Source organism: Biformimicrobium ophioploci, from assembly GCF_030270605.1.
GTDB lineage: Bacteria > Pseudomonadota > Gammaproteobacteria > Pseudomonadales > Cellvibrionaceae > Biformimicrobium > Biformimicrobium ophioploci.
In genome coordinates, this window is sequence record NZ_BSYJ01000001.1 from 1 (window position 1) to 57,053 (window position 57,053).

General features: G+C 61.0%; 53 protein-coding genes (1 of these 53 running past the window's edge). 27 read left to right on the forward strand and 26 right to left on the reverse strand.

Annotated features, from left to right (window positions below):
• Positions 1–389: 389 nt before the first annotated feature.
• Positions 390–1,694, reverse strand: coding sequence for a tyrosine--tRNA ligase (gene tyrS, locus QSJ80_RS00005; protein ID WP_285762209.1), 1,305 nt, complete (start codon positions 1,692–1,694; stop codon positions 390–392).
• Positions 1,695–1,973: 279 nt separating this feature from the next.
• Here tyrS and QSJ80_RS00010 point away from each other — a divergent pair, with 279 nt between their 5' ends.
• Positions 1,974–3,380, forward strand: a complete 1,407-nt coding sequence (locus QSJ80_RS00010; RefSeq protein WP_285762210.1) for a peptidoglycan DD-metalloendopeptidase family protein — start codon at positions 1,974–1,976, stop codon at positions 3,378–3,380.
• An 11-nt stretch (positions 3,381–3,391) separates the two neighbouring features.
• Positions 3,392–4,525 carry an anhydro-N-acetylmuramic acid kinase gene (locus tag QSJ80_RS00015; protein ID WP_285762211.1) on the forward strand — a complete coding sequence of 378 codons (1,134 nt, stop codon included), beginning with the start codon at positions 3,392–3,394 and terminating at the stop codon, positions 4,523–4,525.
• A 37-nt stretch (positions 4,526–4,562) separates the two neighbouring features.
• Here QSJ80_RS00015 and erpA read toward each other — a convergent pair whose 3' ends face one another.
• The 4 genes from erpA to argC all read right to left on the reverse strand — a co-directional run bounded on the left by erpA (position 4,563) and on the right by argC (position 7,363).
• On the reverse strand, positions 4,563–4,916 hold the full coding sequence (erpA, locus tag QSJ80_RS00020; protein ID WP_285762212.1) for an iron-sulfur cluster insertion protein ErpA: 354 nt from the start codon (positions 4,914–4,916) through the stop codon (positions 4,563–4,565).
• A gap of 143 nt (positions 4,917–5,059) precedes the next feature.
• Positions 5,060–5,488 carry a bactofilin family protein gene (locus tag QSJ80_RS00025; RefSeq protein ID WP_285762213.1) on the reverse strand — a complete coding sequence of 143 codons (429 nt, stop codon included), beginning with the start codon at positions 5,486–5,488 and terminating at the stop codon, positions 5,060–5,062.
• Between the two features lie 26 nt (positions 5,489–5,514).
• Positions 5,515–6,261 carry a DUF6776 family protein gene (locus QSJ80_RS00030; RefSeq protein WP_285762214.1) on the reverse strand — a complete coding sequence of 249 codons (747 nt, stop codon included), beginning with the start codon at positions 6,259–6,261 and terminating at the stop codon, positions 5,515–5,517.
• A 52-nt stretch (positions 6,262–6,313) separates the two neighbouring features.
• Positions 6,314–7,363, reverse strand: coding sequence for an N-acetyl-gamma-glutamyl-phosphate reductase (gene argC / locus QSJ80_RS00035; RefSeq protein ID WP_285762215.1), 1,050 nt, complete (start codon positions 7,361–7,363; stop codon positions 6,314–6,316).
• A gap of 131 nt (positions 7,364–7,494) precedes the next feature.
• Between argC and QSJ80_RS00040 the strand changes: the two genes are divergently transcribed.
• Together QSJ80_RS00040 and hemJ are read left to right on the forward strand one after the other, a co-directional pair.
• Entirely contained in the window at positions 7,495–9,276 is a 1,782-nt protein-coding gene (locus QSJ80_RS00040) for a chloride channel protein (RefSeq protein WP_285762216.1), read from the forward strand.
• A gap of 48 nt (positions 9,277–9,324) precedes the next feature.
• Complete coding sequence (gene hemJ, locus QSJ80_RS00045) at positions 9,325–9,747, forward strand: protoporphyrinogen oxidase HemJ (RefSeq protein WP_285762217.1); 423 nt, start codon at positions 9,325–9,327, stop codon at positions 9,745–9,747.
• 22 nt (positions 9,748–9,769) lie between these two features.
• Here the strand turns inward: hemJ and QSJ80_RS00050 are convergent, their stop codons facing one another.
• The 7 genes from QSJ80_RS00050 to QSJ80_RS00080 all read right to left on the reverse strand — a co-directional run bounded on the left by QSJ80_RS00050 (position 9,770) and on the right by QSJ80_RS00080 (position 16,868).
• Positions 9,770–10,243, reverse strand: coding sequence for a hypothetical protein (locus tag QSJ80_RS00050; RefSeq protein ID WP_285762218.1), 474 nt, complete (start codon positions 10,241–10,243; stop codon positions 9,770–9,772).
• The gene (locus tag QSJ80_RS00055; RefSeq protein WP_285762219.1) at positions 10,240–11,970 is read right to left on the reverse strand and encodes a hypothetical protein; all 1,731 of its coding nucleotides are present in this window, start codon (positions 11,968–11,970) and stop codon (positions 10,240–10,242) included. The genes QSJ80_RS00050 and QSJ80_RS00055 overlap by 4 nt, the downstream gene beginning before the upstream one ends.
• 262 nt (positions 11,971–12,232) lie before the next feature.
• Positions 12,233–12,448 (reverse strand): Blp family class II bacteriocin, encoded by a 216-nt coding sequence (locus QSJ80_RS00060; protein WP_285762220.1) that lies wholly within the window; start codon positions 12,446–12,448, stop codon positions 12,233–12,235.
• A gap of 571 nt (positions 12,449–13,019) precedes the next feature.
• The gene (locus tag QSJ80_RS00065) at positions 13,020–13,235 is read right to left on the reverse strand and encodes a hypothetical protein (protein ID WP_285762221.1); all 216 of its coding nucleotides are present in this window, start codon (positions 13,233–13,235) and stop codon (positions 13,020–13,022) included.
• Positions 13,236–13,283: 48 nt separating this feature from the next.
• Positions 13,284–13,412 (reverse strand): class IIb bacteriocin, lactobin A/cerein 7B family, encoded by a 129-nt coding sequence (locus QSJ80_RS00070; protein ID WP_285762222.1) that lies wholly within the window; start codon positions 13,410–13,412, stop codon positions 13,284–13,286.
• Positions 13,413–13,470: 58 nt separating this feature from the next.
• Entirely contained in the window at positions 13,471–15,627 is a 2,157-nt protein-coding gene (locus QSJ80_RS00075) for a peptidase domain-containing ABC transporter (protein WP_285762223.1), read from the reverse strand.
• A complete protein-coding gene (locus QSJ80_RS00080) occupies positions 15,624–16,868 on the reverse strand; it encodes an HlyD family secretion protein (protein ID WP_285762224.1) in 1,245 nt (414 codons plus the stop codon). Before QSJ80_RS00080 ends, QSJ80_RS00075 begins: the two co-directional genes overlap by 4 nt.
• Before the next feature lie 332 nt (positions 16,869–17,200).
• Here QSJ80_RS00080 and thiD point away from each other — a divergent pair, with 332 nt between their 5' ends.
• The 5 genes from thiD to hemB all read left to right on the forward strand — a co-directional run bounded on the left by thiD (position 17,201) and on the right by hemB (position 21,716).
• A complete protein-coding gene (gene thiD, locus QSJ80_RS00085) occupies positions 17,201–17,995 on the forward strand; it encodes a bifunctional hydroxymethylpyrimidine kinase/phosphomethylpyrimidine kinase (RefSeq protein WP_285762225.1) in 795 nt (264 codons plus the stop codon).
• A gap of 99 nt (positions 17,996–18,094) precedes the next feature.
• Positions 18,095–19,387, forward strand: coding sequence for a glutamate-1-semialdehyde 2,1-aminomutase (gene hemL / locus QSJ80_RS00090; RefSeq protein ID WP_285762226.1), 1,293 nt, complete (start codon positions 18,095–18,097; stop codon positions 19,385–19,387).
• Positions 19,384–19,632: a hypothetical protein gene (locus QSJ80_RS00095; protein ID WP_285762227.1), complete on the forward strand. Its 249-nt coding sequence runs from the start codon at positions 19,384–19,386 to the stop codon at positions 19,630–19,632. Before hemL ends, QSJ80_RS00095 begins: the two co-directional genes overlap by 4 nt.
• Positions 19,633–19,867: 235 nt before the next feature.
• Positions 19,868–20,617 (forward strand): hypothetical protein, encoded by a 750-nt coding sequence (locus QSJ80_RS00100; protein ID WP_285762228.1) that lies wholly within the window; start codon positions 19,868–19,870, stop codon positions 20,615–20,617.
• An 88-nt stretch (positions 20,618–20,705) separates the two neighbouring features.
• Entirely contained in the window at positions 20,706–21,716 is a 1,011-nt protein-coding gene (gene hemB, locus QSJ80_RS00105) for a porphobilinogen synthase (protein ID WP_285762229.1), read from the forward strand.
• Positions 21,717–21,744: 28 nt separating this feature from the next.
• On the opposite strand, the gene mrcB is transcribed toward hemB, so the two are convergent.
• The 6 genes from mrcB to QSJ80_RS00135 all read right to left on the reverse strand — a co-directional run bounded on the left by mrcB (position 21,745) and on the right by QSJ80_RS00135 (position 28,867).
• Positions 21,745–24,201, reverse strand: a complete 2,457-nt coding sequence (gene mrcB / locus QSJ80_RS00110; protein ID WP_285762230.1) for a penicillin-binding protein 1B — start codon at positions 24,199–24,201, stop codon at positions 21,745–21,747.
• A 144-nt stretch (positions 24,202–24,345) separates the two neighbouring features.
• The gene (locus tag QSJ80_RS00115) at positions 24,346–25,998 is read right to left on the reverse strand and encodes a putative bifunctional diguanylate cyclase/phosphodiesterase (protein WP_285762231.1); all 1,653 of its coding nucleotides are present in this window, start codon (positions 25,996–25,998) and stop codon (positions 24,346–24,348) included.
• Positions 25,999–26,004: 6 nt separating this feature from the next.
• Positions 26,005–26,571, reverse strand: a complete 567-nt coding sequence (locus QSJ80_RS00120) for a YajG family lipoprotein (protein ID WP_285762232.1) — start codon at positions 26,569–26,571, stop codon at positions 26,005–26,007.
• Positions 26,572–26,604: 33 nt separating this feature from the next.
• Entirely contained in the window at positions 26,605–27,651 is a 1,047-nt protein-coding gene (locus tag QSJ80_RS00125; protein ID WP_285762233.1) for a DUF2333 family protein, read from the reverse strand.
• 26 nt (positions 27,652–27,677) lie between these two features.
• Entirely contained in the window at positions 27,678–28,112 is a 435-nt protein-coding gene (locus tag QSJ80_RS00130; protein ID WP_285762234.1) for a copper chaperone PCu(A)C, read from the reverse strand.
• Between the two features lie 35 nt (positions 28,113–28,147).
• Entirely contained in the window at positions 28,148–28,867 is a 720-nt protein-coding gene (locus QSJ80_RS00135; RefSeq protein ID WP_285762235.1) for an N-acetylglucosaminyltransferase, read from the reverse strand.
• Between the two features lie 156 nt (positions 28,868–29,023).
• On the opposite strand from QSJ80_RS00135, the gene QSJ80_RS00140 reads away from it, so the two are divergent.
• From QSJ80_RS00140 to coq7, 11 genes are all read left to right on the forward strand, one after another.
• Positions 29,024–30,841: a protein-disulfide reductase DsbD family protein gene (locus tag QSJ80_RS00140; protein ID WP_285762236.1), complete on the forward strand. Its 1,818-nt coding sequence runs from the start codon at positions 29,024–29,026 to the stop codon at positions 30,839–30,841.
• A 338-nt stretch (positions 30,842–31,179) separates the two neighbouring features.
• Positions 31,180–31,623 carry a type II 3-dehydroquinate dehydratase gene (gene aroQ / locus QSJ80_RS00145; protein ID WP_285762237.1) on the forward strand — a complete coding sequence of 148 codons (444 nt, stop codon included), beginning with the start codon at positions 31,180–31,182 and terminating at the stop codon, positions 31,621–31,623.
• 29 nt (positions 31,624–31,652) lie between these two features.
• On the forward strand, positions 31,653–32,117 hold the full coding sequence (gene accB, locus QSJ80_RS00150; RefSeq protein ID WP_285762238.1) for an acetyl-CoA carboxylase biotin carboxyl carrier protein: 465 nt from the start codon (positions 31,653–31,655) through the stop codon (positions 32,115–32,117).
• Between the two features lie 24 nt (positions 32,118–32,141).
• Positions 32,142–33,482 carry an acetyl-CoA carboxylase biotin carboxylase subunit gene (accC, locus tag QSJ80_RS00155; RefSeq protein WP_285762239.1) on the forward strand — a complete coding sequence of 447 codons (1,341 nt, stop codon included), beginning with the start codon at positions 32,142–32,144 and terminating at the stop codon, positions 33,480–33,482.
• A 166-nt stretch (positions 33,483–33,648) separates the two neighbouring features.
• Positions 33,649–34,530 carry a 50S ribosomal protein L11 methyltransferase gene (gene prmA, locus QSJ80_RS00160; protein ID WP_285762240.1) on the forward strand — a complete coding sequence of 294 codons (882 nt, stop codon included), beginning with the start codon at positions 33,649–33,651 and terminating at the stop codon, positions 34,528–34,530.
• A gap of 163 nt (positions 34,531–34,693) precedes the next feature.
• Positions 34,694–35,968 (forward strand): DUF3426 domain-containing protein, encoded by a 1,275-nt coding sequence (locus QSJ80_RS00165; protein WP_285762241.1) that lies wholly within the window; start codon positions 34,694–34,696, stop codon positions 35,966–35,968.
• Positions 35,969–36,144: 176 nt separating this feature from the next.
• On the forward strand, positions 36,145–37,146 hold the full coding sequence (dusB, locus tag QSJ80_RS00170; RefSeq protein ID WP_285762242.1) for a tRNA dihydrouridine synthase DusB: 1,002 nt from the start codon (positions 36,145–36,147) through the stop codon (positions 37,144–37,146).
• Positions 37,143–37,451 (forward strand): DNA-binding transcriptional regulator Fis, encoded by a 309-nt coding sequence (gene fis / locus QSJ80_RS00175; RefSeq protein ID WP_285762243.1) that lies wholly within the window; start codon positions 37,143–37,145, stop codon positions 37,449–37,451. Before dusB ends, fis begins: the two co-directional genes overlap by 4 nt.
• Positions 37,452–37,682: 231 nt before the next feature.
• Positions 37,683–39,251 (forward strand): bifunctional phosphoribosylaminoimidazolecarboxamide formyltransferase/IMP cyclohydrolase, encoded by a 1,569-nt coding sequence (gene purH, locus QSJ80_RS00180; protein WP_285762244.1) that lies wholly within the window; start codon positions 37,683–37,685, stop codon positions 39,249–39,251.
• 15 nt (positions 39,252–39,266) lie between these two features.
• On the forward strand, positions 39,267–40,550 hold the full coding sequence (purD, locus tag QSJ80_RS00185) for a phosphoribosylamine--glycine ligase (RefSeq protein ID WP_285762245.1): 1,284 nt from the start codon (positions 39,267–39,269) through the stop codon (positions 40,548–40,550).
• 41 nt (positions 40,551–40,591) lie between these two features.
• Entirely contained in the window at positions 40,592–41,236 is a 645-nt protein-coding gene (gene coq7 / locus QSJ80_RS00190) for a 2-polyprenyl-3-methyl-6-methoxy-1,4-benzoquinone monooxygenase (RefSeq protein ID WP_285762246.1), read from the forward strand.
• Positions 41,237–41,362: 126 nt separating this feature from the next.
• Here the strand turns inward: coq7 and QSJ80_RS00195 are convergent, their stop codons facing one another.
• On the reverse strand, positions 41,363–41,770 hold the full coding sequence (locus QSJ80_RS00195) for an OsmC family protein (protein ID WP_285762247.1): 408 nt from the start codon (positions 41,768–41,770) through the stop codon (positions 41,363–41,365).
• Positions 41,771–42,067: 297 nt separating this feature from the next.
• Between QSJ80_RS00195 and crp the strand changes: the two genes are divergently transcribed.
• Positions 42,068–42,664 (forward strand): cAMP-activated global transcriptional regulator CRP, encoded by a 597-nt coding sequence (gene crp, locus QSJ80_RS00200; protein ID WP_434219157.1) that lies wholly within the window; start codon positions 42,068–42,070, stop codon positions 42,662–42,664.
• Between the two features lie 326 nt (positions 42,665–42,990).
• Here crp and trpC read toward each other — a convergent pair whose 3' ends face one another.
• From trpC to QSJ80_RS00235, 7 genes are all read right to left on the reverse strand, one after another.
• Positions 42,991–43,785, reverse strand: coding sequence for an indole-3-glycerol phosphate synthase TrpC (gene trpC, locus QSJ80_RS00205; RefSeq protein ID WP_285762249.1), 795 nt, complete (start codon positions 43,783–43,785; stop codon positions 42,991–42,993).
• A gap of 31 nt (positions 43,786–43,816) precedes the next feature.
• Positions 43,817–44,857 carry an anthranilate phosphoribosyltransferase gene (gene trpD / locus QSJ80_RS00210; RefSeq protein WP_285762250.1) on the reverse strand — a complete coding sequence of 347 codons (1,041 nt, stop codon included), beginning with the start codon at positions 44,855–44,857 and terminating at the stop codon, positions 43,817–43,819.
• Between the two features lie 43 nt (positions 44,858–44,900).
• Positions 44,901–45,479, reverse strand: coding sequence for an anthranilate synthase component II (locus QSJ80_RS00215; RefSeq protein WP_285762251.1), 579 nt, complete (start codon positions 45,477–45,479; stop codon positions 44,901–44,903).
• Complete coding sequence (gene trpE, locus QSJ80_RS00220; RefSeq protein WP_285762252.1) at positions 45,476–46,993, reverse strand: anthranilate synthase component I; 1,518 nt, start codon at positions 46,991–46,993, stop codon at positions 45,476–45,478. Before trpE ends, QSJ80_RS00215 begins: the two co-directional genes overlap by 4 nt.
• Before the next feature lie 243 nt (positions 46,994–47,236).
• Positions 47,237–47,905 (reverse strand): ribulose-phosphate 3-epimerase, encoded by a 669-nt coding sequence (gene rpe, locus QSJ80_RS00225; RefSeq protein ID WP_285762253.1) that lies wholly within the window; start codon positions 47,903–47,905, stop codon positions 47,237–47,239.
• A 69-nt stretch (positions 47,906–47,974) separates the two neighbouring features.
• The gene (gene murU, locus QSJ80_RS00230) at positions 47,975–48,664 is read right to left on the reverse strand and encodes an N-acetylmuramate alpha-1-phosphate uridylyltransferase MurU (RefSeq protein ID WP_352175988.1); all 690 of its coding nucleotides are present in this window, start codon (positions 48,662–48,664) and stop codon (positions 47,975–47,977) included.
• On the reverse strand, positions 48,661–49,746 hold the full coding sequence (locus QSJ80_RS00235; protein ID WP_285762254.1) for an aminoglycoside phosphotransferase family protein: 1,086 nt from the start codon (positions 49,744–49,746) through the stop codon (positions 48,661–48,663). Before QSJ80_RS00235 ends, murU begins: the two co-directional genes overlap by 4 nt.
• 289 nt (positions 49,747–50,035) lie before the next feature.
• Between QSJ80_RS00235 and QSJ80_RS00240 the strand changes: the two genes are divergently transcribed.
• The 6 genes in view from QSJ80_RS00240 to QSJ80_RS00265 are tightly spaced (at most 33 nt apart) and all read left to right on the forward strand, a layout consistent with a single transcriptional unit that may run on beyond the window.
• Positions 50,036–52,684 carry an LPS-assembly protein LptD gene (locus QSJ80_RS00240; protein WP_285762255.1) on the forward strand — a complete coding sequence of 883 codons (2,649 nt, stop codon included), beginning with the start codon at positions 50,036–50,038 and terminating at the stop codon, positions 52,682–52,684.
• 8 nt (positions 52,685–52,692) lie between these two features.
• A complete protein-coding gene (locus QSJ80_RS00245; protein ID WP_285762256.1) occupies positions 52,693–54,048 on the forward strand; it encodes a peptidylprolyl isomerase in 1,356 nt (451 codons plus the stop codon).
• The gene (gene pdxA / locus QSJ80_RS00250) at positions 54,045–55,019 is read left to right on the forward strand and encodes a 4-hydroxythreonine-4-phosphate dehydrogenase PdxA (protein WP_285762257.1); all 975 of its coding nucleotides are present in this window, start codon (positions 54,045–54,047) and stop codon (positions 55,017–55,019) included. Before QSJ80_RS00245 ends, pdxA begins: the two co-directional genes overlap by 4 nt.
• A gap of 33 nt (positions 55,020–55,052) precedes the next feature.
• Positions 55,053–55,889: a 16S rRNA (adenine(1518)-N(6)/adenine(1519)-N(6))-dimethyltransferase RsmA gene (gene rsmA / locus QSJ80_RS00255; protein ID WP_285762258.1), complete on the forward strand. Its 837-nt coding sequence runs from the start codon at positions 55,053–55,055 to the stop codon at positions 55,887–55,889.
• A complete protein-coding gene (gene apaG, locus QSJ80_RS00260) occupies positions 55,886–56,272 on the forward strand; it encodes a Co2+/Mg2+ efflux protein ApaG (protein WP_285762259.1) in 387 nt (128 codons plus the stop codon). The genes rsmA and apaG overlap by 4 nt, the downstream gene beginning before the upstream one ends.
• Before the next feature lie 9 nt (positions 56,273–56,281).
• On the forward strand, positions 56,282–57,053 hold the 5' portion of the coding sequence (locus QSJ80_RS00265; RefSeq protein WP_285762260.1) for a symmetrical bis(5'-nucleosyl)-tetraphosphatase. The gene runs 47 nt beyond the window's last position; the window shows 772 of its 819 coding nt (coding positions 1–772); its start codon is at positions 56,282–56,284; its stop codon lies beyond the right edge, outside the window.

Genomic DNA, 57,053 nt, shown 5'->3' on the forward strand with positions numbered 1-57,053 from the left:
TCCGTGGCCCAAACCCTCCGGAGAGGCGTCTCGAGCGAGGCGCGCATTATACAGCGAAGCCTCCGTCTGGCAAGCTCTTTTTCCGTTTTGATTTTGCGAAAACTTCAGCAAAATCAACAACTTGGAAGAGCCTCCCAAGCCACCCTGCGGTGACCGTGGGCGCGCATACTACAGCGCTGACCCAGCTTTGCAAGCACTTTCTGGAAGTTTCTTTCGAAGCCACAAAACCGCGGTTTCCAACCCCAGACTCCCTGCCTGCCGGCGACCAACAACCCATCGAGCCTGGCGCCTTTCTCGCTGCCCGTCCGTGACAGCGGCGCGCACTATACGCAGCTGACCGGAACAAGGCAAGCGGTTTTGTAAAATTTTTTCAGAGCCGGCACTCGGGCTCAACCGGCAACAAACAGCTGGTACTTTTTCTTGCCGAGACGCACAACGAAGTAACGCCCGAACAGTGCGCGCTCCGCGGTAAAAGCGGAGGCCGGATCTGCATTCGCATCCATACCAATGGCATCGCCGTTGACCAGCACCGCATTGCGACCCAGCGCGTCCTTGACCTGCTTGCCCGATGCAGCCATACCGGCATCCACCAGTACATTGATCAGGCTCTGCTCACCGAAGTTTTCCGGCAGATCTGTGCTCGGCAGACCATCGAGGCGCAGTTGCTCCAGGTCACTTTCGGAAAGTTGCTCGATACCGCCGGAGAACAGCGCTTCAGTAATGCGCTCTGCCGCAGCCAAGCCCTCATCACCATGCACCAGGCGAGTGACCTCGCGGGCCAGCACACCCTGGGCCTGCGGGCGCCCCTGGCGCTCGGCATCCTCTTTCTCCAGCCCTTCGATCTGCTCAACGCTCAGGAAAGTGAAGTACTTCAGGAACTTGTATACATCGGCATCCGCGGTGTTCAGCCAGAACTGGTAGAACGCGTACGGGGACGTCTTGGCCGGATCCAGCCAGATGGTGCCGGCCTCGGTCTTGCCGAACTTGGTACCGTCCGCCTTGGTCACCAGTGGCAACGTCAGGCCGAAAACCTTGCCGCGGTGCTGGCGACGGGTCAGCTCGACACCGCCGGTGATATTGCCCCACTGGTCAGAGCCGCCAATCTGCAAGGTACAGTTATCGCGCTTGTGCAGCTCGGCGAAATCCATGGACTGCATCAGCAGATAGGTAAACTCGGTAAAGGAGATGCCCTCGCCTTCCCGGTCGAGGCGCTGCTTGACTGACTCTTTGTGAATCATATTGTTCACGGCGAAGTGCTTGCCGATATCCCGCAGGAAATCGAGCACATTCATTTCGGCGGTCCAGTCCAGGTTATTGACCACGGAGGCGGCGTTTTCTCCGCACTCGAAGTCGATGAACTGGCTTACCTGGCGCCTGATTTTGTCAACCCAGCCGGAAACGACCTCCGGTGTATTGAGCTGGCGCTCCTGCGCCTTGAAGGAAGGGTCGCCAATAAGGCCGGTTGCGCCGCCAACCAGGGCAATCGGCTTGTGGCCTGCCGCCTGAAACCTCTTCAGCGTCAACAGAGGGACTAAACTGCCGATATGCAGGGAATCCGCGGTCGGGTCGAACCCGCAGTAGAGGGTTCTGCCTTCTTCTGACAGGTGCGCAACGAGCTCATCATCGCCTGTCATCTGATTGATCAAACCGCGGCTTTGCAGGTCTTGCAGCAGTGTCGCGTCGACTGTCGCCATTACTTTCCCCTGTTGGCGCAGACGTTCGCGCGCCGTGAAACTTTTGGCAGTTATGACTGCCCAACAAAACGGGCTGCAACCTTACCGAATCCGGCGGCAAATACAAGCCGGGACGCCCGGGGGGCGTCGGGCTGCGCTGGCTCGCCAACAACCGGGACCAGCCGGCCTGTAAAAATAAGCACCAGCATCCTGTTGCAAGCCCGTGCCAGCAGCAGCATTTTTTGATATAAAGCCGCCCCTGTGCTCGTTTTTTAATCACGGCGCAGAAGGTGTAAAAGAGTGACCAATAAGACGATGCAGGCCAACAAGCTTTCTCCAAAAAAATTCCTGGCTCCGGTAGGGCAACTGGGCAAAGCCCTGGGCCGCCATTTCCCGCGTACCCATCTGATCGCTGCCGGCGTTGCTGCGCTGGCACTGGTCGGTATTGGCGCCATGTCCGGAGACAAGAGTGAGCCGCGTCGTCATGCGCTCCCGATCAAGCTGGCGCAGGCCCCGGCAGTCGCGGGTGACGAGATCACCAATGCGGCAGAGGCAGAGGCCACCCCCATCGACGCACCGCCAGCCACAGAGTTGCGTAGCGTCGAGCAGACCGTGCGCAGCGGGGACACCCTGTCGACCCTGTTCGATCGTGCCGGCCAGCCCATCGAGACCATGTACCAGGTTCTGGGCAGCAGTAAGGAAGCCAAGAAACTGGCGCGCCTGAATATCGGTGAGACCCTGGTTTTCCATGTCGATCAGGAAGACAGGTTGCAGAAGCTCGTGCGCCAGCACAACCGCCTGGAGAGCACCGAGTTCAACCGCAAGGGCGATGACACTTTCGAGATGTCCAGACACCAGCTGGACCCTGACAGCCAGCTCGCCTATCGCGAAGCGGTTATCGAGAACTCCCTGTTTGTCAGTGGCATTGAAGCGGGCCTGACCAACGGCATGCTGATGGAAATCGCGGACATCTTCGGCTCAGATATCGACTTCGCGCTCGATATCCGTAAGGGCGACCGTTTTACCGTGCTTTTCGAGGAGAATTTCCTCGACGGTGAGAAGATCGGCAACGGCCCCATCATGGCGGTGAGCTTTACCAACCGCGGTGAAACCTTCGAGGCGGTCCGCTATACCGACACGGCCGGCGACAGCAATTACTACACCCCGGAAGGCAAGAGCATGCGCAAGGCGTTTATCCGCACACCGCTGGATATTGGCCGCATCAGCTCCCACTTCAACCCGCGCCGCCTGCACCCGGTATTCAAGACCGTGCGCCCGCACCGCGGCACCGACTATGCTGCGCCGCGCGGTACCCCCATTTACGCCACCGGCGACGGCCGCGTGCTCAAGGCGGGTTACAGCAAGGCCAACGGCAACTATGTTTTCCTGCAGCACGGCGAACGCTACGTGACCCGTTACCTGCACCTGACCAAGCGCAAGGTCAAGACCGGCCAGCGCGTCAAGCAGCGCCAGGTGATTGGCACCGTCGGCTCCACAGGCTACGCCACAGGCCCGCACCTGCACTACGAATTCCTGGTAGACGGCGTACACCGCAACCCGGCAACCATCGTGCGCAAGCTGCCCAAGGCCAAGTCCATTTCCAGCAAGGAGATGGACCGCTTCAAGGCCCACGTGGCGCCTGCGCTGGCGCAGCTCGCAAGGTATAGTGGCGAAACACTGCTCGCGCAAAACGAACCCACAGAATAAGAAACAAAAAAATGCCCCAACCAGATGCCGGCTTCTATGTCGGCCTGATGTCCGGCACGAGCGTCGACAGCATCGACGCCGTGCTGGTGCGGTTTGACCCGTCAAACGACGGCAACCCTGAAATCATTGCCGCAGAGGGCTACCCGATCGAGGACGCCATGCGCAAGGCAATCCTCGCACTGTGCTCCCCCGGCCCGGCCGAACTGGACCGAAGCGGCCAACTGGACCGGACCCTCGGCGAAGTTTTCGCTTCAGCTGTTACCCGGCTACTGGAAAGCAGCGGTGTCAAAGCCTCGCAGGTCACCGCAATCGGCAGCCACGGACAGACCGTGCGCCACCGCCCGCCGGGTACCATCGCCACGCCGTTCTCCCTGCAGATCGGCGACCCCAATACCATCGCCGCCATGACCGGCATCACTACCGTTGCCGACTTCCGTCGCCGTGACATGGCCCTCGGAGGACAGGGCGCGCCGCTGGTGCCAGCCTTCCACCAGGCGGTATTTGCCGCCGCCGAGGATCGCGCCGTGGTCAATGTGGGCGGCATGGCAAACATTACCGAACTCTCCGCGGATGGCTCGGTGCGCGGCTACGACACCGGCCCCGGCAATGTCATGCTGGACTACTGGATCGGCCTGCAACAGGGGCTCTCCTATGACGCCGACGGGGCCTGGGGTGCCAGTGGGCGAGTGCACCCGGAACTGATGGAAAGGCTGATGGCCGACCCTTATTTTTCCGCGCCGCCACCCAAGAGCACCGGTCGCGAGGCTTTCAACCCCGCCTGGCTGGAGACCGGTATGTCCGGGCTCTCCGTCGCAGCGGCGGATGTGCAGGCCACCCTGTGCGAGGTGACGGCCACCAGTATTGCGCAGGCCGTGCAGGCGTTTTCCCCGGGCGGGGAAGTGCTGATCTGCGGCGGCGGCGCGCACAATGCCGATCTGCTCAAGCGCCTGCGCAGGCGCCTGCCTACCTGGTCGGTATCAACCACGGATCAATACGGCATTGCTGCAGACTGGGTCGAGGCCGTGGCCTTTGCCTGGCTGGCCAAACAGACTCTGGCCGGGCTTGCCGGCAATTGCCCGGGTGTTACCGGGGCGAGCGAGGAAACAGTTCTGGGCGGGATATTCCCGGCGGGTCGCGCACGCTAACCGGCACGACCACCCCGGGCAATCAGATCAGATCGAATCAGATCGAAAAAGACGAGCCGCAACCACAGGTGGAGGTTGCATTGGGGTTCTGTACCACGAAGCGCGAGCCGGACAGGCCCTGTTCGTAATCGATATTGGCGCCCACCAGGTACGGGTAGCTCATCGCGTCGACCACCACCTGGATGCCTTCGACTTCGGTCACTGCGTCATCTTCAGCGACCAGCTCATCGAACGTAAAGCCGTAGGAAAAGCCGGAGCAGCCACCGCCGGTCACGAACACCCGCAATTTCAGGTCGAAGTTACCCTCTTCCTCCAGCAGGCTTTTCACCTTGGCCACGGCGCTTTCCGTCACCTGAACCGGTGCGGGGGTAAATGAAACGACTTCCGACATGGACTCAACCTTTCAGGACATCAGGTCAATGACAGGGGCACCCGCACAGCAGGTGCCGATTACCGGTGAATTATCGGTTTAACCAAGCAAAACAGTCAAGTATTCAACTGACTGATGGTCCCCAGACCGGTATCGAGGGCCGCTTATTCAGCGACAGCCTCGGCTTCCAGCGGATCGACGCCCAGCAGGCGCTGCTCACCGGATTCTACGTTAGATACCAGTGCACCATTCACCTGCGCGCCCTTGACCATCTCGATCAGCTTATAATGCACGTTGCCTTCGACTGCCGCCTTACCAGCCAGTTCCAGGTGACGCGCGGCGTGTACATCGCCCTTGACGCTGCCATTGATCACCACGTGCGGCACGCGGATTTCACCTTCCACCGTACCACCATCAATCACCTGCACACGTGCATCGCTGTCGCTCTCGGCAGTGATATTGCCGTGTACCCGACCCTCGATTACCAGGTTGCCGCGGAAGTGCATATTGCCTTTCACTTCCGTATGGCGTGCGATCAGGGTGGTGGAGTTTCCGCTGTTCACCGGCATGTCTTTATCCTTTCTTCCCAACATTTTTATTTACCTCGTACTTTTATTCATCAGCTTTCCTGGACCAGCCAGGCGTAGCGCTTGTCCACATTGGCGCCGCTGCGCCCACCGGAACGCAGCGACAACTCGATTCGTTCCGGGGTAAACCCTTCAGGTAACTGGAGTTCACCCTCGATATTCTGGAAATACTTGAAGCGCAGCCCAATACGCTCGGCCTCGACATCACTGGACAGCACGTGCAGCGGGTAACTGGCTTCCGCACCATTTTCGCTGCCCACCACCTTCATCGACACGTAGCCGGTCACAATCTGGTGATTTGCCGCCAGTTGCTGCACCACCAGCTTGTACTGGTAGCGGCGCTCTGCCGCTGTGGGGGAGATGGTGAGGTCACCGACAGAAACACCCTGCTCCGCTGCCGCTGGGGCCATCAACCCGCGGTAGAAGGCAATTTCCTCGCGCAGCTCGGCAATGCGGCTCTGCTCCAGCACCAGCTCGGCACGGACCTGTTCGCTGGCCTTCTGCTCGATCAGGGCGGACTGCTCTGCGGAGGCAAGCTCCACCCGCAGGCGCTCATTTTCCGTAGAAGCATTGAGAAACTGGCTGCGCAGCTGGTTCAGCTGGCGCGCCTGTTCTTCAGAACGGTTGCGCTCCTGATACTGGCCAGCATAGTAGGCCGACCAGGTGGCAACCAGCAGAAGCCCGGCGATTCCCGCCACCGACATCAACCCGAACACCGGGCGATGCGGGACCACTTTCATCCGGTACTGCTTGCTGCCTTTAACTTTCTTTCGGGCCATTTTGTCTGACTGCTCATTTTTATATTGGCCAATCGGCTCCGGCGCAGCGGAATCAGGGAGAAAGCGGCAACGCCTCCAGCCCTGCCTGCTCCGGCAAGCCGAACATGATATTCATATTTTGCACTGCTTGGCCAGAAGCGCCCTTGGCCAGGTTGTCGATGACTGACAGGACAACCACAGTATCCCGGCCCTGTGGGCGTAAAACCGCCAGCCGGCAGAGGTTGGAACCCCGAACCGAACGGGTTTGCGGATGGCTGCCGGCGGGCATCACATCCACGAATGGCTCGTCCCGGTAGCGCGCCTCGAACAGCGCCTGCAGGTCCTCGCCCGTAGTATTCAGCGGCGCGTACAAGGTGGCGTGGATACCGCGGATCATCGGCAGCAGGTGTGGCACGAACGTCAGCTGCGCCGGTGCCGCTCCGTCCGCCTGTACATCGCGCAGTCCCTGCTCGATTTCCGGTAAATGCCGGTGCCCGGACGCGGCATAGGCCTTGAAGCTGTCGCTCGCCTCCGACAAGAGGGCGTCCACAGATGCCTGGCGCCCGGCACCACTGGTACCGGAAGCGGCATTGGCCACCAGACGGGTGGGGTCGACAAGCCCCGCCTCCAGTAATGGAATGAAACCCAGCTGGGTCGCGGTAGGGTAGCAGCCCGGGCAGGCAACCAGCTGCGCGCCCCGGATCTGCGCGCGGTTGACCTCAGGCAGACCATACACCGCCTGTGCCACCGCTTCCGGGCAACCGTGTGGCTGCCGGTACCAGTGCTCCCAGGTATCCACATCACGGATACGGAAGTCTGCGGACAGGTCAATTACCCGCACACCCCGTGCCAGCAGTGCCGGTACCTGCGCCTGCGCGACACCATGGGGCGTGGCAAAAAACACCACGTCGCAATCGGAGAGGCGATCGACGTCCGGGGCCGAAAATGTCAGCGCGGTGCTGCCTCGCAGGCTCGGAAACCAGTCCGCCACGGCAACGCCTTCCTGGGCGCGCGACGTCACTTGGGCAACTTCTACCTGCGGGTGGCGCAACAGGAAACGCAGTAATTCCACTCCTGTGTACCCTGTTCCCCCGACGATTGCGGCCCTGATTTTGCTATCCATGGTGCTTCCTACTCATTGCTGCCGGCCGTAATTCAAGCGCCCGGGAACCGGCTTTCCCCCTTCGCGACGATGAGTCCTTATAATAGAGCTGGGGACACCAGTCAAAAATGCGCCAGCGACGGGATTTCGGATTGAGCGACAGCAACAGGGACGACAAAAGCACGGAAAGCCGGCAGAGCCAGCTCGAGAGCAGGCTCGACGACATGCGCTTCCGGCTTGCGCACCTCGATGCACTGCCACAGTTGATGCTACTCAGCCTGCTGGTGGGCGTGATTGCCGGCGCCGTCATCGTGCTATTCCGGTGGGCCAGTGAGTATCCACTGCTGCACTGGACCACAGCGGCCGGCGACTTCGAGAATATGCCACCGTGGCTGCGCTTCACCCTGCCCATTGCCGGCGCCCTGTTGTTGGGCCTGCTTTTCCACCTGTTCTCCCGCGCAACCTGCCGCGTCGGCGTCGTGCATGTACTGGATCGCCTGAACAACCAGCAGGGCTACCTGCCCTCCCGCAACCTGCTGATGCAGTTCTTCGCCGGCAGTATCGCGCTGCTCAGCGGCCACTCCGTTGGCCGCGAGGGCCCGTCGGTACACCTGGGCGCGGCCAGCGGCAGCTGGCTGGCGCAACGGCTGAAGCTACCCAATAACGCTGTGCGCACCCTCGTCGGCAGTGGTGTCGCGGCAGCTATCGCCGCCTCCTTCAATACCCCGCTGGCGGGCGTGGTATTCGCCATGGAAGTGATACTGCTCGAGTACCGGGTGGCGAGCTTCCTGCCCGTCATCCTCGCGGCGGTGTTCGGATCCGCGGCCGGGCAACTGGCGTTCGGCAGCCAGCCTCTGTTCGCGGTGCCGCCGATCGAGCTGGCCTCCCTCGCGGAACTGCCGCTGGTGTTCCTTTCCGCAATTGTGCTCGGCGCAATGGCCGCACTGTTTATCCGCTGGAACCGCCGCCTGGTCGGCGAGCAATCGCGGCCCGCCATACTGCGCTTCCTCGTGGTCGGTATCGCCACCGGGGCCATTGGGCTGTGGGTACCGGAAGTGCTGGGGACCGGCTACGACACCATCGAGCAGGTCATGCTTGGCAAACTGGCGCTGCAGGCGCTGATTGTGATCTTTGCGGCCAAATTTATTGCCAGCTGCCTCGCCACCGGCCTGGGTATTCCCGGCGGTGTCATTGGCCCGAGCCTGGTACTCGGTGCCTGCCTCGGCGGCATTGCCGGGCACCTGGCAGAATGGGTTGCCCCGGCGCAGACCGCAGGGGCAGGCTTCCACGCCATGCTGGGCGTGGCGGGCATGATGGCAGCCGTGCTCAATGCACCACTGGCCGCGCTACTGGCACTACTGGAACTGACCTACAACCCCAAGGTGCTGTTCCCTGCCATGATGATGATCGCGGTTTCCTCACTGGTGGCCCGGCACTTCTTCCAGACCCAGGGCATATTCCAGGAAATCCTGAAAGCCCAGGGTCGCGCGGGCACGCCCAGCTGGCGCCAGCAGATCCTGAGCCGCATCGGCGTCTTCAGTGCAATGGACCGCTCGCTGGTGGTCTGTGCGCGCAAGCTTTCATTCACCGAAGTAGAAGCAGTGATCGCGGCGCACCCCGGCTGGATCGTGATTCCGAATGAGGACAGCCAGCTGGTGAAACTGCTGCGCGCGGCCGATCTGGCGAACTTCATTGCGGCCCACCCGGAATTTGCCGAGCCGGAAGCACCGCCCGTGGACCTGCTGGAAATCCCCGCAGAGCGGCGCCAGCTCACGCCGGTACCCTTGAGGGCGACATTAATGGAGGCGCAACTGGCACTGGAGGCGCAGGCCGCAGACGGTGTCTATGTGGAACGGCGCCGCGCCCGGGACTTGGAGCGCCGTGTTGCAGGGATTATCCTGCCGGACCAGATTGATAGCTATTACAAGCGCTGACGCCAATCTGCGCGAAACATCAGACAGAACAAACAACAGGAACAACCGATGCTCTGGGTCAAGGCCTTCCATATCATTGCCATGGTCGCGTGGTTTGCAGCGCTTTTCTATCTGCCGCGCCTTTTCATCTACCACTGCGACGCCACCGATGCCACCAGCCGCGACCGTTTCAAGATTATGGAACGACGCCTGTACCGCGCCATCGCCAACCCGGCCATGATGGCTACGATCCTGTTTGGCATCTGGGCGGCCAGCTACAACTGGGAGTACTACAAGAGCGCGGGCTGGTTCCACGTGAAGATGGCGCTCGTGGTGCTGCTGCTGATATTCCACATGATGTGCAAGAAGTACATGCGTGACTTCGCCGAGGACAACAACCAGAAGAGCCAGCGCTACTTCCGCTTCTTCAACGAGTTCCCGACGCTGATTCTGATTGCTGCGGTGATTCTGGTGGTGGTGAGGCCGTTCTAGCGGCCCCCACAACTTTCTCCTTTCATTGGCATTCGGTTGATTCCTTTTGCAACCGGCCTGGTGCCAGGCTGTGATATATCGCTTTTCTGCGTATCTTTACCCGAAGCCCCCTGCTCCTGCAGAACGCGATCACCCTGTATTTTTTCATGGCAGCGAAAAGCTGCCTTTTCAAGAAGAGGTCCATCCGACCAGGCAACAACCCGTCCAGCACCAATGCGCTAGCGCCCTCATACCATTCAAAAGGATATTGCGGATACACCCCGAAATCGCGCAACCTGAGCAGTGATTCCCGATTCACCATCGCCCACACCAGATAGCCGACCGGGCGCCCGAGACTGTCCCTGATGACCAGGCTGCACCCTAACTGAACCGACAATTTGATCCTGTTCAGCAACCCGGCCCCGGTGTTTAAACCACTCACCGACCTCAACTCCATTATGGTAAAGAACTCAGACAGCCAGGATTGCGGGTCGGTGCAACCAGCAAGCCTGGTCATTGGCCAGCCTCCAGCGCGACGGGCACCGCATGAGGCAATCCCAGATCGGGGGAAGCCTGCTCCAATAATGCCAGGAGTTTCAGCATCCGCATTAGCGCCGGCCGAAAATCCGCCCCATAGGCCCGGAACCCGGCACTCGTCAGGCGCCGGCAATGATGCGCGAGTTCTTCGGCCGTCCCAGCCTCCATTCGGAGCCCGGTATCGTCCTCCATGACATACCGAGATTCAGCAACCTTGTAATACGCTGCGAAGCCGGAGAGCTTCAATAAGCAGTAAGTATCGGGTTCATCGCAATGCCCGAAGACGAAACGGGCAACCGTCTCATAATGGCAGATGATGGAGGGCGCCTGTTCATCACTGTACGCATCAACAACACCCTCGACTTCCTTTTTGATCGCACCCAAACCGAAAACGAAGGAATAGCACAGCACTCTCATGGACTTGATTGCCCAGACCACTAGCTGCTGCTGAATCGACCAATGCCTGCATGACTGGTCAATAACGAAACCCACCAGAGCATGGAAAGCACGGATATCCGCATCGTCCAGTCTTGTCGGCACCGCGAGCGCTTTGAACTGTGCCTCAACATAGCTCACAAGCGGGTCCAGCGACGAGTCAAAGATTGGCCGGGATACTATGGGCTGCGTGTTCCCTTCGATCAGCTCCCTGACACGGCGAAGAATTGTCTCGGCAGAACTTCTCATACCATCATCGCTAAACGCGCTGACAGGTAGCCCGAATAGCGACGGCAGGTAGTGGACGAGGTATGCGTCGAACTGCTCGAAATAATAGCGAATCAACGGCTCGACGGAGAGGTTAACCCGATTATATTTTGCGTAAGTCGCAACACTCTGCTCTACAAACCTGGCCGGGCCCAATGCTTCCATCAGAAACGGGACCGTATCTTGCGTCGTCTGGTAATTGTGGCCCGCAGGTAGAAAGCTGGTGTTTGCCAGGTCCAGCCACCGGCCATCAAATGACAGGTTTGATGGCGACACCGCCCCATGGGCTACCCGGAAAAGCCTGGCCCATGCGAATTGACTGGCACAAGCAGATAGAAATTTTCCCAGAAATTTCACATATGCCTGATCACCTCCCAGATAATGGCTCAATGTTCGGTTTACCATCCGCACACGCACCACGTCGTTCTTTACCTTTATCCTGTTGCGCTTGAGCGGCTTTGCGAAAGGCGAACGAAAGAGGTGGGCGGGCCTGAGACATATATCCCGGACAATCAGGGCCCGAATATCTGTAGCCTCTGATCGTGGGTCCTCATGCCTGCTCCTGCCGATATTGATCACCGCCCGGCATTTCACAACACCCACCGGCAAGGCAAGGTCAAGCACCCGGGAATAGATAGCCTCACGAAGCGCCATATGCATCGTGAATATCCCGCTGGAATGCGCAAAATTATCGTGATCACCAAGTAGGTGATTTGCACCGATTCCCTTGATCTGAAAGTCACCAAGATTGCCACAGCGCACACCACCGCAGTTCTCACCAATGCCCTCCCCGCCGTATTGCTCGGCCAGCAGCTCAATCGGCTGACTCAGGTCAACTGTGATATCGGGAAAACAATTCGGCTCATAGTGGACCACTCCGAATTTTGATACATACGCGCTTGCATCCCTTCCGGTCAGCCCTGCCTCGGTCCACGCGGCGACAGCTGCTTTCACGCGATGACAGGTTACCGGGGAGAGGTTTTCATCGAAAACTAATCTTTCCATAGCAAACATCAAGAATAATGAGGAAAATTTCCTTATCTTCCTCAGAAAAGAAAGCCCCAGCGCCAACCTTAGTCGAAGCCGGGGAAATTATTTAAGTAGCTATATCTTCCCTTTTACCAGCGCGTATACAGAAGCCCCTGTGTATGTCAAAAGTACGATTACCTTGACTGAATCTGGAGAATCGAAAGCTGCGGCAAAAGAGCACGCTGCGCCGAGCAGTAGAAAAATGTAGGTATATTTATCCATATATTCTGACAAACTCTTACGCGAAATAGCTGTACACGCCGCCCAGAGTTCCGACACCCAATCCGATCAAACCACCGACCAAAACTCCCGGCGGCCCGGCCACAGCACCCCCAACAGAGGCGCCCAAGCTAGCCACACCTCCGCCATAGCTCAGCGCGGAAGACCAGATTTCCTTTGTATCAACCTCACCACCTGTAACTTTGGACAAGTCATCTTCACTTAATTCTCTCACTTCATTTTCCTCAGTAGTAATAGACCGCAACACCCACCGCCGCACCTATCGCGGCACCGACGAAACCACCAACCATCCCCCATCGCGCACCCCTAAGCCCAGCAGCGGCCGCCCCCCAAGTTCCTGCGGCATTTCCAACTCCAGCACCAGTCACAGTTCCTTCCAACGCTGAGGACGCCGCATCTGCCCCGGCAACCTGCCGGATCTCGAGCTCGGTCAATTCCATTGGTCTCATAAAACAACTCCTTGTCTTGCTATTTAAATATCCGCACCTCATGTGCGAATTCTGTTGGCCACCGCAACGTCACCCCGCTGGCGGATTCGCGATGTGATGTCCCTGCAACCATCACTCGAAATCGCCAGCACTCGATCTGCGGAGAGGATTATCTCGGGCGATACGCCACTTCGCCGAATACAACAACCAGAAGAGCCTGTATTACTTCCGCTTCTTTAGCGGGCTCCCGACGCTGATTCTGATTGCTGTAGTGATCCCGGTGCTGGGCAGACCGTCTTAAGCCGCTGACTATATTTCTTAAGGGATAATCCCCCAGAAAACATGTCGCCTGCAGTTTCAGCGAATAAACGCAGAACTTTTCCCATGCAAAATCTTTGCGAGCCAAACAATATAGGAAACCACGCCGATAAATACCGGAGCAGCTGCATAGGGCGACAGGCTTTGCCAAAAAACATAAAAATTAAATTCATATGCATGCGCAAATGCGCCTATGCAAAAAAACAACAAATTTGACACCACGAGAAAAAACAACAGTTCCAATTTCTTTGTCATACACCCCCCGTCGTCGCGGCTGCTTTTCGGCAGCCGGACTTCCGTAGATTAGTCTTTGCTCATGTACGCCGCGTAAGCGATAAGCACCCCATTCAAAGCCAGATCTATGCCGATGACCGCGAGTGGTGCAAGACCACCATTAACTTGATCAATTTCAAAAGAATTTAACTCCTGCATAACATGTCCTTATTGGCAATTTGCTCCATTTTTGGAGATTCACACCCAACGTGCGAATTCAGGTAGCAACCGGGATACAGCCCTGCCGCCCAATTTCTTCCGTGACATCCCTGCAACCATCGCTCGAAATCGCCAACACCCGATCCGCGGAGAGGATTGTTTCTGGGCGATGCGCCACGACCACCCTGGTAATCCTTAACCTTCGGATTGCCGCATTGATTTTCGCCTCATTCTTTACGTCCAGATGGCTCGTAGCCTCATCCAGAAAAAGAATCCTCGGCCTGCGATACAGGGCCCGCGCCAGGAGGATTCGCTGCTTTTGTCCCCCGCTTAGACTCGATCCCATATCCCCAATCGGTGTGTTGTACCCCATCGGCAACGCGATAATTTCTTCATGAATGGCTGCCGCGGAGGCGCATCTGGCGATAAGTTCGAGATCATAGTCATCTGAAAAGAAGGCAATATTTTCAGCGAGACTTCCTGAAAAGAGCTCATCGTCCTGCATCACACACCCAATCCGGTTTCGGTAAGACGTACTGTCGCCTTTTCCCAAAGGGAGGCCATCAACAAGAATCTCACCCCTGGTGGGCTGATAGAGGCCCAGCATGAGCTTGAGCAGGGTAGTTTTCCCACTACCCGAAGCCCCCACGATGGCAACCGATTCACCGGGCTCTATGACCAGACTTATCCGGTCCAGAATTACCGGGCTGGATGCGCTGAATTGGTAACTGGCGTTCCGCACTTCGATCCGGCCTTTTGCGCCGTACATTGGACCCTGCAGGCCTGCCTGCTCGCCAACCAAAGGGTCCGGACGCTCCAGTGCAATGTCCGCAATGCGATCAAGGTGCAGGCCCAGCAAGCGAAATTGCAGCATTTTTTCCACCAGTCCTAGTGCACTGGTTTCAAATTGCTGCTTGAAACTGATGAATGCCATCAGCATCCCGACAGAAAAGCCGCCAGCCATAACAGCCTTTGCACCCAGCAGAATGATAAAAAGATGCTCAATTCCAAATACCAGCCCGTGAAAGGCCTTGTAGCCCAGATCCAGCAACCCAATACGTGTCCCGGCATTCAGGACATCTGCGTGCCGATTCAGCCACTGATGCTGTCGCCAACCCTCTGCACCGTGCAAACGCAATGTCGTAATGCCGCGTACCGTTTCAATAAAATGACTCTGCTCTTTCGCCGAGGCCAGAATCGCTGCTTCGTTCGCTTGTCGATAGGGCTGGTAAAAGCCAACGCGGAGCAAGCCATATGCCAGGGTCGCGACAACGACGATGACCGCCAACATAGGGCTATAAAAAAAGATGATGCAGAGTGTTAGAAGCGCCATCAACCCATCGACAACGGACTCGATCAGGCCGCCGGTGAAGAAGTCCCTCACGGCATTCAATGAGCCAAAGCGCGTGACCACGTCGCCAATGTGGCGGCGCACAAAGAAACTGACCGGCAACCTGACGAGGTGCGCAAACAAATTGCTGGCTACCTGCAGGTTAAACTTGGCATTGAAGTGCAGCAGTAAAAAGCTTCTCAGCGCTCTCGCGGCCACATCGATAACCAATACGATGGCAAAGCCGAAAAACAGGACCAGGAGTAAATCCATATCACCACTCAGAAGCACGTCGTCGACAGTCAACTGCAGGTAATAGGGCATACCCAGTGTGCAAACCTGCACAACCAGGGAAAGCGCAAGAATTTTTGCCAGGCTGGATTTTATCCCGGCGCTCCGGCTCCAGAGTTGGCGCAGGCGCAGTTTTTCGGTGGAATTCTGTGGCTTAAAGCCGGCCGTCGGGTTTAGTTCCAGTGCGATACCGGTGAAATGCCGGGAGACTTCTTCTATCGTCAGCTTGCGACGCCCGATAGCCGGGTCGTGAATGACCACTGCACCGCGGCTGGTTTTCTTCAGCACCACGAAATGGTTCATATTCCAGTGCAGTATGCAGGGCAACTGTAAGTTCCGGAGGTTTTTCAAATCCAGCTTGAGCGGACGCGGAGCAAGCTCCAGCTGGCGCGCAAGCGACATCAGCTGCTGCAGGTTCGCACCATGCACAGAGGCACCGAAACGCCGACGCAAAGGCCCGATACCCGTATTGCAGCCGTAGTAGCTTGCGATCATGGCGATACATGCCATACCACACTCGGTAGCCTCCGCCTGACATACAAGCGGCAGGGAACGCAAACCTGAAAAGCGTAGTCGCGCGAGTGCGCCAATCATTGCAGGCGCCCCCGTATACTGAACACCGGATCCAGCAGCCACTGAATTAGCGGCCGTTTTTCCAGAATAATGTCCGCCTCCAGCAACATGCCTGGCTTCAGCGGATAAATCTGGCCATAGGCGGTAATGGACTGCGCTGGGATTGCGGCACGCGCAATATAGGTCGGCCCAGTCCTGCCAGAAAAATGGCTATGTGATGGCACGCTTACAGATCGAGACACTTCCGTAAGCTTCCCGGTGACAACGCCAAATCTCTGATGGGGAAAGGCTGTATAGCGGAGTTGCACCTCCTGCCCGGGGAGAACCATGCCTGCCGCTTCACCCGGCACCAGGAGTTCCGCATGCAAAGTGGAATCTGACGGGATAATCTGCATCAATGGCTCCCCAACCGACACCCGGTCACCCAGCCTTGCTGCCAGGTTGCTGACGACACCACCTGTTTTCGTAATCATCAGCTGACTGTGACGGCTCAGCAGTCGGGTATTGGTCTCCTCCAGTTCGAGCATCAGGTGCTGCAGGCGATTTTTCTCCTGTTCGAGCTCCAGGGGGAGGCGTGCAAGTGCTGCACGCTGCGACTCGATTTGCTGGCGCTGTTTTTCTATAGACAAGTTGTTGGCGATCAGAGACTGGGTGTGGGCCAGCATTTCCTGGCGTGCAGTCTTCAGGGAACTGGCGGGCACTGCACCCCTGGCGACGAGCTGCCCCACTGCATCTATTTTTTCCTGCTCCAGCCGCTGCTGCTCCCGCAACACTTTTTCCTCATCTCTGAGGGAGGCCAGTTTGTCCTTCTCTATGGTTAACGCTGTTACCGTCCTGGTCTGGCGCTCCTCATGGAGCTTCACAGCCACGTCCAGCTGCTCTTGTAATAACGCCAGCTTTTTCTGGTTAGCGCCCAGCAGCGTCTGGAACGAGCTTCTGCCGGAAACGCCGTACTGCTCGGAAATAATCGAACCCAGCACATCCCCGGGAAAAACCCGCTGCCCCTCCCGAACACCAAGTTCGTCAACACGGCCACTGATTGTGGCGGACAGGCTTTCAAGCCCGGTACCAGTGCGCAGGTAACCGACAGCCTGGGCCCGCCTCGCGTAGTCGCCGTTCGCGAGAAAAACGATCGAAAGCCCGAGTACGCCAACAAGAACGGCAATCACAATATTTGCCGAAGGCGGTTGTGCAATCAGCACCTCGCCATCAATCCTGGATTCACTATTCTGGATCGCTTCCTTGCGAAATAAATCACCCACGCCAACGTCCGTTTGCTGCGTAATAAAAAGTGAATCGGACTCTACCCATGGCAGAGCGCACTGCAACGCTCTCGGTTGAGTTTTGCGTCAGGAAAATGGCTTTGGCGAATTCGACCAGAGGCGCGGCCATTCACGCATAGAGTTGCCGAACAAGCATTCGGGTTGAGCGGGCTTGCAACAAAGTGATCCGTAAATATCCTTATCAACGAGGTAAATGTTTTACCTTGAAATCTTGAACCGACACGCAAGTCAGGGGGCGAATTGAAAGGCCTTCTCGACTAGAATTCACAAAGACCGTCGCTGTTGCGCATACCGAGACGAAGCGTCCGCCCATGACCCAGGAAACCAACCCGCCAATCGTCCTGAGCATCGCCCACCATGATCCCACTGGCAGTTCGGGGCTTGCCGCGGATATGGAAGCTGCTGCCAGTCTGGGCTGTCATTGCACTTCCGTGGTGACAGCGATCAGCGTGGGAGATACGCGCGAATTTATCGGCGCCGCACCGGTGGAGGATCACCTGCTGATAGAGCAGGCGCGCGCCATCCTGGAGGACATGCCGGTTGCCTGCATCAAGGTGGGCTACCTCGGCTCAACGGAAAATATCCGCGCCATCCACAGTGTGTTGCGGGACTATGAAGATATTCCCGTGATCGTGGACCCGGATGCCACCCTCGCCGACAAGCAAAGCCACATGGCGCCGGCGCTGTGGAGCGCACTGGTGTCACTGATCCTGCCACTGGCCACACTGGTGGCGCCTAACAGACGCGAGGCGCGCGCCATGGCGGGCGAGGCCGATGTGCTGGATGCACAGGCGCAGGAGCTGCTTGCCAGTGGCTGTGAATACCTGCTGATGACCGGTGTGCCGACCAGCCCCACAGAACTGCAGAACGGCCTCTACGATATCCGCGGCCTGCTACGCACCTACCAATGGCAGCGACTGCCCAGTGCGACCTACGGCATCTGCGGCACCCTGACCACCAGCATCGCCTGCCATCTCGCCCACGGCCTGCCCATAATGGAGGCGGTTGCACGAGCACAGAAGTTCACCTGGAACGCGATCAAGGCCAGCCGCCAGCTGGGCATGGGACGCCCGGTCCCGAACCGCTTTTTCTGGACCAATTGCTAGGCCCACGTTGCGGCGCCATAATATGCCCCCTGCCAGAGGGCCCCGCGCCCTTATGTTCCATCCGGCGGCGGGTCTGCCGGCACAAATACGATCAGGCTTATGACTAAATCCGAACTGCTTTTCGATCAGGCGCGCAAGGTAATCCCCGGCGGCGTCAACTCTCCTGTCCGCGCCTTCCGTGCGGTCGGTGGCACCCCGATTTTCTTCGAGCGCGCCGAGGGCGCCTACCTGTTTGACGCGGACGACAAGCGCTATGTCGACTATGTGCAGTCCTGGGGCCCGATGGTACTGGGCCACGCCCATCCGGACGTGATCGACGCGGTAGTCGAGGCCGCCGAGCAGGGCCTGAGCTTCGGTGCACCAACCGAGTCAGAGACCCTGCTGGCAGAGGAACTGTGCCGCGTGTGGCCGAACATGGACCTGGTGCGCTTCGTGAATTCCGGCACCGAAGCCACCATGAGCGCCATCCGGCTCGCGCGCGGCTTTACCGGGCGCGACAAGATCGTGAAGTTCGAGGGCTGTTACCACGGCCACTCCGACTCCCTGCTGGTGAAGGCCGGCTCAGGCGCCCTGACCATGGGCGTGCCCAGCTCCCCGGGTGTACCGGCGGCACTGGCCGACCACACCATCACCCTCACCTATAACGATGCGGACGCGGTGCGCCAGTGCTTTGCTGAAATCGGCAACGAGATTGCGTGCATCATTGTGGAGCCGGTGGCCGGCAATATGAACTGCGTACCGCCGGTACCCGGTTTCCTGGAAACCCTGCGCGAGGTCTGTGACGAGTCCGGCGCACTGCTGATCATCGACGAGGTCATGACCGGCTTCCGTATCAGCCTGACCGGCGCTCAGGGTCACTACGGCGTGCGTGCCGACCTCACTACCCTGGGCAAGGTGATTGGCGGCGGCATGCCGGTGGGCGCCTTTGGCGGTCGCCGCGACGTGATGGAATACATCGCGCCGCTGGGCCCGGTGTATCAGGCCGGCACCCTGTCCGGCAACCCGGTCGCCATGGCCGCGGGCCTGACCACGCTGGAGCTGGTGCAGGAACCGGATTTCTACGAACTCCTGAACGAGAAGACCGAGGCGCTGGTAGACGGCATCCTCGCAGCCGCGAAGGAAGCGGGCATCCCGATGACCGCCAACCGGGTTGGCAGCATGTTCGGCTTCTTCTTCACCGATGCCGAATCGGTCACGAACTACCAGCAGGTCATGGCCTGTGACACCGAGCGCTTCAATACTTTCTTCCATGGCATGCTCGAAGAAGGCGTTTACCTGGCCCCGGCCTCCTACGAAGCCGGTTTCATGTCCGTCGCCCACAGCAAGGATGATATCGACTACACCATCTCTGCGGCCCGACGCGTGTTCGACCGGCTCAAGGCAAGCGCATGATCTACCTGGTATTGACCCACAGCGGATTCGAGCAGGTGGCCGCCGAGGCCATCGCGGGCGATACCCTGTGGCTGAACACCGGCCTGCTGCAGGCCGATGAGCAGCAGTCACTGGAGGCGCGGGAACTGCGTGTGGTGGTTTCCCGCACCCCCATCAACCCGAAGAAAGACCGCGACATCTTCACCGCCATGGATGAAATCGAGCGGCGCTTCCGCGGTGAGGAAGTGCTGGTCGAGTACCCCTGAGCCGATTTCGTGGGCAAATTCAGCGACGATTCAGTTGCGCCAGGTTAAAAAGCGGGTGTGAATCCAAGGAAACCGCACCATGCGCCAGATCCCGTACCGATTACTCGCCGTCCTCGCCATTACCCTGACGCTCGGCGGCTGTGTCACCTACCCCGCGACACCGGTGGTCGTTGAGGAGACCTATGTCCGGGAGACAACCCCGGTCTACCGGGCACCACCTCGATACAGCTATACCGTGATCTCTGACCCCGGTTATCGTTTTTATGACGATACGCTGGGCGTCTACGTCTTTTATGACCGCAGCGACGTCTTCTATCGACACGGCCGCTATTATCGCTGGTACCGGGACCACTGGATCAGCGCCAACCACTGGGGCGGGCCCTGGTACCCATCCCCGAACCTGTACATCTCGGTGAACTTCCACGATCACTGGCACAAGCGCCTGCGCCGCCACGGCCACCGCTACGCCGGCGGACGCCACCACAGGCCGCCACGTCGGCACGGTCATCACGACCGCCATGACCGGCGTGAGCGCCATGACGGAGATGGACGCCATGACCGGCATGACGACAGGGACCGGCGCGAGCGGCGAGAAGAGCGGCAGGATCGCCGCAATGATCGCCGGGACAAGTTGTCTGTACCGCGCGCAGACCGGCCGCTGGCCATCCGTGACCCAGGCATCATACGGGCTGCTGAGCGGCCCGGCAGCGACCGCCGCGCGGTGCGCGACTGGCCCAAACCGAGAATCCAGCGCGGCCAGCAACAAAGACAGGAACAGGCCCAGCGCGAACGGCCGCAACACCCGCGCCGGGAGCTAAACGACAGACGTAAAGCCGCCGCGGAGCAGGTGCCGCCGCAGGAGAGCCAGCAGGCAAGGAAGAAACGCAGCAAGGCCGATAAGAAAGCCGACAAACGCAAGCAGGTACGGCGGGCTCGGGAACCGCTCCCGCGCCGGTCCAACGAAGCCCGCCGCCGGATCGACTGATTTGGTATGATGCCGCGAGAATCGCTCGGGAGGCCCCCACTGCGGGGCCTCCCGGCAACTGGCAGCAACCGAGAATAGCCCGAATACCATGAGCAAGAACCTTGCGCGGGGTCCCTACCCCAGCACACGCCTGCGCCGCACACGCGCACACGCATTCTCCCGTCGACTGGTGCGCGAGAACCACCTCTGCGCCAGCGACCTGATCCTGCCCCTGTTTGTGATCGAGGGAAATACCCAGCGCGAAACCGTTGCCTCCATGCCGGGCGTCGAGCGACTTTCCGTCGACCTGCTGGTAGAGGAAGCGCGCCAGATCCACGCACTGGGCATCCCCGCGATCGCCCTGTTCCCGGTGACCGACCCCGCCAGCAAGAGCGAGGACGGGCGCGAGGCCTACAACCCGGACGGGCTGGCGCAGCGCGCGGTGCGCGCCGTCAAGGCGGCGGTGCCGGAGCTGGGTGTGATTACCGATGTGGCCCTGGACCCCTTCACCACCCACGGCCAGGACGGCATCATCGATGGCAACGGTTATGTGCTGAATGACATCACTGTGGAAGTGCTGGTCAAGCAGGCACTTTCCCATGCGGAGGCCGGCGCCGACGTGGTTGCCCCTTCGGACATGATGGACGGGCGCATCGGTGCGATCCGCGAGGCGCTGGAGCGCCACGGCTACCACAACACGCAAATCCTCGCCTATTCGGCCAAGTACGCCTCCAGCTATTACGGCCCGTTCCGCGATGCCGTCGGTTCTGCCGGCAACCTGAAAGGCGCGGACAAGTTCAGCTACCAGATGGACCCGGCCAACAGCGACGAGGCCCTGCACGAGTGTGCGCTGGATATCGCCGAGGGCGCCGACATGATCATGGTGAAACCGGGCATGCCCTACCTGGATATCGTGCGCCGGGTCAAAGACGAACTCGCGGTGCCGACCTTCGCCTACCAGGTGAGCGGTGAGTACGCGATGCACTGTGCCGCCTTTGAAAATGGCTGGCTCAATCGCGAGGCGGTCATCCTCGAGTCACTGCTGTCGTTCAAGCGCGCCGGCTGTGACGGCATCCTCACTTACTTTGCCAAGGAAGCGGCGCAACTGCTAAAGCGCTGACCGGAATCAGGCTACCAGGGGCGCCCGATCAGCGGCGCCAGCCCTGCGGCAGCGAGAGCGGTTCTTCCTCATCATCGCGTCGCTCTTCCTGTTCGCGCTGCTGACGCTCACGCTGTGGGTCAATGCCCCAGCCGGGCGTCATCCTCTCACTATCCCTGCGCTGCTGTTCGCGCTGTTGTTGCTGACTATCGCGATCGAACCAGCCCCGGAACCAGCCGCGCAGGTTGTCACGCCCCTGCTCGCAACCCGGCGCTGCGCGCAGTTCAGTCTCGATGGAGAACGGCATTTCCCGGCCGCCACTGCAGCGCCCCATGCGCTCGCCCTTGTCACTCACCCGCAACACTTCAACGCCCCGTGGCGGCACCACACGGCCATGCCGGTGTGGCAGCTGGCGCATGATCTCCGTCCATACCGGTAACGCACCGGTGGAGCCGGTGAGCCCGGTTCCGGTGTTATCGTCGCGGCCAATCCAGACCACTGCGGTGGTGTCCGGGCTGAAGCCGGAAAACCAGCTGTCGCGGCCATTGTTGGTGGTGCCGCTCTTGCCGGCAAATGCGATGCTGTTGGGCAGTCGCCGGTAGGCGTTGCGGCCGGTCCCTTCTCGCATGACCTGTTCGAGGCCGTAACGAATCAGGTAGGCCGGGACATCATCGACGCTGCGCTTGGCGCGGCGACGGAAACTTTGCAGGTCATCGCCATCCGGGCCGGTTACCGCCAGCACCGTGCGCAGCTGCACGTGCTCTCCGCCGTTTGCCATGGTCTGGTACATGCCGGCCACTTCAAACGGGGTCAGTTCGGCGGCCCCGAGAAACAGTGCCGGCACGCGCGGCAGATCCGCGCTGATACCGAGTCGGCGCAGGGTATTGACCACACTCTCCACCCCGAGCTCGATTCCCAGTCGCGCGGTTGCCTGGTTGTAGGATTTGGCCAGCACCAGGTACAGCGGCACCATGCCGTGGCTGCGCTTGTCGAAGTTCGCAGGCGACCAGATATCCCCGTTCGGCATCTGCTCTTCCAGCTCCGTGTCCTGCAACAACGTCATCAGGTTGTAAAAGCGTGGCTGCTCCAAGGCGGCGAGAAATACCGCCGGCTTGATCAATGAGCCCACCTGGCGACGCGCTTCCAGTGCACGGTTGAAGCCCGGGTAGCGCGGACGCCGGTCCCCGACCATGGTGAGCACCTCGCCGGTCGCGTTGTCGACCAGCACGATAGCGCCCTGCAGCGCCTTTTCCTGCAGCTGCCGGTCTTTCTCGATTTTTTCCAGCTGCTGCTCCAGCGTTCGCTCGGCAATGCGCTGCACTGAAGGTGCGAGGGTCGTATAGACGCGCAGCCCGGCGGTGCGCAGCTCTTCATAGGAGTAATACGGCTCTAGCTCCTGCACAACCCGTTCGGAGAACGCCGGATAGGGGTTCTGGCCGACACCAGCCGCGGCAACCACACCGAGCGGCATCGCGCGATACTTCTTCAGCTGGGCATCGTCGATCAGGCCCTGCTCATGCATGACATCGAGTACCACATTGCGCCGCTCCAGCGCGCGCTTGGGGTGGCGCCACGGGTTGTAATAAGAGGCGCCCTTGGCGAGGCCCACCAGCAGTGCGATCTGGTGTGGCTCCAGGGCGGTGACCGGTTGCTGAAAATAGAACTGCGAGGCAAGGCCGAAGCCGTAGATCGCGCGGCTGCCCTGTTGCCCGAGCCACACCTCGTTCATGTATTCCTGCAGGATGTAGCCCTTGTCGTAATGGAACTCCAGCAGCACCGCCATCAACGCCTCGTTGATCTTGCGCCACAGGCTGGGCTTGTGATCGAAGAAGATATTCTTCACCAGCTGCTGGGTAATGGTGGAGCCGCCCTGCACCACCTCGCCTGCTTCCAGGTTTGCCCGGAACGCGCGCGCAATACCGCGGGGGGAAACGCCAAAGTGATGCACGAAGTAGCGATCTTCCACCGCGATCAGGGTCGGGCCGAGGAGGCTGTCGGAAAGCTCGGAAAGTCTGACCGGTGAGCGATCGTCACCGCCGCCAAGCAGGCTACCGATAAACGCGGCATCGAGGCGGAACTCGCGGGGGTTGTCCGCGCCACTTTTCAGATTGCGAATTTCATCGTTGCGCAGGGTGAAGGTCGCAACGGCCGCAGGGGCCTTGCCATCGGCGTGCACGAAGGCGCGGCGATAGACCCGGTAGGTCATCCCCTCGCGTGACCACTCGCCCGGGTCATCGGCCAGGTCCACGCGCTTGTAGCCGAGCGCATCGAACTCCGCCTCCAGCGCATCCGGGTGCATCACCCGGCCATTGGCCAGTTCCAGCGGCCTGGCGAAGACGCGTGCAGGCAGCTCGTACTTGCGGCTGTCCAGCCGTTCGCGCAATTTGATGTCGAGGAATACCATGTAGGCGGCCACTACTACCGCCCCCAGTGCGGCCATCCACACCAGGAATTTCAGTAGCCCCCGCCACAGGGAAGATTTCTTGCCGCGCCTGGTTTTCGCCATACTGCCGTTACACCACCTGCTCTTTCCACTATAGCCGCCGCTCAATTACGCGCCACGCGTATATGCCACGGCAGCGCAGCATACCGGCTTGGAATACCTGGTCACAATAGCGCTAGTGGTTGGGAAGGTTACGCTGACGGAGTTTCAGCAGGCCGGCAGCGGGGATGGCCGGGCAATGGCGTAGCCCTGAGCAAAGTCCACCCCCATGCCGGCGAGCTTGTCACTGAGCGCAGCGCTCTCGACATATTCGGCAATGGTGGTGATACCCATGCAGCGGGCCAGATGATGGATGGTACTGACCATGGCCGTATCAATGTCATCGTGCAACAGGTTGCTCACAAAGCTGCCGTCGATCTTCAGGTGGTCTACCGGCAACTGGCGCAGGTGCGCGAGTGAAGAAACCCCCTTGCCAAAGTCATCCAGCGCAAAGCTGCAACCCGCCGCGCGCAGGCGGTGGATGAATACCAGCGCCAGGTCGAGGTTATCGATGGCACAGCTCTCGGTAATTTCAAACTGCACGCGCGAGGGTGCAACCCCGTACCGGGTCAATTGCGAAAGTGCGAAATCCGCAAATCGCGGGTCACCGAGGCTGGCGCCGGAAATGTTGATCGCGTAAACATCGTCGTCATTCCGCTGCGACATGAATGCGAAGACCCGCTCCAGCACCCAGCGATCCAGTTCATCCATCATGCCGCAGCGCTCGGCCGCCGGCAGGAATTCACCCGGCGATACCAGCGCGCCGTCACGGCCCTGCAATCGCAACAGCACTTCATAGTGGTGCAGCGCCATATCGTTCTGCAAGGCCACCACCGGCTGCCGGTACAGCAGCAGCCTGCCGTCAGCCATTGCGCCATGGAGCTCTGCCATCCAGTCCGTATCCCGCCGACGCCCCGACTGCTCCCCGGGCAGGCCCAGCAGCTTCACCCGGTTACGTCCCTCTGCGCGGGCCGCCAGACAGGCTTCACGCGCGGAATCGAGCAGGTGCTGACCATCAGCCTCGCCGGGCGTAACCGGCACCGCACCAATGGATAATGACAGGCCGAATACCTGACCGTCCCACGGAAACTCGAACCTGTTACACGCTTGTCGCAGCGCCCGCAGAAATGCCTGCGCCTCGGCAAGACTGTGATCCAGTAGCAGCAGTGCGAATTCGTCACCGCCAATACGCGCGGCCAGCCCCGCGCCGCCCGGCTCCTTCTGCAGGAGCTGCGCCACAGCGACGAGGAATGCATCCCCGGCAGCCTGGCCGCAATGGTCGTTGATCCGCTGCAGCTGGCAGATATCGATGTAAAGCAGGATATGGTGGTCGCCGCCACTTTCGGCGGTCAGTTGCTGCAGGCGGCCGGTGAAACCGCGCAGGTCTGCAAGCTGGGTCAGGGCATCGCGGCCAGCGGATTCGTCGATCGCCCCTGCGGAGAGATTGCGGATGACTACGGCATAGGCGCTGGCCTCGCCAGGGGGCTGGCCAGCCTCCGGTACCGGCAACAGCCGCACCTCTACTCGGGGGCCGGGCGATCCGCACTCCGCGCCGACGATGTAGAGAATGCCCTGCCATGCCAGCGGGGACCGGTGCCCACCTGAGTGACTGGTATCTTTGAGGGCTGCGAGCATCGCCGTTGGGCCATCACCTGCGTCGATGCGCAGGCAATCGTCGATGCCGCGGCCTTGCAGTTCAGATTCTTTTCTTGCGAGCAGCCGCACAGCGGCTGCATTGGCAGAGTAGATGGTACCGCCCTGATCTGCGAGCAGCACCGCATCGGTTACCGCCGCAAGTGCGGCGAGTGCAGCAGCGGTCATTCAGGCTTAGCGATGCTCAAGCAGGAAAGCCTGCAGCTTTTCATCGGCAAAGACATTGGTGAGTGTCGAGGACAACAACTCATTGATACTGTGCTGGACTTTGGCAGCACTCGGTGCGACCAGCAGGCGTTCGTCACCACTGCTGCGATAATTACCATTGTAGGTGGCCCCGCCAATGCGCACCTGGACCCGCACCTCGCACTCCTTGTCGATATTGCTGGTGTATACCTTGTCCGGGCTGTGATAACCAAGCTTGACCAGTTCGGCGTGCACTTGCACCTGTCCGCTACCAGCCCCCTCGCTAAATCCCCAGAGTTCGAATCCGCGCGAAAGTTCTTCCTCCAGCGCCTGGCTGACGCTGTTCTTGATGGTCACGGACGAAGTATCGGCATAGACCCCGCCGAGAGAGCCCAGACTTTTGTCCGCTCGCGCATCCGTGGCACTGACCATGATGGGGCGGCCCATGCCGATGTTTTCCGGCGCCACATTGGCAGACGGCTTGAGACTGATCTGCAATGGGCTGTTCGCGCAGCCGGCAAGTAGAATGGCGAGTAAGCAGACAAGTTTTTTCATGTTTCCCCCGGTAAATCTTCAGTAAACAAAGTTTTAACCGCGCGCGAGCAGGTCGCGCAGGTCGATCAGCGCTGCATGCGCACGTGAAATGTAGGATGCCATCACCAGAGAATGGTTCGCCAGCGGGCCAAAACCGTCGCCGTTGAGGATCACGGGGCTCATTACCGTGTCCTGTGTCGCCTCCAGCTCGCGGATAATCTGGCGCAGCGATACGACAGCATTTTTCTTCTGCAACACCGTGGCAAAGTCGGTTTCCACGGCCTTCAGCAGGTGCAGCAGCGCCCAGGTGGTGCCGCGAGCCTCAAAGAAGACGTCGTCGATCTCTGTCCAGGGCGTTTTCACCAGCTGTTCCTGCGGCGCTGCAGTGGACTGGGTGGCATCGGCATCCCCCGCCAGGTCGATATTGATCTGCATCTTGCCAACGCTCGCGCTGAGTCGCTGGGAAATACTGCCGAGGCGGCTCTCAACCGTGCCGAGCCAGTCGCGCAGGTTGTCCGCACGCGCATAAAACTGCGCGGAGGACTGCTGCGGGTCTGCCAGGCGTGCGAGGTAATCCTCCAGGTTCTCGATACCCACCCGGTACTCGCCCTCCGCATCCGGGAACAGCCACTTGTGCCGGTCCGTGTTGAAGCGCGCATCCGCGGTGCGCAGGGCATTGTCCTCTCTGGACTGGGATTGCGAGCGACTGAAGCGATCGCGCATGACCTTGGCAAAGTCACGCACCTGGATCAGCACGCCGAATTCCCAGTTCTCCATATTGTCCAGCCACACTCCCGGCGGCGTGCGGTCATTCGACAGGTAGCCGCCCGGCTTGTCGAGCAACGTCTCGGCAAGCCCGATCAGGGTAGCGGTAGTGGTACTGCCGATCACGACCTGCTGCCCGGAGGCCTCCGCACGCTGAGCAGTGTGTTCGCGCACATCGAACTGCGCCGGCGTCATGCTCCAGTAGATGCCCAGCAGCGCGGCCAGCAAAAGATAAGCTGCGATACCGGCGAGAAAATAACGGCCAGCGCCGGCATTTACGCGAAGGTCGCGCCACCATGCCACCATCCGCTGGCGAAGATCAGACAAAGCCGTCATTCAGGACTCCTAGGCAATTCTCAGGCTCAGTGGTGGTGATGATGCTTGCCTGCACCGATTTTTTCTACGGCAAGCGCCACAGTTTGCGACTCTCCGTCTGCAAATTTCAGTACCACATCGAGCGCCTGCCCCGCCTTGAGGGCGGCCCCCTCAAGCATCAGGTGCAGCCCCCCCGGTGCCATCCGTACAATTCCGGACGCAGGGACAACCAACTGCTTCAGCGCGCGCATCTGCACGCGGCCATCGACCTCCCGCGTTTCATGGATGGAAACGTCCATGCCCTGCGCCGTCACTTCAACCAGCGTGCGAGCCGCTTCGCAGTCGTTGCGCAGGTGCAGGTAGGCCGCACTCATGGACTGCCCGGGTATCGTCTCCCGTGCAAAGCCCGTAACTTCAAGCTCGCAGGCCCACGCTGTACTGCTACCCAGCAGGGCCAGCAGCGCCAATAGTTTCCTGGTCATATCCTGTCTCCCCCAAACCCGACCTGCCGCCGGTATTATTGTTGTTGCAACTCGAGTCGCGGCTGCGGCCCGATGCGGATATTTGCCCTTACCCGGTAACCGGGCACCGCCTTGCGCAGCTGGCTGTAAATCCATCGCCCTTCGGCATCCGAGCGCGTGATGATCTCCACGCGCAGGTTGTTCGCGCGGATACGTTGCGCGACCAGCCCCAGCTGGGCGGAAAGTGATTCGCTGCGCGCATCGAGGTCCGTGCCGGACAACTCGATAACCATACCACCGCTCCCCGCTTCTGCGGGAGCGGCCAGCGCCTGCGCGGTACGGCGCTCCTCGTCGAGTCGCCGGCGAACTTCGGCCACCAGCGGGCTATCCCCGATCACCCTGTCCGCGCGGCCGAGTAGCCACTCCACCCTGCCAAAGTCACGCCGCTTGAGCGCCTCGCGCGCTTTTTCCACATAACGCATGACAATGGTCTGCAGGCCACTGATAGCACGCTGGTCGCCCGGGCTCAGGCTCAGCACACGTTGGTAATAGTCGTAAGCGCTGAAGCCCTCGGGCGTTATCAGGTCATCGGCAGCCAGTGCGCGCTCGGCCCGCCCGAGAAAATACGCGGTAGCGTGGGCGCGCTGCTGCGCGGGTGTCGGCCCGCGGCGCTCAGCGGGTGGCTGTACCTTTACTGGCTGCGGCTGTGGTGGCTGCGTCTCACAACCACCGAGCAGGGCAGCTACGCAAAGGGCTGTCAGGCGGGTCTTATGCATTTGTTGTCGCCGGTTGGTTCGGGACGCGTGTTTTCACCGCATTCACCTTTTTCCGTTAAACTCTGGAACCCCAATTGCTGGTGGTCGTCCAAACCAAGAACCATACCGCGAGCACCGGGTCCGATAAAGTCATAAAGCCGGCAGTAGACAGACAATATGATGCACTTCCACGCAGTGAATCCGACAAAACCAACAACAGGCACCGCCTCAGGGCTGCTGATGCTACTGCTGGCGATTCTGCTTTGCGCACCCCTGGCCCAGGCCCAGTCCCCGGAGCTACCCGGCGAGCAGCCTGCACTGGCGGGACAGACTGGCCTGCCGGGAACCTTGGCGGGCGAGGCCCTGACACCGCAGCAGGACGAGTTTCTGCGTGTGGACCAGGCCCTGCAGCAGGACTTCCTGTTCGGCGCGGACGGCATCAGCGTCATATTCCAGATTGCCGAAGGCTACTATCTCTACCGCGAGCAGCTTGCGGTCTACCACCTCGACGACCAGGGCAAGCAGGCCCTGCTGCTGCCACTGCCGACGGGCGAAGTGGTCTGGGACGATTATTTCGAAAAGGAAACCGAGGTTTACCGACACCAGCTTGAGGTTCCGCTGGCACTGCCCGAAGGCCCCGTTACCGTCGAAGTACACTACCAGGGCTGCGCCGACGCAGGCCTCTGCTATCCGCCACAGGTGCGCACCTTCGCGCTGGACCCGGCCACGGGTATCGCCACTGCACTGACCCCGAAACGCAATACGGCAGGGGCACTGGACGCAACCGCCAGCCGCAACGCTCCGGACCTGGTGCTGCCGCTGGCAATACTGTTTTCCTTTATCGGCGGCCTCATCCTCAACCTGATGCCCTGCGTGTTCCCGGTCCTCTCCATCAAGGCACTGGGGCTGGCACAGTCTGCGACCAAACCCGCGACCCGGCACCTGCACGGCTGGGCCTATACCGCCGGGTGCGTGGCAACTTTCACAGCGATCGCAGCCGTAATGCTGCTGCTGCGCCGCGGCGGGGATGCCGTTGGCTGGGGCTTTCAGCTGCAGTCACCGGTGCTGGTGGGCGCACTGGCCTACCTGTTCTTCGCCATGGGCCTGTCGCTGTCCGGCCTGACCAACCTCGGCAGCCGCCTGGCCGGCACTGGCAGCCGCCTCGGTGGCAAGGAGGGCCTGCCGGGCTCCTTCTTTACCGGCGTCCTTGCCACTGTGGTGGCCAGCCCCTGTACCGCGCCTTTTATGGGCTCGGCACTCGGCTATGCGGTGACCCAGCCTGCACCGGTGGCACTGGCAGTATTCGCGGCGCTGGGGCTCGGTATGGCGGCGCCATTCCTGCTGCTGAGCTACTCACCGAAACTGGGCGAGAAGCTACCCAAGCCCGGCCCGTGGATGGAAACCCTCAAAAACGCCTTCGCCTTCCCGATGTACCTGACCGCGGTGTGGCTGGTCTGGGTGCTCGGCCGCCAGGCGGGCAGCGATGCAATCGCCCTGCTGCTCGCCGGCGCCGTGGCGCTGGCATTTGCACTGTGGGCATGGCCCCAGCAGGGCTGGCGCCCGCTGCGGGGCGGCCTCGCAATCGCCGCCCTCGTCGGCGCAATCGCAATACTGCCACAGCTGAAATCCGGCAATGGAGACAAGAGCAGCTACTGGGAAACCTATTCGCCGACGAAGCTGGAACAGGCACGCTCTTCCGGCAAGCCCGTACTGATCAACATGACTGCGGCCTGGTGTATCACCTGTCTCGCCAACGAGCGCGTGGTGCTCAGCAGCGAAGCCGTGTCACAGCAGATTGAACAGCTCGGGGTGATTGCGCTGAAGGGCGACTGGACCAACGAAGATCCGCAGATTACCGAATTGCTGGCCCAGTACGGTCGCACCAGCGTGCCGCTGTACCTGGTGTACCCGGCGGATGGTGGACGGGCGAAGGTCCTACCCCAGATCCTCACGATCGCAGGCGTCAATGAGGCGCTGGCCAGCGCCGCAAACTGAACGAAGGTGCCGGCCGGAGGCCGGCAGCAGGCCTGCAAACCCGCCAAAAAATCCGACATTTCGGCCACTACTGTGACCAGCAAATACCATTCGGTCAGACTCGCTATCCAGCCAAAGTGTTACTGCCGCACAAATGCACCGCAAAGCCCCGCTAAACACCGGCTTTTGGTCTAAATTCCGTATATCCATCGTAAATTCGGGCTAAATGCTGCGATATGTCACAAACTGCGGCACTTGCGGTCATCGCCATGGACAGAAGGTCAGTTATCCGGCACACTCGCCAGCCATAACTGACAGGCGCCCCGATGCGGGCCCACACCACCGGAGAATCCGCTTTCATGGCCAAGATCCTGCTGCTGCACGGACCTAACCTGAACCTGCTCGGTTCGCGCGAGCCGGATGTCTACGGCGCAACCACGCTGGCGGATATCAATCGCGCCGCGGAAGCCCAGTGCGCCGAGCGCGGTTGCGAACTCGCAACCTTCCAGAGCAACAGTGAATCAGACCTGATTGATCGCGTGCACCAGAGCCGCACCGAGGGGGTCGACGCGATCGTGATCAACCCGGCAGCATTCACCCATACCAGCGTCGCGCTGCGGGACGCGATCAGCGCAGTCGCGATTCCGATGGTCGAGGTACACCTGTCAAATGTCCACGCCCGGGAAGCTTTCCGGCGTCACTCATATTTTTCCGATATCGCTGTCGGCGTGATCTGCGGCTTTGGCGCCACCAGTTACACACTGGCGCTGCAGGCGGCCCTGGATCACATCGCGGCCCATTGAATCCCAAATATACGAGCGAGAAATAAACTATGGATATCCGCAAAATTAAGAAACTGATTGAGCTGCTCGAAGAATCGGATATCGGCGAGCTGGAAATCAAGGAAGGTGAGGAATCCGTGCGCATCAGCCGCGGTGTCAGCGGCATGCAGTCACAGCCGATGATGGCGCCTATGATGCAGCAACCGGTCGCAGCGGCACCGGCGCCTGCCGCACCGGCAGCAGCCGAGGCCGAGCAGGCTGACACGGGCCCGGCCACCAGCGGCCACGCGGTGAAGAGCCCGATGGTGGGCACCTTCTATCGCTCCCCGAGCCCGGGCGCCTCGCCGTTCATCGAAGTTGGCCAGAGCGTCAAGGCCGGTGATGTCATCTGCATCGTTGAAGCCATGAAGATGATGAACCAGATCGAGGCGGACAAGAGCGGCACGATCGAAGCGATCCTGGCAGAAGACGGCCAGCCGGTCGAATTCGACCAGCCTCTCGTCACCATCGTCTAACCCATCTTTTGGCGAGCGCTGTCCATGTTTGAAAAAATACTTATTGCCAACCGGGGCGAAATTGCCCTGCGTGTCCTGCGCGCCTGTAAAGAGATGGGAATCCGCACCGTTGCCGTGCATTCCCAGATCGACCGGGACCTGAAACACGTGCGCCTGGCAGACGAGTCGGTGTGCATCGGCCCCAACCCGTCCCCGCAAAGCTACCTCAACATTCCCGCCCTGATCGCGGCCATGGAAATCACCGATGCCGTGGCCGTACACCCGGGCTACGGCTTCCTGGCGGAAAACGCCGACTTTGCCGAGCAGGTACAAAAGAGCGGTTTCACCTTTATCGGCCCGGACGCCGACGTTATCCGCCTGATGGGTGACAAGGTTTCCGCGATTGCCGCCATGAAGAAAGCCGGCGTACCCACGGTACCGGGTTCCGATGGCCCACTGCCGGAAAACGGCGAGCGTTGCCTGGAGATCGGGCGTAAAGTCGGCTACCCGGTAATCATCAAGGCCGCTGCCGGCGGTGGCGGACGCGGCATGCGCGTGGTCAACACCGAAGCTGCGCTGCTCAACTCCATCCAGGTCACCAAGGCGGAAGCCAGGGCCGCATTCGGCGACGATACGGTGTACATGGAGAAATTCCTGCAGAACCCGCGCCACGTTGAGATCCAGGTGATGTCTGACGGCCAGGGCAGCGCTGTGCACTTCGGTGACCGCGACTGTTCCCTGCAACGTCGTCACCAGAAGGTCCTGGAAGAAGCTCCAGCCCCGGGCATCCCCGATGACGCCAGGCGCGAGTGCCAGGAAGCCTGTGTGCGCGCCTGTATCGAGATCGGCTACCGCGGTGCGGGTACTTTCGAGTTCCTGTACGAAGACGGCCGCTTCTATTTTATCGAGATGAATACCCGTATCCAGGTAGAGCACCCGGTCACCGAGATGATCAGCGGCTTTGACCTGATCAAGGAACAGATCCGTGTCTGCGCCGGCCACAAGCTGTCGGTGACACAGGAAGACATCAAGTTCCGCGGCCACTCTTTTGAGTGCCGGATCAATGCCGAGGACCCGAACACCTTCCTGCCGTGCCCCGGCCGGGTAACCAACTTCCATGCCCCGGGCGGCCTGGGCGTGCGGGTCGACTCACACCTGTACAGCGGTTATCTGGTGCCACCGAATTATGACTCCATGATCGCAAAGGTGATCACCCATGCGGATACGCGCGAGGAAGCGCTGGCGCGCATGCGTGTAGCCCTGTCGGAGCTGGTGATCGACGGCATCAAGACCAACATTCCGCTGCAGGAAGAGCTGGTTCGTGACAGCGCCTTTATGGAGGGCGGGGTCAACATCCACTATCTTGAGAAAAAGCTGGGGCTCTGAACCCCCACTGCGGCCTCTTTGGCGCTGTGCGTTGAAAACGCATGAATACTTCCTGTAGCTCCGGCGCGCACTTCCCTGTGCGCGACGGTTTCAAAGCACAGCGCCAGTCCAGCCGCACCACTCCCCGCCAGTCGAGTAGAATCCGTACATTTAGGCGAGAATTACCATGCCCTGGCTGCAACTCCGTGTCGACACCAATCGCGATGACGCTGCCCGGATCGAGGCAGCCATGCTATTCGCCGGCGCCGTATCCGTCACCCTGCAGGACAATGCCGATCAACCGGTGCTCGAACCCGCGCTTGGCGAAACCCCGCTGTGGGATGCGACCCGTGTGACCGGCCTGTTCGACGCGGATATCGATACCCGCGTCACCGAAGCCAGGGCAGCCTCCCACCTGTGTGAACCCCTGCCCAACGCCCGCTGGGAACAGCTCGAGGACAAGGACTGGGAGCGCGAATGGATGGAGCACTACCACCCGATCCAGTGCGGAGAGCGCCTGTGGGTCTGCCCGAGCTGGCGTGAGCCGCCGGAGGCCGACGGCGTCAACCTGATGCTGGATCCGGGCCTGGCGTTCGGTACCGGCACCCATCCCACCACTTTCCTGTGCCTGGGCTGGCTCGACGGCGCGCCGCTGGCCGGCAAGACCGTGCTCGATTACGGCTGCGGCTCCGGCATTCTGGGCATCGCCGCCCTGTTGCTGGGTGCAGAGCGCGCCGCCGGCACCGATATCGACCCGCAGGCCCTGCTCGCCAGCCGCGAGAACCTGCGCCGCAATGGCCTCGCCGAGGACCGCTTCCCGGTGTACCTGCCGCAGGACCTGCCGCAGGCGGAAAACGACATCGTGGTGGCCAATATCCTCGCAGGCCCGCTGGTGGAACTGGCACCGGACCTGATACGCCAGCTCAAGCCCGGCGGCCGCCTGTGCCTGTCCGGGATCCTGCAGAGCCAGGCCGAGGCCGTAAAATCCGCTTATCGCAACTGGATCGACTTCGACCCGGACGGCGTGCGGGAGGAATGGGTCAGGCTGTCCGGCGTGCGCGCGCGCTGAGCAGAAGGCTGCACTTCTGAGACAGAGCGCAAACGGTGGCCACAAAAGCCCGCAAATGGTACGCATGGCACTTGCTCCGCCAAGCTTTGCGCGCCTAAACTTGGCGGTTATTCAATCCCGCGGGCTGGCCGCGGGGGGCGCCAAGGAAACTCCCTGACCGCAGATGTCGCAACTTGTAACCCGCTGCCCGCATTGCAGCACCTCCTTCCACATCAGTTCCGAGCAGCTTCAGGCCGCACGCGGCTCGGTTCGCTGTGGCTCCTGCCTGAAAGTCTTTCGCGCAGATGAAAACCTGCTCGATGAAGACGGCAACCCGCTGCCGCCTGCCCGGGACCAGGCCCAGGAGCAGGTGGATACCAGGCAGCCGGAAGGTGGCGACATTGAAGGCGATGACGAAGCAATCACGCCCGGCAAGGACAGGGACTTCGACGCCCTGCTCGACGATGACGACTTCCTGATCCATGACGATGCCGACATCGGTATCGAAGAGGACGAGCCGGAAGCGCGGGACCAAAAGGAAGACGCGGTGTTTTCCGACGCCTTTCCTACCGAAGACGAAACGCCTGCGAAGGCCAGCAGCGACCTGCTGGAGGAGAACGAGGCACCCCTGATCGAGCTGGGGGATGAGGCGGATACAGACAAGGATGAGGACTGGGCAGAGGCCCTGCTCGGGGACGGCAGCACCCGCGAGGAAAACCGCTTCGACAGCAACTACGCGGAATCCATGGCCCCGGCCGATGCGGAAGACGCCGCTGCCTTCGACACAGCCGAAAGCAGCCCGCAGAGCACCTCCGGGGATGCCTCACTGGAGGAGGAACCCGAGGAAGAAGATGTTGAGCCACCCCGGGACGAGGAGTGGATCCGCCGTGCCAGCGAGAAAATCGAGTCTGGCGGCCGCGGCCACCTGATCTCGGCCATTGAGCCGGCGCCGCTCGAGGTCAACTGGCAGCCAAAGAGGGATCGCCGCTTGCCGGGCTGGGCCTGGGGCCTGCTGGTGCTGGTGCTTGCCGCCGGCGCCGTGGCACAGGTCGCCTATTTCCGCTTTGACAGCCTCAGCAAGCAGCAACCGTGGCGCGACCTCTACGCGGCAGCCTGCCCGCACCTCGGCTGCAAGCTGCCCGCGCTGGTGGATCTCAAACAGATCCGCGCTTCCAACCTGGTAGTGCGCAGCCATCCGCAAATCCAGGACGCCCTGGTGGTGGACGCGGTCATCGTCAACCGCGCGCCTTACGCACAGCCCTTCCCGCACCTGCTGCTGAGTTTTACGGACCTGAAGAACCAGCCAGTCGCGGCAAGACGCTTCAGCCAGAAAGAATATCTGCGCGGTGAGCTGGCGGGCAGGCGTAATATGCCAGCCAACCAGCCGGTGCACATCGCCCTCGAAATCGCCGACCCCGGCAGCGAAGCGGTCAACTACCGCATGCAGATCAGCCACTGACTGAGGGGCCACCCGGGCCCTTGCAGTGGCCTTTCCGTGACCGATACGGACTGCTACAAACCCAGGGCAGTTTGCACACAAACTGAGTAATTTTTCGCTTTCCTGAGTCACTTTCAGGCGCTATCATAGGCGGCCTTTTTGCCGACTGAGCAAAAACTCCACAAAAGGCCTGATTTGTGACCGACAGGACAATCCAGATTGGCGACTACCAGATTGACGTGCCGGTAATCCTGGCACCGATGGCTGGCGTCACCGATCGACCATTCCGTCAACTTTGCCGTCGTATGGGAGCCGGCCTGGTTGTTTCGGAAATGGTCACCTCGGACACGCGCCTTTGGGACACCCGCAAGTCACGCCAGAGGCTGCAGCACGACGGTGAACCTGCCCCGATTTCGGTGCAGATCGCCGGCGGCGACCCGCAGATGATGGCTGATGCAGCGGTGCAAAACGTCGCCCGTGGCGCCCAGATCATTGACCTGAACATGGGCTGTCCGGCGAAGAAGGTCTGCAAGAAGGCAGCGGGCTCCGCCCTGCTGAGAGACGAAAAACTGGTCAAAGATATTCTGGAATCAGTCGTTCAATCCGTCTCTGTACCAGTGACACTGAAAATTCGCACGGGCTGGAGCCCGGAAATGCGTAACGGCGTCACTATTGCAAAAATCGCTGAAGATGCAGGTATTGCAGCGCTGGCGGTGCACGGTCGAACCCGTGCCTGCGCTTTCCGGGGCAGCGTTGAATACGACACGATCGCAGAGATTGTCTCCGCCGTGTCCATGCCGGTCTTTGCCAACGGCGATATTTGCAGTCCGGAAAAGGCCCGCGAAGTGCTGGATTACACCGGCGCAGCTGCCGTCATGATCGGCCGCGCGGCCCAGGGAAGACCATGGATCTTTCGGGAAATAAGCCATTACCTGGCTACAGGGGAATATTTGCCCGAACCTTCACTGGAAGAAGTCAGGGACATACTGCTCGACCATCTGGGAGAGCTGCACCGTTTCTACGGTGAAATCATGGGGGTCCGTATCGCCCGCAAACACGTGGGTTGGTACCTGAAGACACTCGCCGGCGGCGAGACCTTTCGAGGGGACTTCAACAAACTGGAAAGCGCAGAAGCACAACATGCCAGCGTTCGGACCTGGTTCGAACGCCAAATAAATAGAGAGGCACAAGCGGCATGAATAACGAAGCACTGATTGCAGAAGCAACCACAGAAGCATCCAATGGGGGCGTACAATCACAGCTGCAACAACCGCAACAGCAGTCTCTTAGAGACGCGGTTGAGCACGCTATGGAAAACTACTTCCGTCATCTCGACGGACAGATGGTTACCGATGTGTACGATATGGTTTTGTCAGAAATTGAAGCGCCAATGCTGGAAGTCGTGATGAAGTACACCCGTCACAACCAGACCCGCGCGGCACAAATGCTGGGCCTCAACCGGGGAACCCTGCGCAAGAAGCTCAAGCGCTACGGCCTGCTTTGAGCAGCCAGACCGACCTGCCGGCCCAAGCGCCGGACATGTAAAGGGGTGAGTTTTTCTCGCCCCTTTTCGTTTTTTGGCCAGACGCAAATTAGCGATGGCCGATATGTGTGTGAAACTGTTCATTCACACCCCCTCCGGGTGGCATAATGCCGCCCCGCAGACCGCCGTCGCGCGGCCTGCCCGAGCCATCGAAAGACCAGAGCCATCTATACAATAGGTACGAGACCCCTCATGACCGATATCTCCCCCATCCGCCGCGCACTGATCAGCGTGTCCGACAAGACCGGTATCGTGGAATTCGCCAGCGCCCTCGCGGCTCGCGGCGTTGAACTCCTGTCCACTGGCGGCACCTTCCGCAAATTGCAGGAAAGCGGCATCGCGGTAACCGAAGTATCCGACTACACCGGTTTCCCGGAAATGATGGACGGCCGCGTCAAGACCCTGCACCCGAAAGTGCACGGCGGCATCCTCGGCCGGCGCGGCACCGACGACAGCGTGATGTCCGAGCACGGCATCGATGCGATCGACATGGTGGTGGTCAACCTGTACCCGTTTGAGCAGACGGTGGCCAACCCGGACTGCAGCCTCGCGGATGCGATCGAGAATATCGACATCGGCGGCCCGACCATGGTGCGCGCCGCAGCCAAGAACCACAAAGATGTGGCCATCGTGGTCAATGCCGCTGACTACGACAGCATCCTCGCAGAGCTGAAAGAACAGGATGGCCTGTCCTTCAAGACCCGTTTCGACCTGGCGGTGAAGGCGTTCGAACACACCGCCGGCTATGACGGCGCCATTGCCAGCTACCTCGGCGCGCGCCTGGGCGATACGCCGGAGCAGTTCCCGCGCACCTTCAATACCCAGTTCATCAAGGCGCAGGACATGCGCTACGGCGAGAACCCGCACCAGAATTCTGCGTTCTATGTAGAGAAAAACCCGGCCGAGGCCTGCATTGCCACCGCCACCCAGCTGCAGGGCAAGGCGCTGTCCTACAACAATATTGCCGATACCGATGCTGCGCTCGAGTGCGTCAAGTCATTCGAAGAGCCAGCCTGTGTCATCATCAAGCACGCCAACCCCTGCGGTGTGGCGGTTGCCGGCAGCATCCTCGAGGCGTACGAGCAGGCCTACCTGACGGACACCGAATCCGCGTTCGGCGGCATCATTGCGTTCAACCGCGAGCTGGATGCTGCCACCGCCAAGGCCATTGTCGACCGCCAGTTTGTCGAGGTTATCATCGCGCCGAGCATCTCCGCCGACGCCCAGGCGGTAGTGGCGGAGAAGAAGAACGTACGCCTGCTGGCCTGCGGCGAGTGGGGCGCCGAGCGCGCCGCGGCATTCGACTTCAAACGCGTCAACGGCGGCCTGCTGGTTCAGGACCGCGACAACGGCATGGTCAGTGCATCTGACCTCAAGGTAGTCACCAAACGCCAGCCGACCGAACAGGAAATCCGCGACCTGCTGTTTACCTGGAAAGTGGCCAAATTCGTCAAGTCCAATGCCATCGTCTACGGCAAGGACGGCCGCACCATCGGCGTCGGCGCTGGCCAGATGAGCCGCGTCAACTCCGCCCGCATCGCCGCCATCAAGGCCGAACATGCGGGCCTCGAAGTACAGGGCTCCGTCATGGCGAGCGACGCTTTCTTCCCGTTCCGCGATGGCATCGACAATGCGGCCAAGGTGGGCGTGAGCTGCGTGATCCAGCCAGGCGGCTCCATCCGCGATGAGGAAGTCATCGCCGCAGCCGACGAACACAACATGGCGATGGTATTTACCTCCATGCGCCACTTCCGCCACTGATAAGGGGAACAGACAATGAATATTCTGGTGATTGGCTCCGGTGGCCGCGAACACGCACTGGCCTGGAAGGCAGCGCAGGGTAAGGATGTCGAGAAGGTTTTCGTGGCGCCGGGCAATGCCGGCACCGCGCTGGAGGACAAGCTGGAAAACGTCGCCATCGGTGTGGGCAACTTCGAGGCGCTGGCGGACTTCGCCGAGCAAAACGACGTGGCACTGACCATCGTCGGCCCCGAAGCACCACTGGTGGATGGCATCGTCGACTTCTTCAACGCCCGCGGCCTGGCCTGCTTTGGCCCGAGCAAGGGCGCGGCGCAACTGGAAGGCTCCAAGGCCTTCACCAAGGATTTCCTCGCCCGTCACGACATCCCAACCGCAGCCTACGGCAACTTCACCGAAGTGGAGCCGGCACTGGAGTTCGTCCACAAGATGGGCGCCCCCATCGTGATCAAGGCCGACGGTCTTGCAGCGGGCAAGGGCGTGATTGTGGCGGAATCTGTGCAGCAGGCAGAGATGGCCGTGCGCGACATGCTGTCCGGCAATGCTTTCGGCGATGCCGGCTGCCGCGTGGTGGTGGAAGAGTTCCTCGAAGGTGAGGAAGCCAGCTTTATCGTTATGGTCGATGGCGAGAACATCCTGCCGATGGCCACCAGCCAGGACCACAAACGTGTGGGCGACGGCGATACCGGCCCCAACACCGGCGGCATGGGTGCCTACTCGCCGGCACCGGTGGTCACTGACAGCGTATTCCGGCGCATCATGGCCGAAGTGATCGAGCCCACCGTCAAGGGTATGGCAGCCGAGGGCAACGATTACACCGGCTTCCTCTACGCCGGACTGATGATCACCCTGGACGGCACCCCCAAGGTCATTGAATATAACTGCCGCTTCGGCGACCCGGAAACCCAGCCGATCATGATGCGCCTGCAGTCCGACCTGGTGGCACTGTGCCAGGCGGCGCTGGAAAAACGCCTCGACCAGGCCAGCGCAGAATGGGATTCCCGCCCTGCGCTGGGCGTGGTACTCGCCGCAGGCGGCTACCCGGGCAGCTACCGCAAGGGCGATGCCATCAGCGGCCTCGACGCCGAAACCGGCAGCGATGCCAAGGTGTTCCACGCTGGTACGGCCCTGGACGGTGAGCGAGTGGTCACCAACGGCGGCCGCGTACTCTGCGCCACCGCACTGGGTAACAGCATCAGCGAGGCGCAGCAGGGCGCCTACGAGGCCGCCAAGCGCATCCACTGGGACGGCGTGTTCTGGCGCTCTGACATCGGTTACCGGGCAGTCGCGCGCGAATCCTGAGCCGGATTGCGGCGCGCGGCGCGGCGGAGTAAATTTGTGGTATGAGTGAAAGAAACCTGAGCGGCATTGACCGTTTGATCCTGGGCGCAGACCGCGCCCTGCGCACCCTCAGTACGCGGGCCACCAGCAGCACCCGGCCGTCTCCGGCCAATGCGGAGCCGCACGCCGAGCTGGACAACGCCGAGCGCCGCCATGCCGCGGGCCTGATGCGCGTCAACCACTCCGGTGAGGTTTGCGCCCAGGCGCTGTACCAGGGCCAGGCACTGACTGCCAAGCTGCCCGAAGTGCGCGAAGAGATGGAACACGCTGCGGAAGAGGAAGTGGACCACCTCGCCTGGTGTGAACAGCGCCTGCGCGACCTCGACAGCCGCCCGAGCCTGCTCAACCCGCTGTGGTACGGCCTGTCCTTCGGCATCGGAGCGGTAGCTGGCAAGGTCAGCGACCGCATGAGCCTGGGCTTTGTAGCCGCCACGGAAGAGCAGGTGTGCAAGCACCTGGAGAGTCACCTGCAGAGCCTGCCGGAACAGGACCAGAAGAGTCGTGCCGTTGTGGAACAGATGCTGGTGGATGAGGCCAGGCACGCGCACACTGCGCTGGAGGCCGGTGGGCACCGCTTCCCGGCGCCGGTGAAGGGCGTCATGACCCTTGTGTCCAAGGCGATGACCAAGAGCAGTTACAAAATCTAACGTGAACGTAAGGGGTCAGAGCTTCTGCTCTGCCCCAATAATCGACCCGAGGGGTCAGATCGCTGGCTCTGACCCCAGCAATCGACCTGAGGGGTCAGAGCTTGCGCTCTGACCCCACTTATCAATTCAAATCTCTTCGATGCGGTAGCCGTGGGTAATCTCCACACCCGCATTACCGAGCATGATGGAAGCGGAACAGTATTTCTCCGCCGACAGCTCCACCGCCCGCGCCACCTGGGTCTCCTTGATATTGCGGCCGGTGACCACGAACTCCAGGTGAATCTTCTCAAACGGTGACGGCACGGTATCGGGGCGCTCCGCGGTCAGTTCACAACGACAGCCGATCACATCCTGACGCGCCTTCTGCAGGATGGACACCACGTCCACTGAAGAGCAACCGCCAACACCCAGCAGGATCATCTCCATCGGGCCGACGGCATTCTTCTTCTCGCCGGCTTCCATCACCACCGCGTTGCCGCTGGGAGACTCGCCCACAAACATTTCACCATTTACCCAGGTTACGGTTGCCTTCATTGATTGTGCCTCCAAAGCAACGGTCAAAATCGAGGTGCGCAAGCTTAACACAGGCGGCAATTGACCCGGGCGCTCTAGCCCGTTAGCCTGCTTGTTTCGCCTTCGTTGCGGGGCACCACCCCGGGCTGGGCGCGATTGAAACAGTGGTACAAGTCACACAATCAGCGATTGGTGGGCGGGGCCCCTTTTGAGACGCGGTTTTTACCGCCATAATTTGCACTAAACGGGATTTCCGTACCGATAATAATAAGGAGCAGGTCCGTGGTTGATGCGACCCACCCCTCATTGCAGAGCAAGATGGAAGATTTTCTTGGCCACTGCCACCGGCGCCGCTATCCGGCGAAGAGCACGATCATCTATGCCGGCGATCGCTGCGAATCCCTCTACTTCATCGTGCGCGGCTCCGTCACCGTCCTGATCGAGGACGACGAAGGTCGCGAAATGATCATCGCCTACCTCAACGATGGCGACTTCTTCGGCGAGATGGGCCTGTTCGAACAGGACACCCGCAGTGCCTGGGTGCGGACCAAGACTGAATGTGAAGTCGCAGAGATTTCCTACACCAAGTTCCTGGAACTCACCAAGCAACAGCCCGAATTCCTGTTCGCCCTGGCCACCCAGATGGCCCATCGCCTGCGCAGCACTACCCGCAAGGTGGGTGACCTGGCGTTCCTCGATGTGACCGGTCGCGTTGCACGCACCCTGCTGGACCTATGCCACGAGCCCGATGCCATGACCCATCCGGACGGCATGCAGATCAAGATCACCCGCCAGGAAATCGGCCGTATCGTCGGCTGTTCGCGCGAGATGGTGGGGCGGGTACTCAAGACCCTCGAGGAACAGGGCCTGGTATCCGTAAAAGGCAAGACAATGGTGGTCTACGGCACCCGGTAGTTAGAAAGGAGCCGCGCCTTTTGCACTGTGACGGTGTCGGCTCCGTCCTCGGTCGGTCATGTATTACCCATACACTCCCTCCCTGTGGGCGGGGCCTCCTTGTCACAGAGCAAAAATCATCGACTCCTAGGTTCTTTGAGGTAGGCGATCGCCCCCTTCTAGCCGCTAATCACGATCGGTGAACTATCAAAAATAGTCGTGGGAGGCAGCGGGGGCAATTTTCAAAACATTTGCCGAAAGGCGACGTGGTTATCGCTTGAGAGGCGCCGTCAGGCAGTTTTGAAAATTGCCACCGCTGCCCGGAAACTAGCAACTGGCGAATTAGATCAGTGGAACATTTCCAGCAGGCGTCGGCCCGGCTCCTGCTCACGCATAAACGCCTCCCCCACCAGAAACGCATTCACATCGTGGCCACGCATGGCCGCCACATCGTCAACCGTATGGATGCCGGACTCCGTAACCACGATCCGGTCTGACGGAATCTGCTCCAGCATGGAAAAAGTCGTATCCAGCTGCACCTCAAAAGTGTGCAGGTTGCGGTTATTGATCCCGATCAGGCGATTGCCCAACGGCAACGCGCGCTGCAGCTCCTCCGCATTGTGCACCTCCACCAGCACATCCAGGCCCAACTCAGTCGCAAGGGCGTTCAGCGATTGCATCTGCGCATCGTCGAGGCAGGCCGCGATCAGCAGGATGGCATCTGCCCCCAGTGCGCGCGCCTCATACACCTGGTATGGATCCACGGTGAAATCCTTGCGCAGTACCGGCAGCCTGACCGCCGCGCGGGCATCCTGCAGGTATTTGTCCGCACCCTGGAAAAAATCCACATCGGTCAGCACCGACAGGCAGGCTGCACCACCCTTTTCATAGCTCATGGCGATTTCCGCGGGAAGAAAGTCCTCGCGAATCACACCCTTGCTCGGGGAGGCCTTCTTGATCTCGGCGATCACAGCCGCCTCACCAGCATTGATGCTGCGCTCGATGGCGGCCACAAAACCACGGCAGGCTGGTGCACTCAGCGCCCGCTCGCGCACTTCCGCCAGCGGTGCCGTTGCCTGGCGTTCACGCACTTCCTCGTGCTTGCGCGCCACAATTTTTTGCAGGATGGTTGGAATCGTCATAACTGCACCGGCCTCCCCTTGCCGGAATTCTTTATTCACAAACGCTGAAACACTCGGTAAACGCCGCCAGCTCGCGGATTTTTTCGCCGCCCAGGCCGCTGGCAATCGCGTCTTGCGCCATCACCACACCCTGCTGCAGGCTGTCTGCAATACCGCAGACGTAGATGGCGGCACCGGCATTCAGCGCGATCATGTCCGCAGCGCGGCTGGCGTTAGGCCCGCGCTGCTTGCCGAGCGCGTCCTGGATCAGTGCCAGCGACTCTTCGGCAGTGTCCACTTCCAGGCCGGCCAGCGCGGCGGACTCGATGCCCAGTGTTTCCGGCGTGATAGTGTATTCATTGAGCGCACCGTCCTTCAGCTCCACCACATGCGTGGGCGCGGCCAGGCTGATCTCATCGAGGCCATCTTCACTGTGCACCACCATGGCGTGTTCGGAGCCGAAGCGCTGCAGCACCTCCGCCAGCAGACGGCAATAGGCCTTGTCGTATACCCCGATCACCTGGCGGCGTACACCGGCCGGGTTGGTCAGCGGGCCAAGCAGGTTGAAGATGGTGCGCATCCCCAGCGCCTTGCGCGGGCCGATCGCATGGCGCATGGCACTGTGGTAGGCGGGTGCAAAGATAAAGCCCACACCGAGTTCATCGACACAGCGCGCGACCTGTTCGCTATCCAGTGACAGGTTGACCCCGGCAGCCTCGAGTACATCGGCGGCGCCACTGCTGGAAGACACAGACCGGTTGCCATGCTTGGCGACGCGCCCGCCGGCGGCGGCAATCACAAAGCTGGAAGCGGTGGATACATTGAACAGGTTGGCGCCGTCACCGCCGGTACCTACGATATCGACGGTGTTCTCGAGGTTGATATGGATCGGGGTCGCGAGGCGGCGCATCACCGCAGCGGCACCGGCAATTTCATCGGCGTTCTCGCCGAGCATGCGCAGTGCCACCAGCAAACCGCCGATCTGCGCCTCCTGTGCTTCGCCCTGCATGATGGTGGTCATTACCGCTTCCATCTCGGCGGCACCCAGGTGCTGTCCCGAAACCAGTTTCGCAATTGCCTTCTGTATATCCATGGTATTGCCCCTTAGATCCTTGTTGTCGCGGAAGGCTTGAACCTTAGCTCTCCAGGAAGTTTCTCAGTAATTCATGGCCGTGCTGGGTCAGGATGGATTCCGGGTGGAACTGCACCCCCTCGATCGGCAGCGTCTTGTGGCGCATGCCCATGATTTCATCCACCTGCCCGTCTTCAGTCTGCGTCCAGGCGGTAACCTCGAGACAGTCCGGCAGACTGTCCTTCTCCACCACCAGCGAATGATAGCGGGTGGCCTCGAACGGGTTGGAAAGGTCACGGAACACGCCTTCGCCGGCGTGATAGATCGGCGACACCTTGCCGTGCATTACCTGGCGGGCACGCAACACCTCGCCACCGAAAACCTGGCCGATACTCTGGTGACCCAGGCAGATACCGAGGATCGGCACCAGCCCGCCGAACTTGCGGATCACCTCCATGGAGATACCCGCCTCATTCGGGGTACACGGCCCCGGCGAGATGACGATTCTTTCCGGGTCCATCGCGCTGATCTCATCAACGGTAATGGCATCGTTGCGGCGCACTTCCACCTGCGCGCCCAGTTCCGCCAGGTACTGCACCACGTTCCAGGTAAAGGAATCGTAGTTGTCGATCATCAGGATCACTGGACTTCCCCCTGCTCTGTCTGCGCCTGCGCCGCACCCTGTACTGGCGCCGAGGCAATGGCCGCAGCGCGGAAAACGGCGCGGGCCTTGTTCATGGTTTCCTTCCACTCGAGTTTTGGCACAGAGTCGGCCACAACCCCTGCCCCGGCCTGCACATAGATACGGCCGTTCTTCAGCACCGCGGTGCGAATGGCAATGGCCGTGTCCATATTGCCATTCCAGGCCAGGTAACCGACGGCACCGCCATAGATGCCGCGCTTTTCCGGCTCCAGACTGTCGATGATTTCCATCGCCCGGATCTTTGGCGCACCGGAAAGAGTGCCCGCCGGCAGGGCCGCGCGCAGTACATCCATTGCCTTGAGCCCGTCGAGCAGGTCACCGCTGACATTGGAGGTGATATGCATTACATGCGAGTAACGCTCCACCACCATCTTCTCAGTCAGGCGCACACTGCCGGTCTGTGCAATGCGGCCAACATCATTGCGACCCAGGTCGATCAGCATCAGGTGCTCGGCAATTTCCTTCGGGTCAGCCAGCAATTCCTGCTCCAGCGCCCTGTCCTCGGCCTCGCTGCGCCCGCGCCGGCGGGTACCGGCGATCGGCCGCACTGTGACCTCACCATCCTCGAGACGGGCGAGGATTTCCGGGCTGGAGCCCACCACCTGGTGATCCCCCAGGTCGAGGAAATACATATAGGGCGAAGGATTGAGGCTGCGCAGCGCGCGATACAGGTTCAGCGGCTCGGCTTCAAACGGTGCGGACAGGCGTTGCGAGAGCACCACCTGCATGGTATCGCCACTGAGTACGTATTCCTTGATATCCCCTACCGCAGCCTGGAACGCCTGCTCGCCGTAATGGGATTCAAACTCGGTCTCGCACAGGCCCTCAGGTTCCAGCCCCAGCGGCGCTACAGACGGTAAAGGGTCAGCCAGTGATGCCACCAGCGCGTCCAGGCGCTGCTCGCCCTTCTGCAGCGCATCCGCTTCGGACGGATCAACGTGCACCACCAGGATCAGCTTGCCGGCCAGGTTGTCGAACACCAGCAGTTCATCGCTGACCATCAGCAGGATATCGGGGCAGTCCAGTTTGTCCGGCGGGGTGCCGGCGCGCAGGCGCGGCTCGACATAGCGCACGCAGTCGTAGCCGAAATAACCCACCAGGCCTCCGTTGAAACGGGGCAGGTTTTCGAGCTCGGCCACCCGGTAACGCTGGCGAAACGCTTCGACAAATTCGAGCGGGTCCTCGCAGTGGTGCTGTTCAACCACCTGGCCATCCTGCTCGACGGTCACATTACTGCCCCGGGCGCGCAGAAGCGTGCGCGCGGGCAGGCCGATAATGGAGTAACGTCCCCATTTCTCCCCGCCCTGGACGGATTCCAGCAGGTAGCTGTATGGGCCGCGCGCCAGTTTCAGGTAGCTGGAGAGCGGGGTATCGAAGTCGGCGAGTACCTCGCGCACCAGGGGAATGCGGTTAAAGTTTTCCGCGGCGAGGCGGGCAAATTGTTCTGGCTTCATGGGTGCAACAAATTCCGTGTTCGAGCCGTCGTCCTGACGGTCTTGCTAGTGACTCCCGTTTACGGGCTGAGCGACAAAAACGGACTAGCGACGCCATCGCCAGACGGCGATCGCGGAGGGCAGGCAAGCTGTGTGAAGTGAAGTAGCCAATGCAGTTCTCCCTGGCAGGCCGCTAGTGTACAAAATCAGCGCAGCCGTGCCTACTGCCGGAATAACCAGTGCCAGGAGAGGCGGTGGCGGCTGCTACACAGCGGCCAGTTCCTTACGCATTTCGGCGATCACCGCGGTGTAATCGTCCGCGTTGAAGATCGCGGAGCCCGCGACGAAGGCGTCTGCACCGGCCTGGGCGATTTCGCGGATGTTCTTCGCAGAGACACCGCCGTCGATCTCGAGGCGAATGTCGCGGCCGCTGGCATCGATCAGGGCGCGTGCCTCACGGAGCTTATCGAGGGTGGCAGGGATAAAGGACTGGCCACCGAAACCCGGGTTGACCGACATCAGCAGGATCATATCGAGGCGATCGAGCACATATTTCACCGAATCGAGGCCCGTGGCCGGGTTCAGCACCAGGCCAGCCTTGCAACCCAGGCTCTCGATCAGCTGCAGCGAACGGTCGATATGCCGTGAGGCTTCCGGGTGGAAAGTAATATAGGTAGCGCCCGCATCGGCAAACATGCGGATCATGTCATCCACCGGCTCCACCATCAGGTGCACATCGATCGGCGCGGTGACGCCGTGATTGCGCAGCGCCTTGCACACCATCGGGCCAATGGTGAGGTTCGGCACATAGTGGTTGTCCATCACGTCGAAGTGCACCCAGTCTGCACCCGCAGCCAGCACGGCGTCGACTTCCTCACCCAGTCGGGCAAAATTGGCGGAAAGGATGGAGGGGGCAATCTTGTAGTCGGCCATGCGGGTTTCCTGTGGGGATACGCGAGGTATCGGAAATGGATTGGATCCGGCGGATCGTTGCGTTGGCGGCTATTCTACCGAATCCTGGCGCAGGCGCGCATCCAGCGCGGCCAGGCGCTCGGGGGTGCCCACATCGCACCAGTCGCCATTGAAGAGTTCCGCCTGCATGCGGTCTTCCTCGTGCGCAAACACTTCCGCCAACCCGAAACTCGCCCGGACTTTGGGATACCCGGCAATGGTTTGCGGGCGAAGCCAGCTAATGCCTGAAAACGTGAAGCGTGGTTTTGCAGTGCCCGACAGCAGGCCCCGCTCGATACCAAAATCCCCTTCCGGGTTGAACGGCGGGTTATTGACCATCAGCAGGCGCCCCGGGCACCCCTCCGGTAGCGGTCGCGCAATCCAGTCGCGGAAATCGAAGTCGCACCAGACGTCGCTGTTGACCACAAAAAACGGGGCATCGCCGAGCATTGGCAGGGCGCGCATAATGCCGCCAGCGGTTTCCAGCGGTACACCTTCGCGCGAATAGTGGATCTCAAGGCCAAAGCGGCTGCCATCACCGAGGCATTCCTCAATCTGGCGACCCAGGTGCGCCAGGTTGATCACCACCTTGCGCACACCGGCAGCAGCGAGGCGCCCGAGGGTGTGCTCGATCAGAGGCTTGCCCGCCACCTTGAGCAGCGGTTTGGGCGTGTGTTCCGTAAGCGGCAGCATGCGTTTGCCCAATCCCGCTGCCAGAACCATGGCAACCGGTGCACTCACGCAGCATCCCCCGCACGGCCTGCCACACCGGCGGTGCGCCAGTCGCGATACCAGGACTGGCTCTCGGCAGCGGGCACCAGGGTATCGCGGAACCAGCGGGCAAAGTCGGCAAATTCGTCGTAGGCTTCCGCCACTTCGAGCGTGTAGCGCATTACCAGCGGCAAGTCGCGCAGGTAGCCCGGTTTGCCGTCGCGCAGCCACAGGCGTGAGAAGATTCCCAGCACCTTGAGGTGGCGCTGCATACCCATCCAGTCGAACCAGCGCAGGAACTGCTCACGGGTCACTTCCGGCATGATGTCGGTGGAGATCGCCATGTCGGCATAGGTCAGCGCCCAGTGCTCGACCTGTTCGCGCGGCCAGCGCACATAACAGTCGCGCAGCAGGCCTGCCAGGTCATAGGTCACCGGGCCCCATACCGCATCCTGGAAATCCACGATCCCGGGGCGATGCGCCTCGCGGATCATGATATTGCGGCTGTGGTAGTCGCGATGCACCATCACCGTCGGCTGCTCCAGCGCCGAGGCCAGCAACTTTTCTGTTACCGCATCGAGTATCGCAACCGCGGCATCGTCCAGCTGCACTCCCAGCATGGATTCGCAGAACCAGGGCCGGAACAGGCCTATCTCGGTGGCGAGCTTTTCCCGGTCATAGGGTTGTAGCAGCGTTTCACAGCGCGGCACCTGCTGCAGGCACAACAGCTCACTCAGCGCCTCGGCATAAAGTGACTGCGCACTGTCTTCATCGAGCAGGGTAAAGAGCTGGTCGTCGCCCAGGTCCTCAAGCAGCATGAAGCCCTGCTCGATGTCTGCGGCGACAACCTGCGGCGTGTGGATGCCATAGCGGCGCAGGTAATCGGCAAGTGCAACGAAACGCGCGTTGTTCTCGGTGGACGGCGGCGCATCCACGGCGATCAGCGTGGGATCCGTATTGCAGCGGTAATAGCGGCGAAAGCCCGCGTCACCTGGGAGGGGCACCACCTGCAGCCTGTCTGCGCAATCGGCGCCACAATGCGCCTTCAACGCGCGCCGCGCCCATTCACTTAATTGTTGCAGTCGCTCACCCATCCGCTGACTGAAATCCATTGCTTGCAAAAAAGGGGGCAGATTGTAACCGCAAATAAGCCTCGATTGGCAGTAGCGACAATTCCAAGTATCTGGTCATTGCAGTAGAATCGGCGTTTCCTAGACAGATTGCCGAATCGGCGTCCCTTATTAATTGGTAGTTAGCAGTCCGACAACTGGTCGTTTAGTGGTTTCCAGAAGGATCGAATACCCGCCCACCAGGGTGAGCCGGTAACTGACGCGCCAAATCCCCACCGGATAACAGAAGATAGTCTAGACAGCCCTAGAGATTGCGAGAATAAGAGATTCAATGCCGGACGCATTCAAGCGGCACACGCTGGCCGCCGCCATCAGCACCAAACCGCGCCTGCGCGGCTTTTCGCTGGCGACAGCCCTGGGGATCTGTACGCTGACTGCACCTGCGTTCGCACAGACCGTTACCCCTGAGACCGCTGCGAGCAATTGTAGTTGTAATAACGAGCCTGGCACCGCCATTCCCGAGCTGGACTGGCGCCCGCTGCAGACCCTGACCCCGGAAGAACTGGCGCGCGTCCGAACCAACTGCTGCGGCGCCTACGTGCCACCCCCCATGGATTACCCGGATGCGGAGCTCCCCCCGGAGGAGGCGGCGCTGCGTGCCCGCGCGCAGGAGTCCCAGTGGTTACCGGACGGGTCCGCAGAACTCAAGGGTGACGTGCACATCACCCAGGGCTTCCGCTCGGTCAAGGCCGACAAGGTCATAGTCAATCGCGAGACCAGCACCGCGCGCATGCACGGCAATATCGAGGTGCGCGAACCGGGCCTGCTGCTGCGCGGTTCGGAGGCCGAGTTCCACACCGACAGCGCGGCCGGTGCCGTGGTGGACGCCAGCTACGTGATTCACCCCACCCATGTGCACGGTGACGCCAAACTGGTGGCACGCGAGGCCAATGGCGAGCTGATCCTCGAGGAAGGCAGCTATACCGTGTGCGAGCCCGGCCATGTCAGCTGGCGCATGATCGGTGGCGAGATTGTCATCGATAATGTGGAGCGCCAGGGCGTCGCGCGCGATATGCGCCTCGAGATCGCCGATGTGCCGGTGCTCTACCTGCCCTATATGCGCTTCCCGGTCGGTGACGCACGCCTGTCGGGCCTGCTGTTCCCATCCATCAGCGTCAACACCGAGAACGGCCTCGACCTGACCGTTCCCTACTACTTCAACATCGCACCACAGATGGATGCCACCCTGGCACCGCGCTATGTAGAAAAACGCGGCACCGGCCTGGAAGCGGAGTTCCGCCACCTGAACCAGTGGGTAAGCACCGAGGTCCGCGGCGCCTTCCTCGGCAGTGACAAGGGTGGCGACAACGAAGACCGCGACCGGCTGGTGGATGCCGGCGTACCGGAAAGCGCCATTTTCCCCACCAAGGGCCAGGATCGCTGGCTGCTGGACATACTGCAGCGCGGCGCGGCGGGGCCCTGGCGCACCACCATTGCCTATACCGAAGTCAGTGACCCCGACTATTTCCGGGACCTGGATGCGCGCAGCCTGTCCGTCAATGCGGAAACCCAGGTTTCGCAAATGGCACAGGTGCAATACGGCGGCGAAAACTGGATCAGCACCCTGCGCCTGCAGGAATACCAGATGCTCACCCGTGACAAGTTCGACCCGCTGTCGCAGCTGCCGCGGCTCGAGATCGACGGCCTGTACCAGTGGGACGATATCTCGCTGCAGCTGGACCACGAATTTGTCAGCTGGGGCGGCGACAGCAGCCAGTCCATCGAATATATCGCCGGGCTCAACACCCCTTCCATAGAGCCCAGTGTGCGCAGCGTCACCAGGAACTTCGTGCTGGGCAACCGCCACCGGCTGGATTACCGGCTGGGCCTCGACAAGGAATGGGTCTGGGGTTTCCTGCGCCCGGCCCTGCACGGCCGCTACCTGGGCTACGACCTGGACGAGCAATACCTGCTGCCGGAACAGAGCGGCACCCCCACGGCGGGCGCGGCGCAGTTCACCCTGGATACCGGGCTGTTCTTTGAGCGGCCGGGCAGCCTGCTGGGCAGTGAATATATCCAGACTTTCGAGCCTCGCCTGTTCCTGTTTGCCTCGACCGACGCAGACCAGAGCGATTTCTTCGATGTGGCCGACATCAACGGCGACCTGCCGGGCGGCCTCACCGACCTGGACTTCGACACCAACGAGTTCACCTTCGGCTACAACCAGCTGTTCCGCGAGAACATCTTTTCCGGTGGTGACCGTATCGAGGACGGCGCACGCATTTCCATCGGCGCCACCACCCGCTTTATCGATGACGCCAGCGGCCGTGAGGTGCTCGCCGCGAGTATCGGCCAGATCTATTACCTCGAGGACCGCCGCTACCTGCGCGATCGTAACTTCCTCACCCCGGAAGACGAGGATTTCGAGGACGATTCCTCCTCCGAGATCGCCGCGCTGGTGGAAGGACGCCTCACCGACAAGCTGCGCCTCGGCACCGAGGTGACCTATGCCAACGATACCGGCATGGTCAACCGCGGCAATGTCACCCTGCGCTACTATGACGCCCAGCAGCGCATTGCCAATATCAGCTATCGCTACCTGCGCGACGAGGAGCGTTTCGATTTCGATGGCAATCTGGTGGGCGGGCCGGTCAAGCAGCTGGACGCCTCGCTGGTGTGGCCGACCCTGATGAACACCTCCGTCATCGGGCGGGTAAACTACGACCTTACTTTCAAACGGGAACTCGAGTACATTGCCGGACTCGAATACAACAGCTGCTGTTATAGGGCACGGCTGGTATGGCGGCGCTCGCTGGATAATGACCTGGCGGGCTTCATTGCCGACGAGGACCTGAGATTCGACGAGGGCATTTACCTTGAGCTGCAACTCAAGGGCCTTGGCGGGCTCGGCACCAGCGTCAGCGGTATGCTGGGCGACGGCATCGCCAACTTCGAACAACGAGAATTACTGACACAATGAGAATGAACATGCGTAAGAGCGTTTGGTTACGCAGGGGCCTGCTGCCGCTGCTGGCCGTGTTGCTGCCACTGGCGGTACAGGCACAGGTGCAGAAACTTGACCGGGTAGTGGCCGTTGTGGATGACGATGTGGTCATGGCAACCGAACTGGAACAGCGCATGCGCACGGTTACCAACCAGATCCGCTCACAGAATGTACAGGCACCGCCACTGCCGGTGCTGCGCCGCCAGGTGCTGGAGCAACTGATCGTCGAGCGCCTGCAGTTGCAGATTGCCGCACGCGCCGGGGTCACCATCTCCGAGGCAGAACTGGACCAGGCCATCGAGCGCTTCCGCCAGGGCAGCAATGTCACGCCAGAGCAATTCGCTGCCAAGCTGGCCGAGGACGGCATCAGCATGTCGTCTTTCCGCGAGCAGATTCGCCAGGAACTGCTGATCAACCGCGTGGAGCGCGGCAGCGTCAATCGCCGTATCCAGATCTCCGACCAGGAAATCGACAACTTCCTGCGTTCCAAGGAGGGCGAATTCTGGAAGTCGCCGACCCTCGAGCTGGGCCACATCCTGATCTCGGTCAGCTCCAGCGCGCCGGCAGAAGAGGCCAGCGAGGCGGAAGCCAAGGCACAGAAAATCTATGACGACGTGGTGGGCGGAGCCGATTTCCGGCGCCAGGCCATTGCCAATTCCAGCGGCCAGAACGCCCTGCAGGGCGGTGACCTTGGCTGGCGCAAGACTGCAGAGCTGCCAACCCTGTTCGCCGACGCCCTGGAAGGCCTGAAAGTCGGTGAGGTTACCAAGCCCTTCCGAAGTGATGCCGGCTATCACCTGCTCAAGATTCACGACCAGCGCGGTGCCACCGAACAGGTGGTGCAGCAGACCAAGGTGCGCCATATCCTGATCAAGCCGTCCGAAGTGATGAGTGACGACGACGCCTACAACAAGCTCATCGAATTCCGCGAAAAGCTGCAAAAAGGCGAGGCCGATTTTGCCGAGCTGGCGCGTGAGCATTCCGAAGACATTGGCACCATGCTGCAGGGCGGTGACCTGGGCTGGTCCACGCCGGGACAGTTTGTGCCGGAGTTCGAGCAGACCATGGGCCAGACCCCGGTAGGCGAGATCGCGCTGCCATTCCGCAGCCAGTTTGGCTGGCACCTGCTCGAGGTCATGGATCGTCGCGACCAGGACATGACGGAACAATATATCCGCAACCAGGCGGCCAACCTGCTGCGCAGCCGTCGCTACGAAGAAGAAGTACAGAACTGGCGCCGCGAAATTCGCGACGAGGCCTACATCGACATCAAGGTGCCGGAGCTACGTCCGGACTTTGAGGAAGAGCAGGAAGCGGCGCAGGATGACGCCACCGAATGATCCCGCGCATCGCCATTACCCCCGGTGAACCCGGGGGCATAGGCCCCGAGCTGCTGGTGCAGCTCGCACAACAGGGCCACCGCGCACAGCTGGTGGCCATCGCAGATCCCGCCCTCCTCGCCGATACCGCGCAGCGCTTGCAGCTGCCGCTGGCCATCTCCAAATTCAGCACCGAAAGCCGCAAACCGCAGGCGCCAGCCAGCATCCAGGTACTGCCGGTAAGACTCCAGAACCCGGCAACCCCCGGCCGCCTCGACCCCGACAATGCCCGCTACGTGCTGGACACGCTGAAAGCGGCCGCCGACGGCTGCCTCGATGACACCTTCGATGCAGTGGTCACAGGCCCTGTGCACAAGGGTGTGATCAACGATGCCGGTATCCGGTTCAGCGGCCACACCGAATTTTTCGCCGAGGTCGCCGGGGTCGACAAGGTGGTGATGATGCTGGCCGCCGACGACCTGCGGGTAGCCCTGGTGACGACGCACCTGCCACTGGCAGAGGTGAGTCCGGCCATTACACCCGCAAACCTGACACGCACACTGGAAATCGTCGACAGCGCCATGCACCGTCAGTTCGGGATCGAAAAGCCTCGCATCAGCGTGTGCGGGCTCAATCCCCACGCCGGGGAGGGTGGCCATATGGGGCGCGAGGAGATAGAGATTATCGAGCCGGTGATGGCGCTGCTGCGCAAGCGCGGCATGGACCTGACCGGCCCGCTGCCTGCAGATACCCTGTTTACCCCGCCGCGGCTGGCAGACGCCGACGCGGTGATCGCCATGTACCATGACCAGGGCCTGCCGGTGTTAAAATTCAAGGGATTCGGCCGCGCGGTGAACATCACCCTTGGCCTACCCTTTATCCGCACCTCGGTGGACCATGGCACAGCCCTCGACCTGGCCGGCAGCGGACGCGCCGACTGCGGCAGCTTCCGCGCAGCACTGGCACAGGCCATCAGCATGGCCGCGCGCTGATCGCGGCGATTGGTAACTTGACTGAAGAATACAATGGATAATTTTTTCCAGCACAAGGCCCGCAAGCGCTTCGGCCAGAACTTCCTCGTTGACGAGAACATCATCGAGAGCATCGTGCGCGCCATCAACCCGCAGGCCGACGACAACCTGGTCGAGATCGGCCCGGGCCAGGGTGCCATCACCTCCCTGCTGATCCGCGACTGCCCCTCGCTGAAGGTGATCGAGCTGGACCGGGACCTGATCCCGATGCTCGAATTCAAGTTTCGCGAATACGAGCAGTTTCAGATCATAGAGCACGACGCGCTCAAGTTTGATTTTGACAAGCTGACAGACAGGGGGGCGTTGCGTATCGTTGGCAACCTGCCCTACAACATCTCCACACCACTGCTGTTCCACCTACTGTCGTACCACGACAAGGTACGCGACATGCATTTTATGTTGCAGAAGGAAGTGGTTGACCGCCTCGGCGCGGTACCCGGCGACAAGGCCTATGGCCGCCTGAGTGTGATGGTGCAGTACTGGTGCCGTGTACAGGCACTGTTCCCGGTGCCGGCGCACGCATTCCGGCCGGCGCCCAAAGTGGTTTCCGCCATTGTGCGGCTGGTTCCCTATAAAGAACTGCCCTGCCCCGCCCGCGATGAAAAGCTGCTTAGCCAGGTGGTCAACAGCGCGTTCCAGCAACGGCGCAAGACCCTGCGCAACGCGCTCAAGACTCATCTGGGCGACACACCGCTGGATGACTTCCCGGTGGACCTGGGGCGGCGCCCGGAGACCCTGTCAGTGGCCGAGTACGTGTCCATCAGCAACTGGCTGTGTGATGGCGGACGTGGCGCAGAAAGCGGCAGTAACGATGCGGGGGAGCAGGCGTGAGCGAACAACAGTTCTCGGACAGCATCCGGGTAGAGGCGAAGGCCACCTACCTGCCGCACGAATCCGTGCCGGACCAGCAGCGGTTTGTGTTTTCCTATGACATCGCAATCACCAACCGCGGCGAAACCCGTGCGCAGCTACTGTCGCGCTACTGGCTGATCACCGATGCGGAACAGCGTCACCAGGAGGTCCGCGGCGAGGGCGTGATCGGCCAGCAGCCGCTGCTGGCGCCCGGGGAAACCTACAACTACCAGAGCTTCGTGGTGCTCGAAACCCAGACCGGCACCATGGAGGGCAGCTACCAGTTCCGGGATGTGGAAGGCCACCTGTTCGATGCGGAAATTCCGCGCTTCGCGCTGGTACCGCCATTCGCGCTGCACTAGGGGGAAGGTTTGGCAACCTACGCCATCGGGGATATTCAGGGCTGCCTGGCGCCGCTACAGCAATTGCTGACCAAGGTGCGTTTCAACCCGGACTGCGACCAGCTATGGCTGGCCGGGGATCTGGTGAGCCGTGGCCCGGAGAGCCTCGAGACCCTCCGTTTCCTGTACCGGCACCGGGACAACATCCGCGCGGTGCAGGGCAACCACGACCTGCATTTGCTGGCGCTGGCCTATGGCCGCGCGCCCACCCGGGGCGACGCCGACCTGCAGGAGATTGTCGAAGCCAGTGATGGCGACCACCTGCTGGAATGGCTGCAGTCCCTGCCACTGATTCACTGCGAGCGGGGCTATGCGCTGGTTCACGCCGGCATCCCGCCAATCTGGAGCCTCGAGCAGGCGCAGGCACTCGCCGCGGAGGTTGGCGAGGCACTCTCCGCCGAGGCTTCCGCGCGCAGTTTCTTCAGCCACATGTATGGCGACCTGCCGGACATCTGGAGCGACGACCTGAGCGGCCCCTCAAGACTCCGGGTCATCACCAACTACCTGACCCGCATGCGCCTGTGCACGGCGGACGGTCGCCTGGACCTGAAAACCAAGCGCGGTCCCGAAGCCGCCCACGGCGACTTCCAACCCTGGTTCAGTTTCAGTGAGCGCAAGACCCGCAACGACAAGATTATTTTTGGCCACTGGGCCGCACTGGAAGGCAAGGCCGATGCCGCCAATGTGTTCGCACTGGACACCGGCTGTGTATGGGGCGGCCACCTGACCGCGCTGCGCCTGG

Excerpts from the sequence above, each read along its gene's own strand:
- tyrS (WP_285762209.1), bottom strand. The coding sequence starts at position 1,694 with ATGGCGACAGTCGACGCGACACTGCTGCAAGACCTGCAAAGCCGCGGT.
- QSJ80_RS00015 (WP_285762211.1), top strand. The coding sequence starts at position 3,392 with ATGCCCCAACCAGATGCCGGCTTCTATGTCGGCCTGATGTCCGGCACG.
- erpA (WP_285762212.1), bottom strand. The coding sequence starts at position 4,916 with ATGTCGGAAGTCGTTTCATTTACCCCCGCACCGGTTCAGGTGACGGAA.
- QSJ80_RS00025 (WP_285762213.1), bottom strand. The coding sequence starts at position 5,488 with ATGTTGGGAAGAAAGGATAAAGACATGCCGGTGAACAGCGGAAACTCC.
- QSJ80_RS00030 (WP_285762214.1), bottom strand. The coding sequence starts at position 6,261 with ATGGCCCGAAAGAAAGTTAAAGGCAGCAAGCAGTACCGGATGAAAGTG.
- argC (WP_285762215.1), bottom strand. The coding sequence starts at position 7,363 with ATGGATAGCAAAATCAGGGCCGCAATCGTCGGGGGAACAGGGTACACA.
- hemJ (WP_285762217.1), top strand. The coding sequence starts at position 9,325 with ATGCTCTGGGTCAAGGCCTTCCATATCATTGCCATGGTCGCGTGGTTT.
- QSJ80_RS00050 (WP_285762218.1), bottom strand. The coding sequence starts at position 10,243 with ATGACCAGGCTTGCTGGTTGCACCGACCCGCAATCCTGGCTGTCTGAG.
- QSJ80_RS00055 (WP_285762219.1), bottom strand. The coding sequence starts at position 11,970 with ATGGAAAGATTAGTTTTCGATGAAAACCTCTCCCCGGTAACCTGTCAT.
- QSJ80_RS00065 (WP_285762221.1), bottom strand. The coding sequence starts at position 13,235 with ATGACAAAGAAATTGGAACTGTTGTTTTTTCTCGTGGTGTCAAATTTG.
- QSJ80_RS00070 (WP_285762222.1), bottom strand. The coding sequence starts at position 13,412 with ATGCAGGAGTTAAATTCTTTTGAAATTGATCAAGTTAATGGTGGTCTT.
- QSJ80_RS00075 (WP_285762223.1), bottom strand. The coding sequence starts at position 15,627 with ATGATTGGCGCACTCGCGCGACTACGCTTTTCAGGTTTGCGTTCCCTG.
- thiD (WP_285762225.1), top strand. The coding sequence starts at position 17,201 with ATGACCCAGGAAACCAACCCGCCAATCGTCCTGAGCATCGCCCACCAT.
- hemL (WP_285762226.1), top strand. The coding sequence starts at position 18,095 with ATGACTAAATCCGAACTGCTTTTCGATCAGGCGCGCAAGGTAATCCCC.
- QSJ80_RS00095 (WP_285762227.1), top strand. The coding sequence starts at position 19,384 with ATGATCTACCTGGTATTGACCCACAGCGGATTCGAGCAGGTGGCCGCC.
- hemB (WP_285762229.1), top strand. The coding sequence starts at position 20,706 with ATGAGCAAGAACCTTGCGCGGGGTCCCTACCCCAGCACACGCCTGCGC.
- mrcB (WP_285762230.1), bottom strand. The coding sequence starts at position 24,201 with ATGGCGAAAACCAGGCGCGGCAAGAAATCTTCCCTGTGGCGGGGGCTA.
- QSJ80_RS00115 (WP_285762231.1), bottom strand. The coding sequence starts at position 25,998 with ATGACCGCTGCTGCACTCGCCGCACTTGCGGCGGTAACCGATGCGGTG.
- QSJ80_RS00120 (WP_285762232.1), bottom strand. The coding sequence starts at position 26,571 with ATGAAAAAACTTGTCTGCTTACTCGCCATTCTACTTGCCGGCTGCGCG.
- QSJ80_RS00125 (WP_285762233.1), bottom strand. The coding sequence starts at position 27,651 with ATGACGGCTTTGTCTGATCTTCGCCAGCGGATGGTGGCATGGTGGCGC.
- QSJ80_RS00130 (WP_285762234.1), bottom strand. The coding sequence starts at position 28,112 with ATGACCAGGAAACTATTGGCGCTGCTGGCCCTGCTGGGTAGCAGTACA.
- QSJ80_RS00135 (WP_285762235.1), bottom strand. The coding sequence starts at position 28,867 with ATGCATAAGACCCGCCTGACAGCCCTTTGCGTAGCTGCCCTGCTCGGT.
- QSJ80_RS00140 (WP_285762236.1), top strand. The coding sequence starts at position 29,024 with ATGATGCACTTCCACGCAGTGAATCCGACAAAACCAACAACAGGCACC.
- aroQ (WP_285762237.1), top strand. The coding sequence starts at position 31,180 with ATGGCCAAGATCCTGCTGCTGCACGGACCTAACCTGAACCTGCTCGGT.
- accB (WP_285762238.1), top strand. The coding sequence starts at position 31,653 with ATGGATATCCGCAAAATTAAGAAACTGATTGAGCTGCTCGAAGAATCG.
- accC (WP_285762239.1), top strand. The coding sequence starts at position 32,142 with ATGTTTGAAAAAATACTTATTGCCAACCGGGGCGAAATTGCCCTGCGT.
- prmA (WP_285762240.1), top strand. The coding sequence starts at position 33,649 with ATGCCCTGGCTGCAACTCCGTGTCGACACCAATCGCGATGACGCTGCC.
- QSJ80_RS00165 (WP_285762241.1), top strand. The coding sequence starts at position 34,694 with ATGTCGCAACTTGTAACCCGCTGCCCGCATTGCAGCACCTCCTTCCAC.
- fis (WP_285762243.1), top strand. The coding sequence starts at position 37,143 with ATGAATAACGAAGCACTGATTGCAGAAGCAACCACAGAAGCATCCAAT.
- purH (WP_285762244.1), top strand. The coding sequence starts at position 37,683 with ATGACCGATATCTCCCCCATCCGCCGCGCACTGATCAGCGTGTCCGAC.
- purD (WP_285762245.1), top strand. The coding sequence starts at position 39,267 with ATGAATATTCTGGTGATTGGCTCCGGTGGCCGCGAACACGCACTGGCC.
- coq7 (WP_285762246.1), top strand. The coding sequence starts at position 40,592 with ATGAGTGAAAGAAACCTGAGCGGCATTGACCGTTTGATCCTGGGCGCA.
- QSJ80_RS00195 (WP_285762247.1), bottom strand. The coding sequence starts at position 41,770 with ATGAAGGCAACCGTAACCTGGGTAAATGGTGAAATGTTTGTGGGCGAG.
- crp (WP_434219157.1), top strand. The coding sequence starts at position 42,068 with ATGGAAGATTTTCTTGGCCACTGCCACCGGCGCCGCTATCCGGCGAAG.
- trpC (WP_285762249.1), bottom strand. The coding sequence starts at position 43,785 with ATGACGATTCCAACCATCCTGCAAAAAATTGTGGCGCGCAAGCACGAG.
- trpD (WP_285762250.1), bottom strand. The coding sequence starts at position 44,857 with ATGGATATACAGAAGGCAATTGCGAAACTGGTTTCGGGACAGCACCTG.
- trpE (WP_285762252.1), bottom strand. The coding sequence starts at position 46,993 with ATGAAGCCAGAACAATTTGCCCGCCTCGCCGCGGAAAACTTTAACCGC.
- rpe (WP_285762253.1), bottom strand. The coding sequence starts at position 47,905 with ATGGCCGACTACAAGATTGCCCCCTCCATCCTTTCCGCCAATTTTGCC.
- QSJ80_RS00235 (WP_285762254.1), bottom strand. The coding sequence starts at position 49,746 with ATGGATTTCAGTCAGCGGATGGGTGAGCGACTGCAACAATTAAGTGAA.
- QSJ80_RS00240 (WP_285762255.1), top strand. The coding sequence starts at position 50,036 with ATGCCGGACGCATTCAAGCGGCACACGCTGGCCGCCGCCATCAGCACC.
- QSJ80_RS00245 (WP_285762256.1), top strand. The coding sequence starts at position 52,693 with ATGCGTAAGAGCGTTTGGTTACGCAGGGGCCTGCTGCCGCTGCTGGCC.
- pdxA (WP_285762257.1), top strand. The coding sequence starts at position 54,045 with ATGATCCCGCGCATCGCCATTACCCCCGGTGAACCCGGGGGCATAGGC.
- rsmA (WP_285762258.1), top strand. The coding sequence starts at position 55,053 with ATGGATAATTTTTTCCAGCACAAGGCCCGCAAGCGCTTCGGCCAGAAC.